The sequence below is a fragment of the Bartonella jaculi genome (assembly GCF_039543045.1).
Classification (GTDB): domain Bacteria; phylum Pseudomonadota; class Alphaproteobacteria; order Rhizobiales; family Rhizobiaceae; genus Bartonella; species Bartonella jaculi.
Genome location: NZ_BAABIZ010000010.1, coordinates 1 through 53,934, shown reverse-complemented (window position 1 = coordinate 53,934; position 53,934 = coordinate 1). Strand labels below are relative to the sequence as shown.

Annotated in this window: 40 protein-coding genes, 2 tRNA genes and 3 pseudogenes; 25 read left to right on the top strand and 20 right to left on the bottom strand. The window is 38.2% G+C overall.

Annotated features, from left to right (window positions below):
* Positions 1 to 584: 584 nt before the first annotated feature.
* The 3 genes from ABD915_RS05490 to ABD915_RS05480 form a co-directional block, all read right to left on the bottom strand.
* Positions 585 to 1,412 (bottom strand): hypothetical protein, encoded by an 828-nt coding sequence (locus tag ABD915_RS05490; RefSeq protein ID WP_345116278.1) that lies wholly within the window; start codon positions 1,410 to 1,412, stop codon positions 585 to 587.
* A gap of 639 nt (positions 1,413 to 2,051) precedes the next feature.
* Entirely contained in the window at positions 2,052 to 3,140 is a 1,089-nt protein-coding gene (locus ABD915_RS05485; protein ID WP_345116276.1) for a TIGR04086 family membrane protein, read from the bottom strand.
* 1,094 nt (positions 3,141 to 4,234) lie between these two features.
* Complete coding sequence (locus tag ABD915_RS05480; protein ID WP_345116273.1) at positions 4,235 to 4,366, bottom strand: phage tail assembly protein; 132 nt, start codon at positions 4,364 to 4,366, stop codon at positions 4,235 to 4,237.
* Positions 4,367 to 5,235: 869 nt separating this feature from the next.
* Between ABD915_RS05480 and ABD915_RS05475 the strand changes: the two genes are divergently transcribed.
* Positions 5,236 to 6,432 (top strand): multidrug effflux MFS transporter, encoded by a 1,197-nt coding sequence (locus tag ABD915_RS05475; RefSeq protein WP_345116270.1) that lies wholly within the window; start codon positions 5,236 to 5,238, stop codon positions 6,430 to 6,432.
* A 583-nt stretch (positions 6,433 to 7,015) separates the two neighbouring features.
* Positions 7,016 to 9,196: pseudogene (locus tag ABD915_RS05470) on the top strand (isocitrate/isopropylmalate family dehydrogenase).
* A gap of 202 nt (positions 9,197 to 9,398) precedes the next feature.
* Here the strand turns inward: ABD915_RS05470 and ABD915_RS10280 are convergent.
* Positions 9,399 to 9,825: pseudogene (locus ABD915_RS10280) on the bottom strand (type ISP restriction/modification enzyme); the annotation flags it as partial.
* A gap of 414 nt (positions 9,826 to 10,239) precedes the next feature.
* Positions 10,240 to 11,475, bottom strand: a complete 1,236-nt coding sequence (locus ABD915_RS05455) for an MFS transporter (protein ID WP_345116266.1) — start codon at positions 11,473 to 11,475, stop codon at positions 10,240 to 10,242.
* Positions 11,476 to 12,583: 1,108 nt separating this feature from the next.
* Here ABD915_RS05455 and ABD915_RS05450 point away from each other — a divergent pair.
* Positions 12,584 to 13,528, top strand: a complete 945-nt coding sequence (locus ABD915_RS05450) for an N-acetylmuramoyl-L-alanine amidase (RefSeq protein WP_345116264.1) — start codon at positions 12,584 to 12,586, stop codon at positions 13,526 to 13,528.
* A 929-nt stretch (positions 13,529 to 14,457) separates the two neighbouring features.
* Here the strand turns inward: ABD915_RS05450 and ABD915_RS05445 are convergent.
* Positions 14,458 to 15,678 carry a porin gene (locus ABD915_RS05445; protein ID WP_345116262.1) on the bottom strand — a complete coding sequence of 407 codons (1,221 nt, stop codon included), beginning with the start codon at positions 15,676 to 15,678 and terminating at the stop codon, positions 14,458 to 14,460.
* Positions 15,679 to 15,985: 307 nt separating this feature from the next.
* Between ABD915_RS05445 and ABD915_RS05440 the strand changes: the two genes are divergently transcribed.
* A tRNA-Ser gene (locus ABD915_RS05440) sits at positions 15,986 to 16,076 on the top strand.
* 1,289 nt (positions 16,077 to 17,365) lie between these two features.
* Here ABD915_RS05440 and ABD915_RS05435 read toward each other — a convergent pair.
* The 8 genes from ABD915_RS05435 to rpmH form a co-directional block, all read right to left on the bottom strand.
* Positions 17,366 to 17,450 (bottom strand) — tRNA-Leu (locus ABD915_RS05435).
* A 112-nt stretch (positions 17,451 to 17,562) separates the two neighbouring features.
* Entirely contained in the window at positions 17,563 to 18,183 is a 621-nt protein-coding gene (locus tag ABD915_RS05430) for a 2,3-bisphosphoglycerate-dependent phosphoglycerate mutase (protein ID WP_345116260.1), read from the bottom strand.
* 28 nt (positions 18,184 to 18,211) lie between these two features.
* Positions 18,212 to 19,024: a 4-hydroxy-tetrahydrodipicolinate reductase gene (gene dapB / locus ABD915_RS05425; protein WP_345116257.1), complete on the bottom strand. Its 813-nt coding sequence runs from the start codon at positions 19,022 to 19,024 to the stop codon at positions 18,212 to 18,214.
* Positions 19,025 to 19,342: 318 nt separating this feature from the next.
* Positions 19,343 to 20,035, bottom strand: coding sequence for a glutathione S-transferase family protein (locus tag ABD915_RS05420; RefSeq protein WP_345116254.1), 693 nt, complete (start codon positions 20,033 to 20,035; stop codon positions 19,343 to 19,345).
* Between the two features lie 139 nt (positions 20,036 to 20,174).
* Positions 20,175 to 20,822 carry a ribosome biogenesis GTP-binding protein YihA/YsxC gene (gene yihA, locus ABD915_RS05415; RefSeq protein ID WP_345116251.1) on the bottom strand — a complete coding sequence of 216 codons (648 nt, stop codon included), beginning with the start codon at positions 20,820 to 20,822 and terminating at the stop codon, positions 20,175 to 20,177.
* Complete coding sequence (gene yidC / locus ABD915_RS05410) at positions 20,819 to 22,672, bottom strand: membrane protein insertase YidC (RefSeq protein WP_345116248.1); 1,854 nt, start codon at positions 22,670 to 22,672, stop codon at positions 20,819 to 20,821. The genes yihA and yidC overlap by 4 nt, the downstream gene beginning before the upstream one ends.
* Positions 22,662 to 23,048, bottom strand: coding sequence for a ribonuclease P protein component (rnpA, locus tag ABD915_RS05405; protein ID WP_345116245.1), 387 nt, complete (start codon positions 23,046 to 23,048; stop codon positions 22,662 to 22,664). Before rnpA ends, yidC begins: the two co-directional genes overlap by 11 nt.
* Positions 23,049 to 23,165: 117 nt before the next feature.
* Positions 23,166 to 23,300: a 50S ribosomal protein L34 gene (gene rpmH / locus ABD915_RS05400; protein WP_005864709.1), complete on the bottom strand. Its 135-nt coding sequence runs from the start codon at positions 23,298 to 23,300 to the stop codon at positions 23,166 to 23,168.
* A 617-nt stretch (positions 23,301 to 23,917) separates the two neighbouring features.
* On the opposite strand from rpmH, the gene ABD915_RS05395 reads away from it, so the two are divergent.
* From ABD915_RS05395 to ABD915_RS05375, 5 genes are all read left to right on the top strand, one after another.
* A complete protein-coding gene (locus tag ABD915_RS05395) occupies positions 23,918 to 25,003 on the top strand; it encodes an Mrp/NBP35 family ATP-binding protein (RefSeq protein WP_345116242.1) in 1,086 nt (361 codons plus the stop codon).
* A 1,221-nt stretch (positions 25,004 to 26,224) separates the two neighbouring features.
* The gene (rsmI, locus tag ABD915_RS05390) at positions 26,225 to 27,112 is read left to right on the top strand and encodes a 16S rRNA (cytidine(1402)-2'-O)-methyltransferase (protein WP_345116240.1); all 888 of its coding nucleotides are present in this window, start codon (positions 26,225 to 26,227) and stop codon (positions 27,110 to 27,112) included.
* Between the two features lie 24 nt (positions 27,113 to 27,136).
* Entirely contained in the window at positions 27,137 to 27,505 is a 369-nt protein-coding gene (locus tag ABD915_RS05385) for a YraN family protein (RefSeq protein ID WP_345116237.1), read from the top strand.
* A 105-nt stretch (positions 27,506 to 27,610) separates the two neighbouring features.
* Positions 27,611 to 27,856: a hypothetical protein gene (locus ABD915_RS05380; RefSeq protein ID WP_345116235.1), complete on the top strand. Its 246-nt coding sequence runs from the start codon at positions 27,611 to 27,613 to the stop codon at positions 27,854 to 27,856.
* A 55-nt stretch (positions 27,857 to 27,911) separates the two neighbouring features.
* Complete coding sequence (locus tag ABD915_RS05375; protein WP_345116232.1) at positions 27,912 to 28,703, top strand: pyrroline-5-carboxylate reductase; 792 nt, start codon at positions 27,912 to 27,914, stop codon at positions 28,701 to 28,703.
* Between the two features lie 927 nt (positions 28,704 to 29,630).
* Here ABD915_RS05375 and ABD915_RS05370 read toward each other — a convergent pair.
* The 4 genes from ABD915_RS05370 to ABD915_RS05355 are packed head-to-tail and all read right to left on the bottom strand — an operon-like array spanning position 29,631 to position 33,173.
* Positions 29,631 to 31,292, bottom strand: coding sequence for an electron transfer flavoprotein-ubiquinone oxidoreductase (locus ABD915_RS05370; protein WP_345116229.1), 1,662 nt, complete (start codon positions 31,290 to 31,292; stop codon positions 29,631 to 29,633).
* A gap of 3 nt (positions 31,293 to 31,295) precedes the next feature.
* Positions 31,296 to 31,451, bottom strand: a complete 156-nt coding sequence (locus tag ABD915_RS05365; RefSeq protein ID WP_345116226.1) for a hypothetical protein — start codon at positions 31,449 to 31,451, stop codon at positions 31,296 to 31,298.
* Positions 31,452 to 31,454: 3 nt separating this feature from the next.
* Positions 31,455 to 32,375: an electron transfer flavoprotein subunit alpha/FixB family protein gene (locus ABD915_RS05360; RefSeq protein ID WP_345116223.1), complete on the bottom strand. Its 921-nt coding sequence runs from the start codon at positions 32,373 to 32,375 to the stop codon at positions 31,455 to 31,457.
* A gap of 51 nt (positions 32,376 to 32,426) precedes the next feature.
* Entirely contained in the window at positions 32,427 to 33,173 is a 747-nt protein-coding gene (locus ABD915_RS05355; protein WP_345116220.1) for an electron transfer flavoprotein subunit beta/FixA family protein, read from the bottom strand.
* 583 nt (positions 33,174 to 33,756) lie between these two features.
* On the opposite strand from ABD915_RS05355, the gene ABD915_RS05350 reads away from it, so the two are divergent.
* The 3 genes from ABD915_RS05350 (at position 33,757) to ABD915_RS05340 (ending at position 36,482) form a co-directional block, all read left to right on the top strand.
* Positions 33,757 to 34,581, top strand: a complete 825-nt coding sequence (locus ABD915_RS05350) for a hypothetical protein (RefSeq protein WP_345116217.1) — start codon at positions 33,757 to 33,759, stop codon at positions 34,579 to 34,581.
* 168 nt (positions 34,582 to 34,749) lie between these two features.
* Positions 34,750 to 35,670: a sulfite exporter TauE/SafE family protein gene (locus ABD915_RS05345; RefSeq protein ID WP_345116215.1), complete on the top strand. Its 921-nt coding sequence runs from the start codon at positions 34,750 to 34,752 to the stop codon at positions 35,668 to 35,670.
* Positions 35,671 to 35,672: 2 nt separating this feature from the next.
* Positions 35,673 to 36,482, top strand: coding sequence for a TIGR02186 family protein (locus ABD915_RS05340; RefSeq protein WP_345116212.1), 810 nt, complete (start codon positions 35,673 to 35,675; stop codon positions 36,480 to 36,482).
* Positions 36,483 to 36,504: 22 nt separating this feature from the next.
* Here the strand turns inward: ABD915_RS05340 and ABD915_RS05335 are convergent, their stop codons facing one another.
* A complete protein-coding gene (locus tag ABD915_RS05335) occupies positions 36,505 to 36,786 on the bottom strand; it encodes a DUF6460 domain-containing protein (protein ID WP_345116210.1) in 282 nt (93 codons plus the stop codon).
* Positions 36,787 to 37,280: 494 nt separating this feature from the next.
* Between ABD915_RS05335 and ABD915_RS10275 the strand changes: the two are divergent.
* From ABD915_RS10275 to ABD915_RS05270, 13 genes and pseudogenes are all read left to right on the top strand, one after another.
* Positions 37,281 to 37,824: pseudogene (locus ABD915_RS10275) on the top strand (exodeoxyribonuclease VII large subunit); the annotation flags it as partial.
* A 146-nt stretch (positions 37,825 to 37,970) separates the two neighbouring features.
* The gene (locus ABD915_RS05325) at positions 37,971 to 39,602 is read left to right on the top strand and encodes an ABC transporter substrate-binding protein (RefSeq protein ID WP_345116204.1); all 1,632 of its coding nucleotides are present in this window, start codon (positions 37,971 to 37,973) and stop codon (positions 39,600 to 39,602) included.
* Between the two features lie 914 nt (positions 39,603 to 40,516).
* Positions 40,517 to 42,148, top strand: coding sequence for an ABC transporter substrate-binding protein (locus ABD915_RS05320; protein ID WP_345116201.1), 1,632 nt, complete (start codon positions 40,517 to 40,519; stop codon positions 42,146 to 42,148).
* Between the two features lie 228 nt (positions 42,149 to 42,376).
* Positions 42,377 to 43,807 carry an exodeoxyribonuclease VII large subunit gene (xseA, locus tag ABD915_RS05315; RefSeq protein ID WP_345116198.1) on the top strand — a complete coding sequence of 477 codons (1,431 nt, stop codon included), beginning with the start codon at positions 42,377 to 42,379 and terminating at the stop codon, positions 43,805 to 43,807.
* Positions 43,785 to 44,411 carry a DNA-3-methyladenine glycosylase I gene (locus tag ABD915_RS05310; protein ID WP_345116196.1) on the top strand — a complete coding sequence of 209 codons (627 nt, stop codon included), beginning with the start codon at positions 43,785 to 43,787 and terminating at the stop codon, positions 44,409 to 44,411. The genes xseA and ABD915_RS05310 overlap by 23 nt, the downstream gene beginning before the upstream one ends.
* 41 nt (positions 44,412 to 44,452) lie before the next feature.
* Complete coding sequence (locus tag ABD915_RS05305) at positions 44,453 to 44,584, top strand: hypothetical protein (protein ID WP_345116193.1); 132 nt, start codon at positions 44,453 to 44,455, stop codon at positions 44,582 to 44,584.
* Positions 44,585 to 45,213: 629 nt separating this feature from the next.
* Positions 45,214 to 45,480 (top strand): hypothetical protein, encoded by a 267-nt coding sequence (locus tag ABD915_RS05300; RefSeq protein WP_345116190.1) that lies wholly within the window; start codon positions 45,214 to 45,216, stop codon positions 45,478 to 45,480.
* Between the two features lie 421 nt (positions 45,481 to 45,901).
* The gene (locus ABD915_RS05295) at positions 45,902 to 47,527 is read left to right on the top strand and encodes an ABC transporter substrate-binding protein (protein ID WP_345116188.1); all 1,626 of its coding nucleotides are present in this window, start codon (positions 45,902 to 45,904) and stop codon (positions 47,525 to 47,527) included.
* A 380-nt stretch (positions 47,528 to 47,907) separates the two neighbouring features.
* Positions 47,908 to 49,548, top strand: coding sequence for an ABC transporter substrate-binding protein (locus ABD915_RS05290; protein ID WP_345116185.1), 1,641 nt, complete (start codon positions 47,908 to 47,910; stop codon positions 49,546 to 49,548).
* Between the two features lie 90 nt (positions 49,549 to 49,638).
* Entirely contained in the window at positions 49,639 to 50,712 is a 1,074-nt protein-coding gene (locus ABD915_RS05285) for an ABC transporter permease (RefSeq protein ID WP_345116181.1), read from the top strand.
* 2 nt (positions 50,713 to 50,714) lie between these two features.
* On the top strand, positions 50,715 to 51,644 hold the full coding sequence (locus ABD915_RS05280) for an ABC transporter permease (protein WP_345116178.1): 930 nt from the start codon (positions 50,715 to 50,717) through the stop codon (positions 51,642 to 51,644).
* Positions 51,637 to 52,497, top strand: coding sequence for an ABC transporter ATP-binding protein (locus ABD915_RS05275; protein ID WP_345116175.1), 861 nt, complete (start codon positions 51,637 to 51,639; stop codon positions 52,495 to 52,497). The genes ABD915_RS05280 and ABD915_RS05275 overlap by 8 nt, the downstream gene beginning before the upstream one ends.
* 11 nt (positions 52,498 to 52,508) lie before the next feature.
* On the top strand, positions 52,509 to 53,291 hold the full coding sequence (locus tag ABD915_RS05270; protein ID WP_345116172.1) for an ABC transporter ATP-binding protein: 783 nt from the start codon (positions 52,509 to 52,511) through the stop codon (positions 53,289 to 53,291).
* Positions 53,292 to 53,484: 193 nt separating this feature from the next.
* Here ABD915_RS05270 and ABD915_RS05265 read toward each other — a convergent pair whose 3' ends face one another.
* Positions 53,485 to 53,697, bottom strand: coding sequence for a hypothetical protein (locus tag ABD915_RS05265; protein WP_345116169.1), 213 nt, complete (start codon positions 53,695 to 53,697; stop codon positions 53,485 to 53,487).
* Between the last annotated feature and the right edge of the window lie 237 nt (positions 53,698 to 53,934).

The window sequence follows — 53,934 nt, the reverse complement described above, 5'->3', positions numbered from 1 at the left end:
GGATGATCGCTAAGAAGAGGTGAAAATAAGAATGCTCAAGAAAGTGGAGGAGAATGAATGAGAGTCCAAATAAAACAAAGGATAATATGTGAGGCGTTTTGGAATTTTCTTTACATGCCCATTTTGAGACAGACATGCGGATGCTTTCTCTTGTAAAACAGATAGAAGCCTGCTTGCTTATCCAAAACCTCGTGCTTGTCCAAAGAGGTCCCTCTCGGTTGTCAAAACCTCTTTTCTCTACAGAGAACTCTTCCTCTAGAAAACGCATTTTAAAAAATTTGTCTGCACCATAAATCTTGAAAAAAATGTTAGAAAAAAAACATCGTGATAGGAGGCAACTGCAAGAATGTTTTTAATCCATTCTTCTATTCCCTGTAATTTCAGACTGTTTTTCTCTGAAGGCAAAGCTATCGTAAATTCTTTAAAGTGGCGGTGCTTTTATAGCAGAAAGCCATACTGCTCAATTCTTCAAAAACAATACTTCTTCACTCAAACTTCCCTCTACATCACTTTTATAGGCGTTGTGGATTTCTGGATATTGGAGATTTATAGAAGTTGCTTTTATATGAGCAGTTCTTTTGTTTCTAGTAAGGGAACCCATTGCAGAGTTGCAGGTGGGCACAGAGTGATTTCATTTTCAATTTCAGAAATCTCAATAAGGGGGGGCGACCGACGCATAAACGTGAACTTGTATCGCAAATTAATTGAGAAACCAGCATATGGCGTTTTAAGGTACCATTTGCGATGGTGGAGTTTAGTGCGGAGTGTTGAAAAGCATTATCAGGGTTTAAATTTGCTCTTCCTGATGCGCGGATATCATGTCGCGTTCGATCATCGAGATGGAGTAAATGCGCGACATAATTTCTATGGTGTTGTGCATCGTGTGCTGTTTCCCAAAAAGCGATATTGAGATTTACAGCAACCTTTTCTCTCGTTTCGGCAACATGGAAAGCGTTATGGGGAAAGTAGGCAACACGGTCTGTACGGTTTTGCAGCGCAATTGCTGTTGATTTATGCTCCTCGTATTCAGGATATTTTAGCTCTTTGTCTTTTGGTGTGTTGGGAAGGTCTGTTCGTGTGTTGGGCCATGCAAACATTGTTTTACCAACCTGTAGAGTAAAACCAAAATTATGAGCGTGATCTACATGAACTCCAACATGAGTAGAAGAATATCGGCCAATGAAGCAGTCAATATCCACGCGTCCACCAGGTCTAAAACCTAAACAATGTGCTAATTGATCTGCAAATTGTTTTGCCGCATCCCACAGAACATGGGTTGCAGCGTATAACCCATAATACATGACCGCCCATTCTTGCCCTTTGGCATATTGGTCAACGCGGGCAGTATAGCCTTCTATAGTCCTATCCGTATCTAAAACAAGAAAATTTGGAAGAGGATGTGGACTCCGCACTCCATTAACCACTGTACTACTTCGGATTTAGGATTAAGAGCTAAGAGTTTGTGTGGATTTTTTGCGTATTGTTTTAGAGTATCTAAAATATCCTTTTCATGGAAAGGGATGTTTGAAAGTGATAGCTTAGCTGCTTGCTTAGTCCATACTTGTTGAGAAAAGTCTTCAGAAAACAATTTAAATAATATTGGTTAAATATGCTTAATTTTTTAGCTGAATGTGTTGGGTATATGTGCAGATTCGTATCAAGTATACGTTATTGAATTTCTTGCAAATTATCGATATCAAGATCGTTATTACAAACTTAGATAGTTTCGGCGCTAAGCGTATTTAGAAACGGTTAACATTGGTGCAATTTTGTTAGCAGCTAATTCAGTAATGTTTTCTCCTTCATTAAGTGAAATATTCATATATTTCCCCCTTATAGTTGATAAAAAAACAATGATAACCAAAATAAAAAGATTAGCAATTTTTTCATCTTAGCATGGATTTTATTTTTGTCAAAAGCAACATTAATAGCAAAGAGCATTTTAAATAAGAAGGTTGAGCTTTAAAGTGATCAAGAAGAATTTACAAAAAAAGCTGTACACTCTGTACAGCTTTTTGTTGTTGGTTTTATATTTTCTGAGCTACAAGTTTTTAAAACTTGAAAGAGTCTTTACGGCTTCTGTAACCATAGTAACCACAAACACTGGAAACAATGGCACCAAGCAGGCCTCCCAAAAATCCCCACCATCCAATGCTGGATGCTGTTTTAACAGCTTTATCCGTAATGTGACGGGCATCTTTTGTTGTCATGTCTAGCTTTTTAGACAGTGTTTCAGCTTGTTGCTCAAGGGCTTTAATTGCCTGAGCAGTTTTTTCTTCTGCTGTCTGATAAACTTGGATCGCATGGTTCGCTGTTGTTTGTGCATCAGTGCGTGTCATGCCATTGTTCATAAGGTTGTTTATGATGTCGCTGCGATCAAACTGTGCAGTAATGGCTTGCACACGATCGGATAGATGATCACTCAGATTTTTCAGATAGGTGCGATAGTGAGAAGGATCATTTTTAAAAGCCGTTATTGTCGAACTGATCTCTTTAAGAGCCTCCTGGTAAGATTGCTTCAAGCGGTCGATATTGAGAGCAGGAATCTCGCTTTTATTGAAAAGAGCATGCAATTCGTTGCCTAGTTTGTCAAAATCAACCTTATTACCGCTTTTTTCTTGCAAAAAGTTTTCAAAGCTTTCACTGTTTAATTTTGAGAGAAGGGGAATGACATTTTCTTCTAGTTTGGACATGGTTTGTTGTGTGGTAGAACCGTTGTTTAAAACAGCCTTAGCCCCTATATGCGCTGCGCTTGAAATCATCAAGATGGTTTGAAGCGTTATCATGAGTGTTAACAGAGCCCAAGTGAGAAAGCCATGAAGTGCTCCTGAGGATTCTGCAAAACGGCCAGCAACAAAGCTTCCTAATGCAAGGCTGATCAGCGTAATGATAAGAGAGCCAATGCCAAAGGAGAGGAAAGAGCCTTCAAAAGGGGTTGAAGAGGTGAAATTCATTTGGCTTAAGCCTAAAGCCGCAACCAAAAAAGAGAGGCAGATTGATGTGGCGAGTGCCGTTACCAATCCGGCAAAGATTGCGGACCATGAAATGGGTGTGTAAAAGAGTGGATACTGTTCTTCTAGTGAGGTTTCTCCTAGAAAATGTGTATCGAATGATGTTTCTCCTGGAATACGGGTTTCCATGTGTTTATCTCCTTGAATAATGCTGGAGATAAAATGCATCTTTAGCAATTATGTTCCAAAAGTGAATGGATATGCGCTAAAAAGGACAGAAAACATCGAAAACAAGATGCTGGTCATTCTTTACAAAATCTTCTCACATGATTCCAATTTAGAGCTGAGATACCAGTTCATCGAGAATTTTAGTTTATGGAGAGACAAACGGTTTATGGGGAAGAAAGGAATGGATATCTTTGCTCCTTCTGTACTGCAATGTCTAAAAGATTGAATGCTGTTGTGAAGTTTCATCTTGCCCTCTCGCTTAGTAAGCTCTCTTAATGTCTCTCTTTCAAGTAATATCCCTGCTACTGCTTGAGAGAAATTTTATAAACACTTCATAATTGATTATGTTTGAAGGTAACTGGAGTGGTTATTTCATTTTTTGTAAACATAGCACGTCTGCTAAAATTTTAGATTTTCTATACTGCACTTATAATTAAAAGGAATGCTTCGATTAATCAAAATAAACATCAACAGTATTCAATTCAAAAAGCGATGAGAGATAAAAAAAGAAGGAAGAAACATCAGTATTCTCAGCGTTTTTCCTTCTTCTACTGCTCTGTGTCAAAACAATGCTAGAAAAACTTTCTAAGTTCTTTGAATAAAAATTCCCAAAACCAGAGAGGAAAGTTCAAAAGTTTTGAGACAATGTCCAAAAGTTTTAAAGCTATCTCTGAAGGTTGTTTTCTGGTTTTGTATGCAGGTTTTTTATGCGATGAAAGAGCACGTTGATTTGAGAGATAAATTTGGTTTGATAGACTATCTTGTACTAAGAAACTGCATTTTGTAAAGGTTACTTGTGCGTTTTTTAGATTTACTGTCGGTAAAAATACATTCATCCATTATGCTTTTTATGGGTGCATTTACTTTGTTTATAAAATTTTTGAGATGTTCAGAAAATTGAGTTTCTAAGGATAGGATTTTGGGGGATAGGATTTTTATGCTTGCGTTCATTTTTTCTAGCATTCTATCCAGCTTTTTTTAATACTTCTTTTATTAAAGGTCCATAAATATCTTTAATGTTTAGAAAATCACGAATATCAAGTTTCCTGATGGTATTAGTGGCTCCCCCCTGAAAGACATGCGATCATTTCGATTGATTGCTCAACACCTTCTTTTCTCTGTATTGCTTTTAAGTCTTTAAATTTCGGGCGGCGTAAGGTAATTTCGGTGTATGTTTTTCCTTCCATTTAAATAGGTACAAGTAATTGGTAGGTGGATAGTTCTGTTATATTCATTAATAGCTCCTTTTCTTCGCTTTCTAAATGAGATGCAGAATGATTCATCAAATTTTCATTATATCATATTTGTCAATAGCTTAGGCAATGAAATTTGTGATGGTTATGGAGAATGAGTATCTAACAAAATGGGTAAGATGGATTTAGATTTTAGGAGGATGCAGGAGCACAATTTACTTTATGATATAGTTGAAATGGGTTAGAATTCTTTGCGCAGTTATTTATTTTGATAAAGACTTCTCCATGAGCTTATTATTATATGCTGTATTGTTACAATCATATTTGCGTAGATGGCTTTTAGGAGGGGGAGTTCGTAGCTGCTTTTTTCTTTGAGTCTGTAAATCAATTCTGATAAAAGATGTCGTCGAGAGAGTGACGTTATTTTCATAAGAAGAGGTATTGTTGCGGAGCGTCTTTGTTTATAATATCAATGAAAAAAGCCTGAAAAATGTAAGGCAACATGAATACAATCAAAAGCGCTATTTTCGGATTGATCAATATAACTTTGAAGGGGAGTTTTGATCTTTTAGATTCTTTATTGCGTAGAGTTTTAAAATTGCGATTTGCGATGCTTTAAAGTTAATTCATAGAGTGAAGCAGTAAGTGCTTATTTACGTGTTGAGTGTGTGTGCAGATCATACATTATGGCATTTTATGCATCAACAAGATGAATTTGCTCAAATAAAGTAAAAGCATCAAAGTTTTTTATTATATTCCCTGTGTATAACTTTAAAATAGATTTATATTTATAAATATAAATTATTATTTTGCTATACAAATAAAAATAAATATTTTTTAATTTAAGAAATGTGTCTTTCCTGATGAAACATAAATATACATTACCATTTATTATACTTATCGTATGTTTATCAACAGGAGGATTAATTTCTACCGATATTTTTCTTCCTGCCCTTGAAGATATGCGTCAGTATTACCAAGTTACGGAATCCAAGATCCAGAGTGCGGTGGCGATTTTTCTCTTTGCTCTGGCTATCGGGCAGCTCGTCTATGGACCACTTAGTGATAATTTCGGGCGTAAAAAAACACTTTTGTTTGGTCTGTTTTTGTGGCTCTTTACCACACTTGGTGTAATTTACACGGCTAATATCCAAACTTTTCTTGCGTTACGCTTTTTTCAAGGTCTTGGAGCTTGTGCCGGTATTGTTTTAAGCCGTGCTATTATCAATGATTTATTTGATAAAAAAGCAGCAGGAAAGCTTTACTTGGTTGTTTTTCCCTTTATTGGGATGTCACCAGCACTTGCGCCGTTAGTTGGAGGGCTATTGGTACAGGTTTTCCATTGGCATGCGACTTTTATCTTTTTAGGTCTTTTTATACTCTTGACCATTTTGTTGTGTTGTTTTGTGCTTACGGAAACCCTGCCGCCTCAAAAACGACAGCGTTTTTCTCTTAAGGGATTTCTTAAGGGGAGTTTGGGTGTCATCAAAAACAAACAATTTATCTTTTACGCGCTTATTCCGTGTTTTTCTTACGCGACTTATTTTGCTTATATTGTAGAATCTCCTTTTTTGCTCACAACTTTGGGGTTGTCGCCTGTCTATATTGGTTATAGCTACATCGGTGTTTCACTCCCCTATATTATAGGAAATCTCGTGGCGCGGTGGTTTTTTAAACGAGAGTCGATGGAAAGAACTGTATGGCGGGGATATATTATTTTTGTTATCGGGGGGATATTATTTGCTCTGCAAATGTATGTAAGCCCATGGCCACTTGTGACGAGTTTTGTGGCTATTGCTGTTCTTACTTTTGGTAATGGTTTTTTATTACCATTAGGAACGGCGTTGGCTATTTCATCACATCCACAAGCTGCTGGGGCTGCATCTGGTATGATGGGAGCTTTACAATTAGGAAGTGCTGCGCTGAGTGCTGCGGTTATTGGAAGGATATCTGGGCATAATCCACGCGTTATGGCTACTTTATTGGCTGCGTGCTGTCTGATAGGGTTTATAATCTATATTCGAAAAGCGTATTATTTTATGACCTCGGAAATGAGCTAAATAGCAGCGGTCATGCTCAATAATAAAATCAAAGGGTTAAACGATAAAAAGAGGGGCTTAAATATTTTATACTATTTTGTGTGATGGGGGTGGGATATTTTTTCTACCAAACTCTATAACTAGATGACTTAAAATTTGTTTTTTTATTCGGGGTAAATATATGGTCCGCTATCGTAAAGACTTTATTGAAGTCATTTGTCTGGAAGAAATAGGTTCTCGTTTGGTATCGTGTTCGTTGTTACGCAAGCCTTTTTTGATGCTAAGCTCGTTGTAGGTGTATCAGGTTGTTCATGCACATCTTTACCCATTAGAGATGTATGAGAAGAAAAGAATATGGCAATTGAATATATGCAAGGGAGGCTTTTTTCCCTATTGGAAATGAATGTGGGGAGAGGGATTATCAAGTACATTAGAAATTTTTTAGCTTTGGTGGGGAAAAGTCATAACTTGCAACCGTAGATAATCAAACGAGAAGTCATTTTATAAATCATGAATATAAGATCATCTCTAGTGCTGGTATGCGTTTGTGGGAGGATAATCCTGTTATGATGAATGCAATTCTTGCTGAATGGATGAGTGGATTATGAAAAAGAAAATTCTTGTATTACCTGGTGATGGCGTGGGTCCAGAGGTTTGTGATGCTGCGCTGATGGTTTTAGAGCAATTCCAATTGCCGATTGAATTAACTTATGGCGATATTGGTTGGGAATGTTGGAAACAGGAAGGAGATCCTGTTCCTCAAGCGACTTGGCAAAAAATCACTGAGAGTGACGCCATTTTACTTGGTGCTGTGACCAGTAAAGGAAAAGAAGCTGCTTTAAAAGAGCTTGCACCGCATTTAAAAGAGAAAAAACTTGCCTATGTGTCGCCGGTACTTCAACTTCGCCAAAAGTTAGGTCTGTTTGCGAATATATGCCCTATCAGATACATCTTGGGTCCCAGAAAGCCTTTTCATTTTTGTGTTATCAGAGAAAATAGCGAGGGGCTCTACGCAGGGCTGGATTTTCGCGGTATATCTTCTGAGAAAGCGGCATGGTTAAAACATCCCAATTTAGAAAAGTATGGTCTTTAGGAGGCAGCGTGGACAGTCCGTTTGCAGACACGCTTTGGTTTAGAGCGGCTATTTGAATATGCTTTTTCTTATGCACGGGAACATGGTTTGAGGCGGGTTACTTTTGCCGATAAGCCAAATGTTATGCGGGAGAGTGGTCAATTTGCTCAGGAAATTTTTGAGAAAGTTGCGCAAAATTATCCAGAAATCGAAGCAGACATTCACAATGTTGATGCGGTTGCTTTGTGGATTGCAACGAAGCCAGAGCAATTTGGTGTAATTGTTGCTGAAAACATGTTTGGCGATATTCTCTCTAACTTTGCCGCTGGAGTGATGGGAGGATTGGGACTTGCACCTAGTGCTCATGTGGGAAGCAAGATTGCTTATTTCGAGCCTGTTCATGGCAGTGCACCACGCATTGCTGGACAGAATAAAGCAAATCCTTCTGCCATGCTTTATACCACTGCTTTACTTTTAGACCATTTAGGTTTTAAAGATGCAGCACAACAATTGTCTGAGAGTGTTGATCAGGTTATTCGTGCTGGAAAAACGATCACCTATGATTTAGGGGGGGGGGAAGCCTCTACACGTCAAATGGCTGAAGCTGTTCTCAATTCTCTTGTGAATCCTGTCTCTGTTTGTCGTGCCGCAATTATTACGATTGGTGATGAACTCCTTTCAGGACAATATTTGAATACGAATTTGCAGGATTTGAGTCAAAGCTTGAACAAGAGAAATATTCAAGTCACACGTCATTTTGTTTGCGCCGATCAATTACAGCAAATATGTGAGACGGTGATTGCTTGTCTTGGGCAAGAAGATCTTATCATTATCAGTGGAGGATTAGGACCAACATCGGATGACAAAACACGTGATGCAATTGCCAAAGCTGTGCAGCAGCCTTTGGTTCATCATGAAGCTGTTTGGCAAACGATAAAAGGTCAATTGCAGCGATTAGGTATCGCTCCAGATAGCAGTAATGCGCGTCAAGCCTTATTTCCTGAAACAGCAAAAGTGCTTGATAATCCCACAGGTACAGCACCTGGTTTTTATCTCTCTTGTTGTGAAAGTTCCCTTGTTGTTTTGCCTGGTCCCCCTACGCAAGCACTTGCGCTTTTAGAAGATTATTTAGAACATGGTGAGAAGAAGTATTCTCCTGTATCGCGCGCTCAATACGCGTGGACTTTGATTGGAATTGATGAAAGTAGCATTGCGCATTGGGTGGATAATCATCTCGCCGATGAACCATTCGAACGGCATTTTTTATGGAAAAGTCCTTATGTTCTTGTGCAACTGGTTGGTCAGTCGCCAGCGCCATTGGCACAGCATTTAATCGAACAATTTGAAAATCATTTTCACCCCTACTTGGTTGGAGCAGAAATTACCACGGCTGGTGAACAGTTGGCAATGCACGCAGAAGTTCATTGGTCTGCCAATGATCCACAGCTTTTAAAATATTTTCAACCAATAGAAAAAGCTACAAAAGATATTCCACTGCTTGAGGTTGAGGTTAGCTTATCACCTTCTGTCGAGACATTAGAAAATCAGGAAGAAAGTCTTGGACATGCTACCATGACTATACGGATGAAAGGCTATGGTGATGATCATATTTCTTTTCCCTATACGCGCCCCCTTTTAGGCGTGGTCTTACGGGAATATGCGGCTTGGTCTGTTTTAAAAAGATATTTAAAAACGGAAAGTGACATTCAATAATATCTTATGAGATTTATGCAAAAATACGCAAAAAATTTTTCTCTGGATCATCTTTCTCTTTTAAAATTTTAAAGACGTGAAAAAAGAAAAATAATATTCCCATCGCTTGATTTTGAGAGGGGAATCTATGGGATGTGTTGATTCAAAGAGATATCTCATCTTGGTCCCAAAGCCTATCCTTTAGTCGTGTCCCTGAATGACAAACTCCATCATTGAAGATACGGTTACAATAAAGCCATTGTCGTGTAAAAGGATGATACGAACTTTGCGTGAGGCATGCCTCTTCAAATTCAAAAACCTTTCCTCTTATTGGTTCTTGCTTAACATTATAACTCCAACTTATCTTTTTTTACGTCTGAATTGACAAAATTATCTACCGCACTTGCAGGTGTTTTTCGATCAGCATGTGGATAGGTATCGTTAAAACGTTTTACTTCGCTATTATAAAAAGCAATCATATTATGCATATTTTTTGCGAAAATCTTACGGCTAGAATTATATGCCTAGGCATCAAGATTGGTTACGGATACCACAGGAGAATGTTTCAAAGAGATTTTATCATGACCTTTCTTGTCACATAAGGCTAAAAATGCTTTAAAACTGTTATAACGTTGCCCAAGCTCCGCCCCCCAATGTTGCACGATAGCCTTTTGCATTAAGACGTTTCATAAGAGGTATTTCTACCCCTTTCTTTATAGCTTTTTACCCACACATTAGCTCCGCTTGTGATGTGCAAGGGGATGGTTTTGATTGATTCATCATAAAATAAGCAGATTTGAAATGAGAGAATTACACGATATTTGGGAGTCTCATTTAAGTTGCAAAACGAAAATTTATCTTTATAAATCAATACGTTGCTTTATGTTGGCAAAGGTTCCCATTACTTCGTTACTTTTGGAGACAAAGCAACTGTTGTAACTGGCAAATTAACACCACTCTACGTAAAATCATTAAAAAACAGTTAGGAATATAAGTATTTTTGTTCCAAATATAGTTAACTAACCGTCTTAGAAAAAAGAAACGGCATGTAGATATCAAATATATCAATGATCGTCATCTACTGTCGTGTTAAGGGATATGATATCTTTATTTTTCTTAATTTTTATAACTCCAATCATTCCAGTGGAAATAATTAATGCAGACATCGCTAAAAAAGAGCTCATTAATCCCACGAGTGCAAAAAGTCCAGCAATAAAGCCAGACATTGCTTCAGCAGAGTTCGCTAAAGTTGAAAAGGTTCCAAAACTCTTACCAATATCTTCACGACGAGAATATAATTGAATAGCTGAGACTAAACTAATATCCACAAATGCACCAATAAATCCTAAAACAAATGCTAACACGAGAAGGAGTTTTAAATAAAGCTCTGCAGCTAAGGGCATAACAAACAGAATACCCCCATAGAGAAGCCAAAAGACCATGAGCTTCAACGAGGTAATATGGCATATCATTTTACTATAAAACAAACCACCGACAATAGTTCCAACAGCAATGAGAGAAAAAACATAACTCACAAGGCTTTCCTCTCCCCCTATCGAGAGAACAAAAGCTGGAATTAAAAATCTTAAAATTGCCCCCGTAAAGAGAATAGCAGACGCCGAGCCAACGAGCGTAATAAATAAATGCTTATTTTCTGTAGAAAGAGATTTAAGATAGGAAGCTGTTTCTCGATAAATTTGGATAAAATTGAATGACTTATTCTCACTGGAATTGAAATTCACGAGATTAAATAACAAGAGAATAGAGATGAAATAGGTAAAAAAATCAAAAATGAGGACTGCCGATTTATTTGCGAACAAAAGCAAGAGCGAACAAACCAAAGGGCCAATGACGGATGCCGTTTCGTCTATAATCTGTGCAAGGCTATTTGCCTTTGTCAGTTCATTGATTGAAAATATTCTGGGAATAGCAGCTTGAAAACTTGGCTGAAAAAGACTTCGTCCTACCGTTGTACATATTGCTGCCAAAACAAGCACAAGAATATGTGCGCTCCCTGTTATGTAAGTGATAAAAACAAATAATGAGGCGAATAATCTCACCAATTCACTTAAGATCATATTTTTCTTCAAAGAGAAATGATCAGCTAACCAACCTCCGATAGGACCAAAAAAGAGAAAAGGGATAAAGCGAAAAAAATACACAAGCCCTGTAAAAAAGAAGTTCTCTGTTAATTCTAAGACAAGTAAAACAAAAACAACTTCATAAGCATAATCACCAACTTTAGAAATAAACAGAGAGAAAAAAAGAGATAATGGACTCTTTTTTAAAAATAAATTCATATCAAGTATCCGATATTCAACTTTTCTACATTTAAAGTTACACAACCTTTAATAAAATTGCTGATATAAACTTTAAAGCAAGCCTATATTTTACTAAATCGCTTAATAAGTTAATAGAAAAAGTTTAAAGAAATACTCATCATGATATAACGCAAGATCCATTAGGTACCGTTACCTTTACGTTTATAAAGCTACAAGTCAACCGTTATTATATTTATCAGTTTCCAATATTGCGCACCCCTTGTATTAAGACGATTGATGAGGGGCGTATTTAGTTTTTTCGCAAACGATTTTATCCATACGTCGATCCCTCTTTTGACCTCTGGTTAAACAGTTTTTGCTTATTGAATGTAAGGGATTGAGATAGCAGATCTTACTGTATTTAGGATCCATATTTGATGTGCCAATAGTGAATGATCTTTATAAATTAATCCATTGATTGAAAGATACAGAGGGGGGTGAAAAAGTTAAGGGAAATAGAATTCTTTATTGGAAAACAAGAAAGAATCTCCATCGCTTTTGTTATGCCCAAGAAAGAGCTCTTAAATTCCATAGAAAAATATGCCTAGGAAAGATTAATTGTACATGCGATTAATCAACTTTTTGTCAAGAAATTGCCATAAAGTTTTTTAAGGGTCATTTTATGGATAGGCTAAGGAGTTCGTGATGCAATTGGATGCGCTTGGCCATTCGTAATGGAGACTTCAAATTGTAACTATACGTTATTTCAGATTGATAACACAAAGAGCTTTGTTATGTGCATGGTGTATATAAATATTCAATGCGTGATTTTGTGAGGATTTTGTTTCTTACACTAATGGTTTTCTGGACATTATATTGAGAAAGCAAATGGTTAAAAAAGATTGATAATATTTCTGTAATCGTTTTATTGATTATATTGGATAGATTTTGAGATTTTCTTTATTTTTGCTAATAGTTTCTTTTTATAAATATTTTCTTTTTTTTATAAATACTAATAAATTATTATATAGATAGTAATATATATTACAAATAACTATTCTCAAATGGTGCTAAGGCTCGTTTTGAATACGATCTGTTGTAATGCGTGATGGTACAAGTGAATTAGACAAAAAGAAAGGATTTTTCTATGTATCATATTGATTATAATAGCTATCGTTCTGTCAAAAGCTTTAATCGGCGCGTTCGTTTTCTTGTAATGCATTATACCTCTATTGACTTTAAAAGTTCGATCGAAGCTCTTACTGGGCTTAAGGTCAGCGCTCACTATCTTGTACCTGATCCTTCAGAAAAAACGTATATTGAAGCGGGGTTTAATGATATGCGTATTTTTAATCTCGTTGATGAAAACGAACGTGCATGGCATGCTGGTATTAGTTCATGGGCTGGGCGTAATAATCTGAATGATACATCGATTGGAATTGAAATAGTAAATTTAGCAACCGGACATACAGATTGTTTTGAAGAAACGTATATTGACGCCGGATTTAAGGATATGCGTGGTTTTAATCCGATGGATAAAGATGAGCGTGCACAACATGTTGGTGCTCGCTTACTGTCTGAGGATCGTGATTTGAATAACAAAGCTGTTGAGCTTGGGACTGTTGATTTAGCTCCCTGTGATAATGAGGAGTTTACATTCCCTCCCTATAATCCGATACAGATTGATGCGGTTAAACAGCTTGCGTTGAATATTCTCCAACGTTATCCAGATATTATGCCAACCGATGTCGTTGGACACAGTGATATTGCCATTGGGCGAAAAAGTGATCCAGGGGCAGCTTTCCCATGGAAAGAACTTTATGAAGCCGGTATCGGGGCATGGTATGATGATGAATTGAAAGAGCACTACCAGAAGCAGTTTTGTAAGAGTTTGCCAGACAAAGCAGATATTTTAGCTAAATTAAAACAATATGGATACGATACCTTGGCTGCATGTACGAAATGTGGATACAAGAATTTAATCCGAGCATTTCAGCTTCATTTTCGTCAAGAAAATTATGATGGAATTCTCGATGTTGAAACAGCAGCGATTATCTATGCATTGGTAGATAAGTATTTTCCATCGCGTTAATTTAATACGTCTTTTCGATATGTGTCATTACCACAGTATATATTTTCTTTTGTTCACAGTGTTTTGTCTTTCTCTGAAGATTGGTTTTTGTGTGAAAGAAAGAAACTTACTCGTGGTGTGAAAGCAGGATTGCATGCGAAGGAATTAATGGGAACAGGTGAAAAAGCAGCGGAGCTTGTAGAAGCGTGGACTTTAAGATCCTGTTTCTCTATCGTGTCGTCGCACATCTTGTTTGAAAGATACGTAAAGCTAAGGCGTTGTGTACACTAGAAGAGGATATTTTGCCCAAGAGTGCGTGAAGAAGAAGAGACGCATGAGAGGTAATTTATCTCCAAAATATTCGATGTAAAAAGCACAATTATTCGTTTTACACTTATGTTTTGCAAGCAAAATTCCACAATTATTGAAAGAAGAGAATCGGTAAAACATACGCATTTTGAAAAAATATAGAGGTACAATGCTGTTATAATTTTTAAAATATGTATTGCTGTTGTTGAGGAAATGTTTTTGATATATTCAAAAACCAATTAAATCTACAAAGAATTCCGTTTATTCATTTTAGGTAGTATCACTTTCATTGAAAGCATTTCTACAATTTATTGGCTGTCAATTTGAAGATGTATCAGGCTTTTTTGATTGCTTTCAAGAATTTATGCACAATTTTAATAACAGATACCCTTGATGATCGAAATTTGCATTATTTAATTTAAACCGTGTGAATAAAGCTTGTAAGGCGTTCCTATGAGCACTCATCTTATTTTAAGTTTCTTGAAATATTTTTGTAAAATAAGCAGTTTTTTATCAGAGATGGTGAAAAATAAATATCAAGAGATATTGTTATGATGATTATAGAGGGCTTCAAAAAACCAAAAACTGGCAACATGTGTTGCCAGTTTTTAAGAGTATATTCACAGTGTAATCCAAGAGGATTAGAATGAGCGTTGGAAGCGGATCATACCTTGAAAAGCACTTTTTCCATGTAGAGCATGCGTATGCGCGGTATCATTGTCTACACCTTTTAAAGTGCGATCATCGTTCCAAGAAACATAAGTCAATTCAGGTGTAATCACGAAGCCTGGAACCAGCGTGTATGCAATATTCACAGAAGTTGCAAAGGTTTTTACAGCGCTGTAAGAAATTTGAGCGTTAAAATCTGCTTTTGGAGTGAGTTTGTAAGTTGCACCAGCCCAAGCAGCCCATTTTCCTCCCCAGTTTGCATAGATCGTTGTGTTCCGTCGTGATAGAACATTGTCTTCATCTTTTGTGTAGTAATCAATACTGTTTTTATAGCCAGCCATTACCCAAAGGTTTAAACGATCGTTGACATTGAAATCTACACGTACCTTACCAGCCCATTTTTTATAATAAGCATCGTAAGCTGCAACTGTTGAAAAACCACCCCATTTTTGCATAAATTTCATACCGAAAACTATATTGGGGGTGTATTTTTTTATTCCTTTACTTGGAAGACTATCACTAGGGACGACAGCAATTTTATCATCTTTATCAATGTAGTAGTATGTGCCAACTTCTTCAGAAGAAGGATCGATGAAAGTAGCATCAGCATTGCCTACTTCCGCTCCGATAATGGCAGAAAAGCCACTGTCGCCACTAAAGGTGTAAGAAATAAAATTAGTGCGTGTAACACCTGCTGGTGCTATGCTGTCATCATTGAGAACGTTGCCATAGCCACCTGTCCAGCTATTGAAAATTGTATCATCAAGACCTACACGAAAACCACCAAGTTCAATGTAAGCGGCTGCGAGTGTTGCACCAGCGGTGTCTTTACCACCGCTCCAATTCGAGTAGATACGCGCATAGGAACGAAGTGTTCCCAATTCTGTTTCAGAAGCAGCTTGAAAAACAAGGGTTAACCGTGATGATGCACCATAGGTTTTTCTTTTGTTAGCAAATTCGGCATTGGTCGTTGCATCAACGTTATCACCACCTATAAAGTCAGCACGAACACTTCCAGACAAACGCATGCATGTTTCTGTTCCAGGGATATAGAAATATCCTTTACCATACGCATCACAAACGCGAACATATTCTACAGGCTCTGGTTCTGCAATAACTGTTGAAGCTGCTTGCGCGCTAGAAATTGCTGCAAAAGCTGCTGTAGAGCTTAAAAAGAGGGACTTTATATTCATAGTGGATCTCCAATGAAAGGTAGTTAATCTCGTTACGGAATATTATTTTTAACTAATTTAGAGTTAAAATAAAAATATAAGGTAATTATGCTTCTAGCTATAATGATCTTTTTTAGATATACAAATATGAAATTGCCTTTTTGAAGGGTGTTCATGTGCTATTCAAGGCGATGTTGTAAAAAAGTCACGATTTTCTATTCGTTAACTTTTGTCTGATGGAATAATAAATAAAAGAAAAATTTATATATTTTTGAAAAAAAGCGAAAATGTCTTGAACTTTCTGTTGAGACCGTTTATGCACCCTCTTGGAGAGGTGGCCGAGTGGTCGAAGGCGCTCCCCTGCTAAGGGAGTAGGGCTCAAAAGGCTCTCGAGAGTTCGAATCTCTTCCTCTCCGCCATATATCAATGAAATCAATAAGCTAGTTTGTAAATTTTGAGTCCTTTGATTCTCTTAATTTATTTTTTACCTATTCCGAATCTTTTTGTAGCTTTATTATCACTTCGAGAACGGACTCTCTTAAAATCTGTATTTTTGCTATAGAGCGATGCTGTACTGTCTTTAGTTCACTCAAAAAGCGCTTTTATTTGTAAAATCGTCGTTCCTGCATTGCTGCATGCATTATTGTTACTACTGATTTTAAATTTCCACCGCATGACACACTCCAGAAAACAGGGGACTAAAATCTTTCTTTGGTGTGTTTATTTCTGCTTTCCTCGCAAATGAACGTTTCGTTTCTAATAGGATCAATTTTAAAGGATTTCTGCTCGTTCGAGAAAAATTGGAAGAAAAATATCCCTTTGAAATTGGTCCTTTTCTGTTTTTTAATGAATGATATTCTCTGTTACGTTTTTCCAGATAATCCGAACAGTGTTGCTACAACGCAAGTCTGTATAGCAAAAACATCAATCCAAACGCGTTCATAAATTCTAAGATTCTACTCTTTATAATGTTTCTCTATATTTTTGCTGTTCAAAGAGGGAAGATATATTTTTTTGAGAGGTACCCTTTTTATGTCATCAGGCTGAATTGGATCTTCAATCGATTGTCCCTTGAAGAAAATCTGTGCATGCCTTCAGAAAGTTCTTAGCCATTGCAGGGCGTTTCTTTGCGTCGTTTAAGCTATGATATATTTTTTGATTTTTGGCTATGGTGTATATAAAGTCTGTTTCTTTTATTAGAATTTTCGTTTTTTGACTTTTGTATAATTGGGGGAGGCTCTATCCTTTCTGGAAGAGCTCTGCCAACGAATTTTCAATAAGTTTGTTTGGTTTTTAGATTTAGGATATGTATCTTTATAATTTAGAAAGCACGATTTTTTTGTCGTCAAAGAACTTTTTCGTTTCATAAGTTTTGCGTTTTTTATACTTAGATCTACGATTCATACGCACATACCATATAACTTTATCCCACTGCGTGATTTGACAAGATGAGGTGCTGGGTTGAGTATGGCTTAATCTATTAATGTGGATTTTAATATTCTGATTGAATTTTTTATAACGAAAAAGCACTCATGTGCTGATAGTGGATTAATAGATATCGCTGAAAAATTCCTCTAAAAGAAATTGTGATTCATAATACATTGTGGGGGCACGTTCGAAAATCCTATTCTCTTACTTTTATCTACGCATCCCGAACCGTAAAAAATATATGGAAAAACAAAATCTTAATAGATATAAAAAAAGAACATGGTGCCCAAAAGAGGACTCGAACCTCCACGCCTTGCGGCACAGGTACCTGAAACCTGCGCGTCTACCAATTCCGCCATCTGGGCTTAAAATTCATCTAAGCTTGTGAGGAAATTCTGTCAATAAAATTATAGAATTTATTCTTAAGCTGAAAGCTATTGGATTAAACTCTGTATATCCACTACAATTTTAGAAATTTCAAGGGGTGATGATTGTCTTTGAAGAAATTGTTGAGTCGGAATTGAATGTGTAAACAATAGGAATGCCAGTTGCTAATTCTTGAGATTTAATTTCTTCACTGTTTAGACCTTCAAGTGCCATAATAAGTGCACGAAGAGAATTACCATGTGCTGCAAGTAAAACAGTTTCAGAGCGTAAAACATGCGGTTGGATATGGTAAAGATAGTAAGGCAAAACGCGAGCAACAGTATCGCGTAAGCTTTCTCCATTAGGGGGTGCAATAGTATAGGAACGGCGCCATATTTGCACTTGTTCTTCTCCCCATTGTTTGCGTACTTCATCTTTATTCAGACCGGCGAGATCACCATAATTGCGTTCATTTAATGCTGGATTTTTTATTAATTGCAAATCTGATTGTCCCATCTGCTCTAAAATATGCTGTGCCGTTTTTTGCGCGCGCTGTAAAGCAGACGTATAAGCGATATCAAATTTCAAACCTGCTGCTTTGAGTTTCTTTCCTGCTGCTATTGCTTCTGCATGACCTTTTTCTGATAAATCGGGATCTTTCCAACCAGTGAAAAGATTTTTGATATTCCATTCACTTTGTCCATGGCGGATGAGTACAAGTGTGCGTCCCATTGTGAATTTCCTACTTTACATTGACTCTTTAGAATTCATCGTCTAATCCCAAAACGTCAAGCATGGAATAAAGACCATGTTTGTGGTTCTTTGCCCACAAAGCTGCTCTTAATGCACCATTAGCAAAAATAGAGCGTTCTTGTGCTATGTGTGAAAGAACAATTCGCTCACTTGAACCGGCAAAAGTAACACTGTGGTCACCGACAACCGTTCCACCTCGTGAACAGGCAAAGCCTATCGTACCTTTCGCACGCTCTCCTGTGTGGCCATTGCGTCCACTGACACTCACATTTTTAAGCATAACATTGCGACCTTCGGCTGCTGCATTCCCAAGAAGAAGAGCTGTTCCAGAAGGGGCATCAACTTTGCTAGAATGATGCATCTCGTAAATCTCAATATCAAACTCATCCGCGTTTAATGCTTTAGCTGCTTTCTTTACGAAGCTGGCCAAAAGATTGACTCCGAGACTCATGTTTCCGGATTTGACAATAGTTGTATATTGCGCAAAATCTGCAATTTGTGCTTCCTCTGTTTTGCTAAACCCTGTTGTTCCGATAATATGAACTAGGCTTTTTTTGGCGGCATAGTTGGCGTAGAGTATACTGGCTTGTGGCTGTGAAAAATCTAAAATGCCTTCTGTATTAGAAAAGGCATTCTCGGGATCATCTGTGATACGAATATTGAGAAAGTCTGAACCAATCAATGTACTGGCATCTTTATCTACAAAAGGTGATCCTTTTCGTACAAGTACTGAACAAAGCTCTATGTCTTTTCTACGCTGGATAGCTGTAATGAGTTCACGTCCCATTCTCCCATTAGCACCAACAACTGTAAGGCGCATATTTATCTCCTTATGATACTTTATTCTTTGAAGTATAGGTAAATTCTCTTCTTTTTTCTAATGGTTCTTTCTCTTTAAGAGAAAAATTTACCTCTTTAAGCTATGTGAACAAATTACTGCTTTATATAAGCTCGTGATGAGAGATACCTTCATTATCGTTATAGAGTAAATAATGTCAATGTAATGCAATATGTTTTTTAACATATACTGAGGAGGATGAAAAATTACGCATGATGTATACAAATGCATCAGCTTTCATTGGTGAAGAGGCATATTATCCGTTTAAATATTGTTTCACTTATTATCAATAACAGGTAATTAGAAGTCAAGATCTGCATAATGAGGACTCGCAACAATGCCGCGGATGCGATCTGCTAAAAGAGGGCGAAAAGAAGGCCGCGATTTAATCCGCATATACCAATCTTTGGCTGCTGGGGATTGCTCCCAGTCAATTTCCCCTAGAAAATCAAGTACAGAAATAGTAGCTGCGGCTGCCAAATCCGCATAGGATAATTCTGAGCCGACTAACCAGTCGCGAGATGCGCAAAGCCAATTGAGATAGTTCATATGCGGTAAAATATTAGCGCGCGCATTGCGTAAAATTTGTGAATCAGGAGCTCCTCCGCCAATGGTTAGTGGCATTTCACGTTTATAGATTCTTTCTCGTACAATATGGCGTGTAGCTTCATTTTCAAATTTATTTAAAAACCAGTCGTTGAGACGACGTACCTCGGCCCGATCTAAAGGATTTTCCGGAAAGAGCTTATTCTCTTGTCGCAAACTCCCGTGTGTTTCATCTAAATATTCGTAAATAACAAGAGCGCCTGATAAGGGAGTTTCGTGTTCAGCAAGAAGAACGGGAACATGACCAGCAGGATTAAGTGCGAGAAATTCGTGTCTTCTTGCCCACTCATGTTCTACAATGAGTTGAGTACTTATATTATATTCTGCAAGAATAAGACGTATGAAGCGGGATGCAGAAGAAAGGGGGGAGTGGAAAAGTGTTAGCATAATTTACACTGTTATATAGAGTTGGTAAGAATTCTTTCAAGTAACAGGAATTTTTATAAAGATGCTTTATGGGAAGCACAAGATTATTAGCAGAAGCTCACAATTATGTTTAATGAATTATTAATAACAAGAATGTGTTCTATACTGTGATTGCTTGCAAAATGGCGGTACGCATTTCTTCTAAACCTAACGCTTTTTCTGAAGATGTCACAAGAAGTTCAGGATAAGCTGCTGGATGTTTGAGAAGCTTTGTTTTTGTAGTTATTATTAATTTTGCAAGTTCAGGCGATTTGATTTTATCACTCTTTGTCAAAACAATCTGATAAGAGACGGCTGCTTTATCAAGGAGATCCAACACATCAGTATCATTCTTTTTGATTCCGTGACGTGCATCAATCAAGACATAAACACGTTTCAGTGTTGTGCGACCCCGTAAATAGCTAAAAACGAGACGTGTCCACGCATCAACCAAATTTTTAGGGGCTTCAGCAAAACCGTAACCTGGCATATCTACAAGTGCTATAGGAGGAAGATCTCCCAGTTGTCCGCTGTAACCATCAGGTACAAAGTAATTAAGTTCCTGAGTACGTCCTGGTGTATTTGAGGTGCGCGCCAAGCTTTTTTGTTGGACGAGTGCGTTTATTAGGGAAGATTTCCCAACATTGGAACGTCCTGCAAATGCAATCTCCGGCGGTCCTTCGGGTGGAAGAAAGCGTATTGCAGGCACACCGCGAATAAAAATCCAATTACGAGAAAAAATTCCAGAAAGGGAAGAACATTTTGTCATTCATGCGCTTCTTTGTTGGCATGTGCTTCTTTTTTGGGTGATTTTCGCCACATAGCTTTAAGATTATCGAAAAGCTCAATTTTAACTCCTTGACGTTTCATCATGATACCCTGCTGAATCATTGATAATATATTGTTCCATGCCCAATAGATGACAAGACCAACTGGGAAAGAAGCCAGCATAAAGGTAAAGATGACCGGCATCCATGTGAAAATCATAGCTTGTGTTTGGTCTTGGGGAGCTGGGTTCATACGCATTTGTAAAAACATCGTTATCCCCATGATCAAAGGCCATGCACCAAGCATAAGAAATGCTGGGACTGTGTAAGGCAAAAGGCCAAACAGGTTAAAAAGAGAAGTCGGATCGGGCGCTGCTAAGTCTTGAATCCAGCCAAAGAAAGGGGCATGCCGCATTTCGATGGTGATATATAGAACTTTATAAAGAGCAAAGAATATTGGAAATTGCACCAACATTGGCCAGCAGCCTGCAAGAGGATTAATTTTTTGGGTTTTATACAGTTCTATTATTGCTTGTTGTTGCTTGGTTCGGTCATCTGGATATTTTTCTTTGATTTCTAGGAGCATTGGTTGCATGAGCTTCATGCGCGCCATAGATTTGTAGGACTTATTTGCTAGCGGGAAGAGAAGCGTTTTCAAAAGCACTGTGACAAGAAGAATGGCGATGCCAAAGTTTCCCGTTTGTTTGTAAAGGATATCAATAAGGGAAAACATTGGTTTGGTGATAAAATCAAACCAACCCCAATCGATTAAAAGAGCAAATTTCTTGATTTTCAGGTCATTTTGATAGTGATTAATGATTTCAACTTGTTTTGCACCAGCAAAAAGACGATTTGTAATGGTTTTCGTTTCATTGGGGGCAATAGTTAAAAGCGATCCTAGCAAATCAGATTGATAATGGGTATTCAAACGATCAAAATAAATAAAGCGGCTTGTATATTCTTTATCTTGTGGGGGAATAACCGCTACAGCCCAATATTTATCAGTAATACCAATCCAGCCTCCTGTGACTTTGGAGAAAGTCATACTTTTCTGGCCATTATCAGGATTCGGATTAAGTTCTGCTAAGCTTTTGTATTTTTCAGTTTTGAGTGTATCATCTGCAATAGCTATCATGCCTTCATGAAGCAAATAGGTTGCATTTGTATGTTCTGGTGGGGCTGCACGTGCAACGCGTGCATAGGATGAGAGATATATTGGTTTATCCCCTTCATTGCTGATAGAATCCTCAATGGTAAACATGTAGTGGTCATCAACAGAAAGGGTACGGCGGAAGATTTGTCCCTGTCCGTTATTATAAATCAAAGTAACGGGTGTTGAAGGAGTCAGTGTCCTATTGCTTCCCTCTATTTGCCATTGTGTATTGGATTGTGGCAAAGCGTTCGCTGGCAAAGATGAACTGGTAAAACCAAATTCGGCAAGGTAGGTTGTTTTGAAGCCTTGGGGGTTCAGCAAAGCGATTTCCGGTGATGTCTTATCTACCGTTAGACGATATTTTTTAAGCAGAAGATCATCAAATTGGGCACCAGTAAGATTAATAGAGCCTTCAAGTTCACTGGTTTTTATTGCGATACGGTCTGTTTTGGCTAATTCAATATTCCGAATCTCAGGAGTCAACGGGTGATCGATTGTAGGGGCGGATCCGTGCGTTGATGCAAGGTCAGAGAAATTTGTATTGGTAGTGGAATCGGAGTGTTGTTTTGACAATTGCTGTGTGATTATTTGTTTTTGTTGTATCTCTGCGTGTTTGGGAGCAACATAAAGAAATTGCCATGCAATAAGCACTGCAAAAGACAATCCAATGGCTATGAAGAAATTGCGGTTATATTCCATTCGTACTACCTTGTTGCCGTTGTTGTTTTGTTTTTGATCTTATTCGCCGACTTAATTCACTGATCAAAGATTTAAAAGGTGCGTGTAGCGCATCAGGATGCGCTATAATGACATAGTCTGTTCCTGCCTCCATGTCTTCTGCTAAACCAACTCTCACTGCTTCACGCAGGCGCCTTTTGATACGATTGCGTTTGACAGCATTGCCGTTTTTACGTGTGACAGTGAAGCCTACACGTGGAACAAGGGAAGATTTTTCTGCTGTTTGTTCACGGGACTTAACTTCGAGTAAAAATAAGGGACCACGTCGTTTCTCTCCTGTGCGTACAGCCAAAAAATCCGCTCTCTTGCGAATGCGGCAGGGATGTTTTTTCTTCATAAGAGCGCTTCGCAATTTTACTAAATGCCTGCAGAAGCAGGCATTGGAGGTTCATAACGGAAGTTCCACAACAAAGAAGTGACGCATCATATTCAACAGTTGTGAAAAATTAAATGGTTAAGCAGATAATCGCTTACGTCCACGTGCCCGCCTTGCGGCAATGACTTTACGGCCACCAGCTGTTGCCATACGTGCACGAAAGCCATGGCGGCGTTTGCGAACAAGTTTAGAGGGTTGATAAGTACGTTTCATTTATTTAAATACCGCGGCGTGCGGCCCTTCTTAGCTCTATGAGCAGTTATTATGCTAGATGAACAATTTTATCCTATCATACGACTGCTCATCCATAAGGAAAAACATAAAAAAAGTCAATCTTAGATTATTTTTCTCTCTCTTGAAAAAATAGAAAAAGCTCTATGATGGATATTCATTTTGTACGTGATACCTTTAAAATATAAAAAAATGATTATTGGTTGCAACATTCACTTTATCGTTATTTCTCCTATGGCAAAAATGCATGAGCAAGGCCTTAAGGTGCTAAAGAAAGCAAAGTGATTTGTGATTGTATATTTATAAAAAGCGTTATTTTTATAACAATATAAGAAGTTTTCTCAATTTTGTTTCTTAAAGGAACTTGTAAGAAATTTGTATAGAGTGATTGTAGAACAAGATATGTTTGGACGGATTTCGTTATAGAATGTACGCTTGAGTTTTTTATTTGAGATGAGTTTAGTGTTTTGAAAAGATGAGATATAAGATATTTTACAATTTATTGTTCTCATAAAGCGGGGAATTTTTAGGTGATTACCTTTCTGGGGTTTTCGTCTTTATTTCCGTGTTCTTTGGGATCAGTATAGAGAGGAAAGAGCGTGAATCTTATCACAAGCGAAGCTATCCGCAACGCATTACGTAAAGTTAAAGGACCGAATTTTGAAAGCGACATTGTATCGTTGGGTCTTGTTTCAGAAATATTGGTTGCTGATGGTAAGGTTTTCTTTTCCATTACAGTTCCTGATGGACGTGTGCAAGAATGGGAATTATTGCGCTGTGTTGCTGAAGAAGTGGTGTCGGCTATGGAAGGGGTTGAATCTGTTGTTGTCACACTTACGGCAGAAAGAAAAATGAGGATGTCTTCTCAGGTGCATAGAGATGCACTGCTAAAACGTAGAGCAGATCTGTTGCCTGTAAAAATGCCGATAGAAGGTGTGCGGCATGTGATTGCGGTTGCTTCTGGAAAAGGAGGCGTTGGCAAATCTACAATGGCAATCAATATTGCTTTAGCTTTACAAAATTCTGGTTTCAAAACAGGGGTTATGGATGCAGATATCTATGGTCCATCTTTGCCACGATTGACAGGACTTGTTAATCAAAAAATACAACTCATTGGTGGGAAAAAACTTCAACCGCTTGAAAAATTCGGTCTTAAATTGATGTCGATGGGATTTTTGGTGGAAGAAGAAAAGCCGGTGGTCTGGCGTGGTCCTATGGTCATGGCAGCTGTGACGCAATTGCTAAGAGATGTTTTATGGGGACCTCTTGATATTTTGGTGGTTGATATGCCACCGGGAACAGGGGATGCACAATTGACACTTGCTCAACAAGTACAGTTAACGGGTGCGCTGATCGTTTCTACTCCGCAAGATCTTGCGCTCGTTGATGCGCGTAAAGCGATAGAAATGTTTATGAAAGTTAATGTTCCCATTCTAGGACTCATTGAGAATATGAGTTATTTTATTGCTCCTGATACGGGAAAACGCTACGATATTTTTGGCCATGGTGGCGCGCGTGCAGAAGCGGAACGTCGAGGGGTTCCTTTCTTAGCAGAAGTGCCGCTGGATGCAGCTTTACGGTCTTCTTCAGATGAAGGAGTGCCTATCTTTGTTGCTAAGTCTAGTGAAGAGCATACCAAGCTTTATTGCACGATTGTTGATCAAGTAAAAAACAAATTTTTTTAGATTTTTGTTTTTTAGTAGGGTTTACTAAAAGACAATAATTTAAAATATTAAAGAGCTATTTCATTAGTGATCCCAGTATGTGTCTCATTGTTGAATGAAATGTTTCAAAAGGTCAACAAATGAGAAATTGGTCATGCAAGATGCAAGTGGGTGTTTCAACAAGGAATGCTCTCCAAAGCGTGTCGTAACAAGCCGGCACCATCATTATATTTGCCAGCCCCCAATGTTGTGACAGATCTTGCATTAAGACGGTTCATAAGAGCCATTTTTAGCCCTTTCTTACACAAATTTTATCCACACATTCATCCCGCTTTTGATGTGCAAGGGAGTGATTTTGATTGATGCAACATAAACAGATTTGAAATGAGAGAATCTTACAGTATTCGGGTTTCTCATTCAATATGAATAACGTTAGATTATCATTATAAATCAATGTCTTATCGTAGAAGGTAAAGCTGTAAGGTGGAGAAGAGCTATTGGCATTTACGCGCCAAAGAAAATTGTAAAGCAAATGAAAACAATTTAGGCAAAATTGTATAAACCGTGAAAGGTTGTCCAAAAAGGTGGTCTAAAAACAGCTCATTAAAGAAAAAGCCATATATTTATATGTTTATGAAATAAAATGGCGCTTTATTTAAGCACGAAAGAAGCATTTTTCGATATGAAATTGCTGTAGATCGATCATATTACCGCAAAGGTTGGAGGAAATAGTGTAAAATGAGATCTTTAAATACTGAGGTTTTATGCTGCTTCAAAAACAATACAGTCAGTTCTTTTTGTTGCCAAAAGGAGCGATTTATGTTTGCTTGGGGTGGTGTTTTTACTTCCGCTGGAGGGGGAAGTTTAAAAAATGTTGGTTATAAGGGAAATCTGAAAAATTGAGCCTTTAAAAGGGGGAATATAAGATAGAGAAATGGGGGAAATTGTTGCTTCTGTTTTTGGAGCTGCTAGAGCATTGGTCCTTTGGAAATTTGTTCTGTGAGAAGCGATAGTGCTGATCAAACAGGTTATTAATGCTAAAAAAGGCACTGGATGTTCGGTTATCTTATTATGGTGCGATCTATGTTCAAGTTGGCAATTTTTTAGCAATGGCAATTTTTTGGCAATGGTAAAGATTTTTAGCGATGGCAAAGAAAATTTTATAGATATCACTTATGAACACGGGTAAAGCTTCTTGGGAAGAGTTTATGGAAAGAGAGTACTTGAATATGAAAGAAGGGCATGCGTGAAAAAGCATATTTTATAGGTGCTCATGCTTATTCTGCGCCTCTCATAGAACCAGCGCTTTATCTTGTGGCAACGCCTATTGGCAATCTTGCCGATATTACTCTTCGTGCTTTGCAAGTGCTGGCAGGCGTTGATATTTTAGCGTGTGAGGACACTCGGGTAACGCGTGTCCTGCTAAAACGTTACGGTATTCAGAAAAAAGCTTTTCTTTATCATGAACATAATGCGCAAAAGGCAGGGCCGAGGTTATTAGCGGCTTTGGCGGAAAATAAAACTGTGGCACTTGTCTCAGATGCTGGGACACCGCTTATTTCTGATCCCGGCTTTCGGCTAGTGGAAGAGGCACGTAAAGCTGGTCACAAAATTGTTCCCATTCCTGGTGCATCAGCTCTTTTGGCGGCTCTTATAACGACAGGTCTGCCCACCGATAGCTTTTTCTTTGCGGGTTTTTTGAGTGCGCGAAAAGTACAACGCCAAAAGCGATTAGAGCAATTAAAAACTATTCCCGCAACTTTGATTTTTTATGAATCACCGCATCGTCTTGTTGAGACTTTGCAGGATATGGTTGCTCTTTTTTCAGCGGATCGGCCCGCTGCAATCTGTCGGGAATTAACAAAAAAATTTGAAACGGTGGATGTGTCCAACTTAGGAAATTTATTTGAAAATTATAGCAAGCAAACGCATATTCGGGGGGAAATTGTTGTGCTTGTTGGAGAAGCACCTGCCTCTTTGGAGGTGATGAGTGATCAAGAGATTGATGAAATGTTATTAGAATTGGCGCATACACATTCTGCCGCTCAAACAGCTGCTTTGGCTGCAAAAAAGACCGGCTTAAAAAAGCAGGAGCTTTTTCGGCGGTTGAATTTTTTGAAAGATGCGTGAAACTTTAAAGGGGGGCGTAAGCTTATGCAAAAAAAGCGCAGGCAAAAGTCTTTCTATCGCGGTGTGCGTGCAGAAAAATGGGCAGCTTGGTGGTTGCGTCTCAAAGGGTTTCACATTGCGGAAATTCGTTTTAAAACAAAATGTGGTGAAATTGATTTAATTGCACGGCGTGGAAATCTTGTTTTAATGGTTGAGGTGAAAGCACGTTCAACCTTGGTTGAAGCAATGACAGCGGTTTCTCAGGTGAGTGAGAGACGCATTGAGGCAGCAGCCGATATTTGGTTGGCACGGCAAAAAGATCGTTCTCTTTTATGTGTGCGCTTTGATTTGATTGCAATTTTGCCGTGGCGTTTACCGCACCATATTCCAGCATTTTTTACGTCTGATAAGTAAAGAGCTCTAGAGCATTTTAACCGTGATAGATAAAAAACATTTTGTTTTTATATGTACATGGGGTAAAAAAGTGCGTAACAGTTTGAGCGCTATGAGGAGCGAAAGATGGACGATTATGAAAAGTTTGCAACCGGATTGTTGATTGTGTTTGGGGCGCTGATTATTGGTGGTTTAATGGCCATGCATATTGTGCTCATGAATAAAACAGGTTTTTTATGTGCGTTAGCAGCAGCTATTGTTGGTTGGTTTTCTGCTTTTGCGGTTCTCTTTGATAAGCCCAAAATCTATTTGGGATTGATTATTCTTGCTATGCTCTGTGTTGCTTCCTCAATTAGTGTTTATGTGAGTTAAAATGCTTGAAGTGCTGGTTGAGCTTTCTTTAAAATTATGAGAGCTAGGAGTAGAAATGAAAATTGGCTTTTTGGGAACGGGTAAAATCAGTGCTTCAATGATCGATGGTTTAATGACAAGCGCTTTTGACGTTCCTTCCATTATCATCTCACCACGCAATGCACAAAGTGCACAGCGTCTTTCACAAAAGTATGATAAGGTTCTCATTGCTGAGAATAATCAAGTGTTGTTGGACATGAGTGATTGTGTTTTTCTTTGCTTGCCCAACCAAATTGCTGAAGAAGTTTTGCGTTCTCTTCGTTTTCGTCCAGAACAGCTTGTTATTTCTGTGCTTGCTATGGCAAAAGTAGTACAGGTTGAAGAGTGGATTAATCATAAGGTTTATCGTGCTGTTCCGCTTCCTTTTGTGGCAGAATGTAAAAATTTGACGCCAATTTATCCTGATCATCCATTTTTACGCAGGCTATTTGATGCGCTGGGCGGTACATTGGTGCTGGATGCGGAAGATCAGTTTAACCTTTTCATGACTGCTGGTTCACTCATGGGAGTTTATTTTAATTTTATAGAAACAACGCATCAATGGTTTGTAACAAAAGGCTTAAAAAAAGAGCAGGCAGCAAATTTTCTCGCCATGATGTTTGGAAATCTTACGGACGAAATGCGCAAAATTACAGCTGCTGATAGTTCTACATCTCTTGATTTTGCATTGCTTGAGAAAGAGTTTTCAACAAAGGGGGGAACAAATGAGCTTTTGTCAAACTGTTTTTCTCGCCAAGGAGGAAGAAGAGCTTTAACAACCGCTCTTGAAACCACTTTGCAAAAAATGAATACCTCATTTACAAATTAAAACGCTTGATCAATATTTTCTTTTCTCATCCAAATGAGAGGGGTATTCATGCATTCATTTGTATCCGCATGAACACAGATCAACAAAATTGTTTGTTATGCATATGCAATAGCGCGCAGATTGATATCCGAGATAATTGCTATAATATGTTGATTTTTAGTATAAATTAGCATTACGTATATTGAAATGAGCCTCTTGTAATCTTTCATATTCATATCCTTTCGTTCTGAATCAAGAAAAACTCTTTCAATGTAGGTTCATAAAGAAACTGGCATGTGTATCGAAAAGCAGTTTTAGAATGGTGTAAATACGTTTCTTTATCAACTGGTTTCATGCAATAGCAAGTACAACATTTTGATGTAGCAAATAGAATGGTGGTGCCTGCTTGTACTTTTATAAAAGCTTGTGGTGCTCAATAGATCTTGCGTTATTGTTCATGGAGGGAGGTTGGAAATGGGCGTTGGGAGCAACGAGAGACGTCTTTCTAAAGTAAATTTATGAATGAGTAGCGTAATAGTCTACTGTGCTTCGTAAGGAAAGAACGAGAAAAAAGCAGAAGCATGAAGTGCTGCGCAATCACCATTCTTTAAAAGATATTGCTGTGGATGTTTTGGGAAGTTGTAAAATCAACTTAAAAAGAGATGGTGAAGATGGGCAATGATTTCTATCTTTACAAGTAGAATGGTCAAAATATTTTAGCCATTGTTTTGTCATTGATAGATAGTTTTTAATAACAGTATGTTATTTTTTCTGATAAAAAAAGTGATGGGTAATGAGAGTATTTTATTGTGGAATGTGGTTGGAATAGATTTCACTTTGTAAAAGGACTTATACCTTGAAGATATCGGATGGATTCTGAGTTTTGCAAGGAAGCATTCTTATTGATTAGGTTTTTACGGATTCCCCTTTTAGTGGAATGAACAATAGTTACATATTTGGATAAAGGGGCCCCTCATTGCCTTGCGGACAGGTCCAATTGATATTCTGGTTAGGATCTTTGATATCGCAGGTTTTACAATGTATGCAGTTTGAAGCGTTGATAACATAAATTTCCTGATTATTATGGTCTCGCCATTCATAGACAGCGGCAGGGCAGTAGCGTGCGGAAGGTCCTCCATAAATTGCATATTCGGAGTCTTTTTGTTTTTCTAATGAGGCTATTTTTAAATGGCAGGGTTGATTTTCTTCGTGGTGCGTATTGGAAAGTGCAACACTGGAAAGACGATCAAAGGTTACAATCCCATCTGGTTTTGGATAAGCAATGGGTTGAAACTTTTCTGCTGGTTCAAGACATGCATAATCTGCTTTTCCATGGGAGAGTGTTCTAAATAAGGAAAATCCGAACAGCTGTTGCCACCACATATCAAAGCCGGCAAGCTTGATCCCATATTTTGTGCCTAATTTTGTCCAGAGTGGTTTGGCATTGCGTGCTTTATAAAGATCTTTGCCAATGGGGCCTTTTCGCCAATGTTCTTCGATTTCTTTGACTTCATCATGAGCGCGACCTTGTGCAAGAGCTGTAGCAATTTTCTCGGCTGCCAATATTCCGGATAAAATGGCGTTGTGTGATCCCTTGATACGAGGAACATTGACAAAACCGGCAGAACAGCCAATAAGCGCTCCACCGGGAAAGGTAAGTTTTGGTACAGATTGCCAGCCACCTTCACTGATCACGCGTGCTCCATAGGAAAGGCGTTTTGCACCTTTGAAGATTTCATAGAGTTTAGGATGGGTTTTAAAACGTTGAAATTCTTCAAAGGGAGAAAGATAAGGATTTTTATAATCTAAGTGCAAAACAAAACCGACAGAAATTAAATTGTTTTCTTGATGATAAAGAAAACCTCCACCGCCGGTATTGTTGTCTAAGGGCCAACCGGTGAAATGTTGAACTAAACCAAGCTTATGTTTTGAGGGCTCAACTTTCCAGAGCTCTTTGAGACCGAGACCAAACTTTTGTGGTTCACGATTTTTGCTAAGTTCGAATTTCTGTATCAGTTGTTTTGCAATGGAACCACGTGCTCCTTCCGCAATGAGAGTATATTTTGCCAGTAATGCCATACCGGGCATAAAATTCTCTCCAGGGGTTCCATCTTTGTTAAGCCCCATATCACCCGTAAGAACACCAATGATAGCTCCGTTATCGCTTTGGATGGTATCCGATATGGCAAATCCAGGATAGATTTCAACACCGAGTGCTTCGGCTTTTTTGCTCAGCCAGCGACAGACATCGCCAAGCGAAACGATGTAGCAACCGTCATTTGATAAGATTTTGGGGCGAAGAATATTGGGAAATAGTATAGCGTGCTTCGGTGTTAGTGAAAAAAATTGGTCACTGCTAACAGGTGTTTTAAAGGGATGATCGTGTTCATTCCTCCATTCTGGTAAGAGTGTATCAATGCCGATAGGATCAATAACTGCACCAGACAGAATGTGAGCACCGACTTCGCTCCCTTTTTCAACGACTATGACAGAGAGCTCAGGGTTAATCTGTTTAAGGCGAATTGCAGCGGAAAGCCCTGCAGGTCCTGCTCCGACAATCACTATGTCAAATTCCATACTTTCACGTTGGTGATGCAGAGGTGCATTCATGGCTTATAAGGCTTTCTCCAACTTTAGAATAATTTGGTGAAGATCATCCACAAGGGGATAATCAGCGATTTTCATGGCGAAAGGTTTTGCAAGTTTCGCTCTGACAATCACTCTGTCAAATTCTATACTTTCGCGTTGGTGATGCAGAGGTGCATTCATGGCTTATAAAGCTTTCTCCAACTCTGGAATAATTTGGTGAAGGTCGCCTACAAGAGCGTAATCAGCAATTTGCATGATAGGTGCTTCTTCATCTTTATTAATAGCAACAATAACTTGTGCATCCATTATACCGGCTAAATGCTGGATTGCACCGGAAATGCCGACAGCAATATAGAGCTCAGGGGCCACAACTTTGCCTGTTTGTCCAATTTGCCAATCATTGGGAGCATAACCTGCATCAACGGCTGCACGGCTGGCACCCAAAGCAGCTTCTAGCTTATTTGCAAGAGGGAGAAGAAGTGCCATAAACTTCTCTTGTGAACCAAGACCGCGTCCGCCTGATACAATAACACGGGCTGAGGTAAGTTCAGGGCGATTGCTTTTGTTGGTTTCTGCTTTTACGAAAGAAGAAAGGTTTGGATTAGGGGCTGGTGTTATTGTTTTAATGGGAGCAGCATCATTTTTTTGTGGGGTTGGTGTGAAAGAGGCAGTTCGAACTGTTATAACCTTTTGACGATCATTGGTGCGTACAGTTTCAATGGCATTTCCTGCATAAATTGTTCGTTTGAAAGTATCAGGTGCAATCACGGCGATAATGTCTGAAATTTGCATAAGATCAAGAAGAGCAGCTATGCGCGGCATCACATTTTTTCCGGTGCTGGTAGAGGCAGCCATGAGCACATCATAATCATGCGCATATTTTATGATTGTATCGGCTACAGGTTCGGCCAAATGATGTGCTAAATAATCAGCTTCAGCGATAAGAACTTGCCGTACACTCGTGAGTTTAGCAGTGTTTTCAGCGATCTCTTGAACATTTTTTCCACAAACTAAAATATCAATATCGCTACTTATTGCGCGAGCAGCGGTGAGTGCTTTTGCGGTTTCTTCTGTATTCTGTTCGGCTAATAAAAGAATTGCCATAAGTTTTTGCCCTTTTATGCATTATTGTTTTTGATCACTTAGTTATCGAATTTAAATGCGATTGGTTTGTTTTAGCGCATTGACAAGCTCTGCCACATTAGCCACCTTGATACCGGATTTACGCGGTTTTGGCTCTTCAACACTAAGAACTGTTAAGCGCGCTTGCGTCTCTACACCAAGCTCAGAAAGCGCCTTTTGTTCAATAGGTTTCTTTCTTGCTTTCATAATATTGGGCAAAGAAGTATAACGCGGTTCGTTTAACCGTAGATCAGCAGTCATAACTATGGGAAGAGGGAGGCAAATGGTTTGGGTACCATCATCTACTTCGCGGATGACAGTTACATGCCCGTTTTCTATGTTTAGGCTTGAAGCAAAAGTTGCTTGTCCCCAACCAAGAAGAGCTGCTAGCATTTGTCCAGTTTGATTGCTATCATCATCAATGGCTTGTTTTCCCAAAAAGACCATATCTGGTTTTTCTTCATGCACAATAGCCTTGAGAACCTTAGCAATTGCTAAAGGCTCAAGTGTTTCCTGTGTTGTGACAAGGAGTGCGCGGTCGGCACCCATTGCTAGTCCAGTTCGCAAAGTTTCTTGCGCTGCTTCTGGTCCAATTGAAACAAGAACGATTTCAGAAACTTTCCCAGATTCTTTCTGGCGGATTGCTTCTTCTACGGCAATTTCGTCAAAAGGGTTCATGGACATTTTTACATGGGATAGATCAACACCTGTGTTATCGGGTTTGACGCGTATCTTAATGTTATAATCAACAACACGTTTGACAGCGACAATTATCTTCATGATGATCCTCTTTGTTTGTATGATCACAAGTTTATAGTAATAACCATAAGAAACCAAATCCTTTAGAATTGAATCTCATGTATCATTGGTTTTCCTATTATATCAGTTTTCTTATGGGGGCTTATACTTTTTATCATCGTTACGCATCTCTATTTTTCCTTTTTTTATGCTTTAATAATTGCCATCTTCGCTTGAATAAAAAGTAAAAAACAAAAAACATTTATTTCAAAAGAATGTGTTCAGCATAGTTTTTGAAACAGTTATACGAAAAAAACTTGAAATAAGAGGGATGCAGAATGATAAATGATCTACCAATAGCAAAATGAGGATCTCATTTTTTTGTTCCGCATACTCAGTTTATAACGTGTATAATCGGGTATTAAATGCAATGGCAAAAGAGTGAAAAAGGAAAAAATGGGAGAATGATTTTTCAACGTTTGAAAGCAGTAAAATAAAACATTATTCTTTCAAATGTTTTTGGCAAATATTTTGGGAAGTTCTTAAACCTCTATTTACTAAAATAGAGCACACTTTTGACTTATTTGTGCGATTCTTTGCAGAAAAGAAATGAGGGGTAGTGTTTGTGAACATGAAGAGTCATACTACTAAGCAGGTTAGAGATGATAAACCTTCTTTTTTTGTTGTTGAGCAAAAGGAGGAGGTAAATGCGCCTTCTGAAGTAACGATGTCCGATATTGCTAAAAAATTACGCTCTGTTTACACACAAATGCAGATGAAGCATTCACCTCGTTATTTGACACCACACAGTCCTGTGGAAGAGAATTTTAAATCTTACTTGGATGACATTAGTCGGGCCATTTTGGCTGAGCATTATATACGCCGCCAAAAAGAAAAGAAGCTTTTTGAGTGTTTAGAGCAGATTAAAACGCTTGTTCAGAGTTTGCAGAGCGAAAAGAAAAATCCAGAAGCAGCAGTAACACGGCGTATGTCTCGTTCAAAATCATTTGATTCTGTTGTGCAACACCTTGCTCATATGGTATGTGAGGAAAATCAAGAACGCTCGTTGCTCCAAGAAGAAGCAAAATTTTCAGGACAAAAAAGTGTAACTCCCATCCAAACAAATGTTGAAAACGCATTGCAACAAAGGGATAAAAGCTCTTTGTTAAGTGATGCCATGAAGTCTTCTTCAAAAGAGGTTGAGGAGCTTGTGGAGCGTTCTGCAATCGAAGAAAAACCCTCTGATGTTCAAGAATCTCGTCATTGCATTGAGAATAATCATCCCCCTTCCTTAAAGGCGGAATCTCACTTAAAGGCTGAGAATCAGGGAATTTCCTTTTTTTTACGGTATCCTGTTAAAAAATTTCTTCTTTGTTTTTTAATTATTGCATTTATATCAGTGATAACGTTATGTTTTTATGATGTTTTAAGAGGGGTTCGTTTTTTTTAATTTCATGATGTTAGGTTTGTGACGCATTTGTAATTTTGCAAAGACATATATGGCATCTCAAGTTGTCCTTTTAGACAGACAATAAAGATTATTGAAAAAGGGGAGCATTTAAAGAGGGGCTCTCGGATTATCTAAAAAAAACCTTAAATTATCTTGAAGGTTCTGTAAGTGAGTATTTATTTACCAATTGCTGAAATGTCGCTCAACATGCTGATCTTGATTGGTATGGGGGTGGCTGGTGGTTTTTTTTCAGGTCTTTTTGGGATTGGCGGTGGTTTTCTCATCACGCCTTTATTGATTTTCTATAATATTCCTCCTGCTATTGCTGTTGGAACAGGAGCTAACCAGATGATTGCATCATCTGTAACGGGGGCGATTGCACATTTTAGAAGACGTACTCTTGATATCAAACTTGGTATTCTTTTGGCAATTGGGGGAGGAATTGGCTCTTTAATCGGGATTCAGATTTTTTCTGTTCTGAAAAAATTGGGCCAATTAGATCTCATGATTTCGCTTCTTTATGTGATTCTTCTCGGCAGTATAGGAAGTTTAATGATTATTGAAAGTTGGTGCGATATGATGCGCCAGCGCAAAGCACAAAAAGTCAATGTTCGTCTTGCTGGTCGACATAATTGGATTCATCGATTGCCGTTAAAAATGCGTTTTCGGACATCAATGATATATGTCAGCATCATTCCAGTTTTAGCGATTGGTCTGATTGTTGGATTGTTATCTTCTATTATGGGAATTGGTGGAGGTTTCTTTATGATACCAGCACTGATTTATCTTCTGCGCGTTCCAACCAGTGTGGTGATTGGAACCTCACTTTTTCAGATTACATTTGTATCCTCTTTTACTACAGTTTTGCAAAGTGTGAGTAATCAATCAGTTGATATTGTTTTGGCTTTTTTGCTGATGCTTGGAGGAAGTATTGGTGCACAATATGGGACACGGGCTGGCCGAAAATTAAAGGCTGAACAATTGCGTATGGCGCTTGCATTTTTGGTGTTGATTGTATGTATGCGTCTTGCTTTCCAATTATTTGTACGCCCTGATAATCTTTTCTCTCTGGATAATCTTATGAGATAAAAATGGGTAGATTATTTTCTTTATGCATCATTGCAGGCTGCTTTTGTGTAGTTTCTTTTCCCACGTGGGCATATGTTGGAGCGAAAGCTGCATTCATTGATCAAGTTGATCACGAAACTATCCAAATTATCGTAACAACGAATAGGATTACGGTTGATGCACATTTTGATGGCCGCGATCTTTATATTGCTGGTGTTTTGGAAAATATCGATCCATTATATTCTCGACAAAACCGCTATGATATTGTTGTTAGCTTAGAGGGACAAGCTCGGCCGATGGTTATGCGGGAAAAAAAACGTAATGCTGGAGTTTGGATTAACGCAGATTCCCTGATTTTTAAAAATGTTCCTCTCTTTTATTCTATGGTCACAACGCGTGAGATTGATGAGATTACCAGCGTTGAAGATTATAAACGCTTGAGTCTAGGATTATCTTATTTATTGTTGCAGACGGATGAACAAGATCAGGAAAAAATACAAACTTTCCGTGATGAACTTATAAAATTGCAAAAAGCCAAAGGCCTTTATAATGAAGAAGTGGGCGGTGTTCGTTTTGGTTCTGGTGCACTTTTTACAGCACATTTTCGTTTGCCGGCAAACACTCCTGTTGGGCATTATCAGGTCCGTGCTTATCTTTTTCGCGACGGACAGTTTATTGATAGTGCGACAACGACTCTTGAAATTGTTAAAGCACATATTGCTTATACTATTTTCCGTGCAGCACATAAGCATAGTTTCTTATATGGTATTGTTGCGGTGATTATGGCTGTTAGTACAGGCTTTTTATGTCGTTTGATTTTTCGAAAAGACTAGCGGAAGGGAAACACTAAGGCATTTATTTTTTGCGGAAAATGCGTAGAAAAAGAAAAATAGGTACAACAATAATAGCCCCCATCATGGTCATATGGAAGAAGTTTGCAAGAGTTATAAATCCTGTTTCCCATAGAGGTTTAAAAAATTCCGTTATTGTTCGTATAAGACTTCGAGGCGTCCATCCAAGAAAATTCATCACGATGCCAACAAGAAGTGAAAAGATGAGCAATTTTAGAGTAACGCATCTTGATGTATCTCCGAGAAATGCATAAAAAGAATGAGATAACTGTTTTTTTCTTTTCATTTTTTTACACTTTCGAATATATTGCGCTCCCTTTGCATAATGCGTTGCATTCCTTTTGCATAATACAATGGTGATTTTATCATAGGTACGAAAAAATAGTTTTTTTGTTATTTTTTCTTACTTTTTTTTCGAGTTTACCACCTTGTAATACTGGCGTAACCTCTGTACTTGTTTCTGAAACACGCTCGTGCTCTGTTGGCATTTTTCGAGATATCTTCATAGTATTCCTTTCATTAACTTGGTGGATATTCTTTAGTTTCTAGGAATTCTCGGTAGAATATTGATAATGTTTCAACGTTTTGTATGATGGTGAGGATTTTTCAGTACGTTGAAAATTCTACAATAGATTAAATATTTATAATATACTAATATATTGTGTATAGAATGTAATTTCAAGATATGCTTTTTTAGAGAGATACTATTCATTCTAATAAAAATATGTTTTAAATGTTAAGATTGGGTATTTCATTCTATGTGAATTGAAAAAATAGTAAATTTGTCTGTTGAAAAAAACAGGCTCACTAAATGGGGAAAAGTTTAGTATTTTTGAAATAGCGGGGGACTTTAGAATGTGTTGTTGAAGAAAAGTTTGATTGTATGCAAGCGTGTGGGGAAATATCAGGTTATTATGGTGCTCATGCTTTGGATCACGCCACCTTTGTCTTAAAAGATAATAAGGTGCGGTTGGAAGTTGTTATTGGGCGTAGAGTTATGGAAAAGCCAAATTTTTTCCTGAAGACAAGGGGAGAGATGGTCTCTGTTGGCAAGTTGATAACTTACTGGCGGCATCAAAAATATCAAATTGTCATTGAAATGCTTGAGCCAACGGGGGCTTTGATGAGACTTCTAGAAAATCATAAGAAAAAGTTTAAAGAAAGGCTGTTTGATGCGGCAAAGAAGAAACCTTTGCCTTCTATGCCCTGAATTATAGGTGTTGTGATATCACCAATAGGCGTGGCCATTCATGATATCATTCATTGTATATTAGATCATTTTCTGTTACATATTTGGGTTTTGCCTGTATGTGTTCAGGGGGAAAACGAGCGGTTGAAAAATAGCTACTGCTCTTGAAATTTTGGGTATTTTGCTTCTGGGGAGGTATGGTTTCTAAGGCTGAGCTTATTATTTTTGCATGTTATTGTTGCATGGGGAATTTATACAATAAACTTTAAAAGGAAAAGTCTATGAACTTGAACAGAAAATTATTGAAAAGGAGCAGCTCTTTTGTTTCTGCTGTTATTGCGTTGGGGATGCTTGTGCAACAAGTTTCAGCAAAAACACCTGCTGATACTCTCGTGATGGCTTTGAATCTTGATTCAATCGAGACTTTTGATCCTGCACAAATTAATGAACGTTATGGAAATGAAATTATTGCCAATATTTGTGATAATTTAGTCGATTCCGCTACAGACGATTCAGCTAAAATAGTTCCTTCTTTGGCAAAGAGTTGGGATGTTTCAAATGATGGTCAAGGTACGGTGATTACTTTTCATTTGCGCGATGGTTTGAAGTTTAATGATGGTCGGCCTGCTAGCGCTCATGATTTTGTTTGGGGTATGAGGCGGGTTGTTAAATTGAAGTTGTCTGCGGCGGCAACATTTAACGAATATGGAATTACAGAACAAAATGTTGATTCTACTCTTCAAGCACCGGATGAGAAGACGGTGGTAATGAAATTTGACAAGCCTTATCCGGCAGAGATCATTCTTGGCCATATTGTTACTCTTCGCGTTGCTGCTTTGCTTGATCGTGAGACAATTATGAAACACGAAAAAGATGGTGATATGGGAAATCGCTATTTGGCTAGTCATGCTGCTTGTGTTGGTCCTTATCAATTAAGTAGCTGGCGTTCTGGAGAAGCGATTTTGTTGCGTGCAAGTTCCAATTACTGGGGAGAGGCACCTAAGTTAAAGCAGATTTTAATTCGTCATATTGCAGAGCCTGGAACACAGCGTTTATTGTTGGAAAAGCACGATATTGATGTTGCACGTAATTTGATGCCAGAGGATATAGCAGATCTCCAAGCAACAACAGATATTAAGATTGAGAAAAGATTGACGCCATCCGTAATAATGTGGGGATTTAACACAACAAATCCTATTTTTGCTAATGAAAAAGTGCGTTTGGCAATGCGCTATCTTATTGATTATGAAGGTCTTGGGAAGACCCTTCTCAAAGATGTTGGTGTTCCACGTGCAAGCTTTATTCCCATTGGTAATCTTGGTGCTTTGGATGAAAAAGAAGGACAGCCCTTTAAACTTGATCTTCAAAAAGCCAAACAGCTTTTGACGGAAGCAGGTTATCCAGATGGTTTTGAGGCCAATATTTTTGCAGGGAAATCTCCTTATCCTTTTGCTTTGCCCATTGCTCAGTCACTCCAAGACAATGCAAAAAAAATAGGCGTGCGCTTTAAAATTGAAAATTTTGTAGGTACGCAGTTGTTTTCAAAACTTTATGCACGTAGCTTTGATACGATTTTTATGGGATGGAATAATGATTCTGCAGATCCTTATACAATGGCTTCACGCCTTATTTACAACCCGGATAATCGGTTCGAGGCGAAAAATACAGGCTATGTTAGTTGGTGCCATGGCTATTTTGATGAAGATATGAATAAAAAGGTTAGAGATGCGCTGTTTCAAAAAGATCCACAGAAACGCGCGCAAATGTATGCTGATTTGCAACGTGAATTTATGCAAAAAGGGCCTTATGCTTTTATCTATCAGACATATGTTTCTGTCGCTATGACACCTGAGGTTAAAAAATGGGTTTGGAATAGTGCACCACGTATTTTTTATAGTGCAATTGAAAAATAAGTGGATTTCAATGTTATAAAATACAACAAAAGTAGGAAAAAATATCTTCGACGTTTTGCATATGGTTTAAAAACTGTGCAAATACGTCGAAGGTCATCGGTAACGAACCGAAGTGTTGTGTATAGAATGTAATTTCAAGATATTCTTTTTTTAAGAGAGACTATTCATTCTAATAAAAATATGTTTCAAATGTTAGGATTGAATATCTCAATCTTTGGAAAAAATAATAATTTGTTGATTGGAAAAACAAACGCAACAACAAAACTGGCACATTAAGTGGAGAAAAATTTAGTGTTTTTGAAAAAGTGGGGGCTTTAAAGTGCGTTATCTAAGATAAAGTTTGGTGATGTGCGGGGGCATGGGGAAATCGTTCAGTTACCGCGATTCATACTTTGGATCATGCCATCTTTGCCTTAAAAGATAATAAGGTGCGGTTGGATGCTGTTATTTGGTGCGGGATTGTAGAAAAGCTTAAATCTCCTCCTGAAAAAGGAGGGAAGTTATCGCTATAGGAAAATTTATAATTTAATTTGGTACCCTCAAAATATCAAATTGTTTTGAGGCTCTTGAATCAACTGGGGGGACGCTTTTATGACTCTTCTAGAAAATCGCAAGGAAAAGTCCTGTTTGATGAAGCAAAGAAGAAACCTTTGCCTTCTACGCCTTCAATTATAGGCGTTGTGAGATTATCAATAGGCACTGTCATTCTTCATATCTTCATCGTATACCGGATTGCTTTCCGTTACATATTTGGATTTAGCCTATCCGTGTCAGGGGGATGAGTGGCCGCTGTTTCTATTGAAGGTTTTGATATTTTATCTTTAGGAGGTGTGTTTTCTAAATCTGATCTGCTTATTTTTGTGCATTATTGTTGCATGGGGAATTTATACAATAACCTTTAAAAGGAAAAATCTATGAACTTGAACAGAAAATTATTGAAAGGGAGCAGCTCTTTTGTTTCTGCTGTCATTGCGTTGGGAATGTTTGTGCAACAAGTTTCAGCAAAAACACCTGCTGATACTCTTGTGATGGCTTGGAATCTTGATCCAATAAGTACATTTGATCCTGCACAACTCAATGACCGTTATGGAATTGAAGTGGTTAATAATATTTGTGATAATTTGGTCGATTCTGCTACAGATGATGCTACTAAAATGGTTCCCACTTTGGCAAAAAGTTGGGATGTTTTAAGCGATGACCAAAGTACGGTGATTACTTTTCATTTGCGCGATGGTTTGAAGTTTTATGATGGTCGGCCTGCTAGTGCTCATGATCTTGTTTGGGGCATGAGGCGGGTTGTTAAATTGAAGTTGTCCAATGCAGCAACATTTAATGAATATGGTATAACAGAACAAAATGTTGATGATGCTTTTCAAGCACCGGATGAAAAGACGGTGGTAATGAAATTTGATAAGCCTTACCCAGCAGAGCTTATTCTTAGCAATATTTCTACTAATCGTACTGCTGCTTTGCTTGATCGTGAAACACTTATGAAACACGAACAAGATGGTGATATGGGAAACCGCTATTTGGCCAGTCATTCTGCTTGTGTTGGTCCTTATCAGTTAAGTAGCTGGCGTCCTGGAGAAGCGATTTTGTTGCGTGCAAGTTCCAATTATTGGGGAGAGGCACCTAAATTGAAGCAGATCTTAATTCGCCATGTTGCAGAGTCTGGAACACAACGTTTATTGTTGGAAAAACATGATGTTGATGTTGCACGTAATTTGACGCCTGAGGATATAGTAGATCTCCAAGCAACAACAGATATTAAGATTGAAAAAGTGTTGGCGCCCTCCATGATTATATGGGGGTTCAATGCGACAAATCCTATTTTTGCTAATGAAAAAGTGCGTTTGGCAATGCGCTATCTTATTGATTATGAAGGTCTTGGAAAAACTCTCCTTAAAGATGTTGGTATTCCACGTGCAAGCTTTATTCCGCTTGGAAATCTTGGTGCTTTGGATGAAAAAGAAGGACAGCCCTTTAAACTTGATCTTCAAAAAGCCAAACAGCTTTTAACGGAAGCAGGTTATCCAGATGGTTTTGAGGCCAATATTTTTGCAGGGAAATCTCCTTATCCTTTTGCTTTGCCCATTGCTCAGTCACTCCAAGATAATGCAAAAAAGATAGGCGTGCACTTTAAAATTGAAAATTTTGTAGGTACGCAGTTGTTTTCAAAATTTTATGCGCGTGGTTTTGATACAATTTTTTTCGGATGGAATAATGGTTCTGCTGATCCTCATACAATGGCTGCACGCCTTATTTTCAACCCTGATAATCGGTTTGAGGCGAAAAATACAGGCTATGCTAGTTGGTGCCATGGCTATTTTGATGAAAATATGAATCAAAAGGTTAGAGATGCGTTGTTTCAAAAAGATCCACAGAAACGCGCGCAGATGTATGCTGATTTGCAACGTGAAGTTATGCAAAAAGGCCCTTATGCTTTTATCTATCAGACATATGTTTCTGTCGCTATGACACCTGATGTCAAAAAATGGGTTTGGAATAGTGCACCACATATTTTTTATAGTGCAATTGAAAAATAAGCGTGTCTTAAATGTTGTAAAATATAACAAAAGTAGGAAAAATATCTTCGGCGTTTTGTATATAGTTTAAGAACTTTGCAAGACGTCGAAGGTCATCGGTAACGGATCGATATGTTGTGTATAGAATGTAATTTTAGGACATTCTCTTTAGAGAGACATTTTATTTTCATTAAAGATGTTTTTGTATGGATATTAAGATTCAATATTGCAACTTCTGTGAATTAAAAAATGGTAAATTTTTTTGGTGAAAAAACAGCTGCAACGAATATAGCAGAATTCAGCGTTTCTGAAATAGCAGGAGCTTTAAAACGCGTTGTTGAAGAAAAATTTGGTTATGTGCGGGTGCGTGGAGAAATATCGGGATACCGAGGTGCACATGCTTCAGGTCACGCCTACTTTGCTTTAAAAGATGATAAGGCACGGTTGGAAGCTGTTATTTGGCGCGGGTGCATGGAAAAGCTCAAATTTCCTCCTGAAGAGGGGTTAGAAGTAATCGCTGTCGGCAAGCTTACGACTTATCCTGGGTCGTCAAAATATCAAATTGTCATTGAAGCTCTCGAACCAACAGGTGTTGGCGCTTTGATGACACTTCTAGAAAATCGCAAAAAGAAGCTTGCGGATGAAGGTTTATTCGATGAAGCACAGAAGAAACCTTTGCCTTATATGCCCAAGATTATAGGCGTTATAACATCGCCAACAGGTGCTGTCATTCGCGATATCATTCACCGTATATCAGATCGTTTTCCGTTGCATATTTTGGTTTGGCCTGTACGCGTTCAGGGCGAAACAAGCGGGCGGGAAGTGGCTGCTGCTGTTGAAGGTTTTAATGCGTTGCCTTTAGGAGGAGTTGTTCCTAAACCTGATCTTATTATTGTTGCACGGGGAGGGGGAAGTTTAGAAGATTTGTGGGGATTTAATGACGAAGCCGTTGTTCGTGCTGTTTATGAATCTTCTCTTCCTGTTATTTCTGCTGTTGGGCATGAAACGGATTGGACCTTGATTGATTATGTCGCCGATTGGCGCGCTCCAACTCCCACAGCAGCAGCAGAACGCGCTGTTCCTGTTAAACTTGATCTCGAGGTGCAAGTGGCATCGCTTGGTGCACGTTTGCGCACGGGGCTCGCGCGTTATTTTGATTTTCATCGACAAAAATTGCGTGCTACTCTACGCGTTCTTCCGACTGCTGATCAACTTTTTGCTTTACCTCGGCGAAGTTTTGATGAAATTTCAAGTCGTTTGCAGCGTGCTCTTTTTGTAAGCTATGATAAAAAACGTTTTTCTTTTCATGCCCTTGGTGTGCGTTTTTCATTGCGTTTGCTTAATATTGAAAAAGCACAACACAACACAAGGGAATATATAGCGCGTCTTCAGCGTGCTTTTATGCGCAATGTGGAAAAAAAACGTGCTCAGATAGAGGTAGCATCTAGGCTTTTAAGGAGTACTTCGTATCAGAATATTTTGGAGCGTGGTTTTGTTTTGGCTCTGGGGCAAGAAAATAAGCCCATTAAACGATTGGTACAGTTTCCTGAAACGGGGCAGATAAATTTACGCTTCTTTGATGGTGAAATTCGTGTTTCAACGCATGACCATGTTCTCAATCAATCTTCAAAATCTAAACGGATAAAATCGAAGCAAGATGATCAAGGAACGCTCTTTTGATACGGTAAATTTAGCGCTCGATGAGGGGCTTCTTATGGGAGCGGATGGAAAAATTCGTTGTTCATGGGCGGGAACTGATCCGCTTTATTGTGCTTATCATGATAATGAATGGGGAAAACCTATTTTTGATGATTACCGTTTATTTGAAAAAATTTGTCTTGAAGGTTTTCAAGCAGGACTTTCTTGGATCACAATTTTAAAAAAAATCGCTCATTTTCGCCACGCTTTTGATCATTTCGATTTCGAAAAGATTGCAAGTTATGATGAAGAAAAGATCAAAATATTGATGCTAGATAAAAGTATTGTTCGCCATCAAGGAAAAATTCGGTCAGTCGTTAACAATGCATTCAAAGCGCGCGAAATAATTACAGAATGGGGATGTTTGTCTGACTATTTTTGGTCTTTTCAGCCACCACAATCAGAGCGTTATGAAAAAATAGATTTTCACATATTGCAGAACAATTCTGTCACACCGGCTTCTCTGCGTCTTGCTGCAGATTTAAAAAAACGCGGTTGGACATTTGTTGGTCCTACAATTTGCTATTCTTTTATGCAAGCCACGGGAATAGTGAATGATCATCTTGAAGGGTGTTTTTGTCGATAAATTTACAAAAAGTCTCTTTATATAAGGGGTGGAAGGGATTTGTGAATAGAATACAAAATAGTCTTTTAACAGTAAACTGCTGGTTATCATTTGGTGATCGCTTTCGGGTGTGGAGGGATTGGGGCATAGAACTGGTTTTAACAGCTACAGCAATGTCATTTCAGAAAAGTTGAAGAAAAAGCCGTTGGCAATTTTTCAGGAATAGTTTTTAAAACCTTTTATTTCTGAAGTTGTCATGGATGCAATTTATAATATTGGTTTAAGTAATGTTTGTCTGTTGTATTGATAAAAATTCATAATAAGGAAAACAACGGACGTTTTATTCATGTCTTGATGAAGGCGGGATTGTTTTCAGGTTTATCCGTGTAGAGCTATAATGCATTGTTCTATTTTTGAAATTTAATACGGATATATTTATCAAACTTTTTTCTGAATATAGAGTCAGTGGCATATTTATTTTGTATCTTGTTAGCAAATGTTTGTGCATACAATACAGAACAAAATGGTGCTATGAAAAATTGATGTAAATCACTCAGGCTGCTTGTATTACGCTTTATTATCTGATAGTTTTCTTCTTTGGGAAGCGATTTTGCTGTGTGAGCTCCGGTTATTGGGGAAGATGTTTAAGCTCAGACAGGTTTATGTCCACTCCATTGCTTAGTTGAATCCCTAGAATTTGCCGTTGGAAAAATAATTGGTACGGTGTATGGTTTGGTGTCTCCTTTTGCTGGAGAGAAGCAATGGTAAACATCGAAATTGGAAAGGGTTGATAGCAGTTATGTCTTTTCGGGGGGGAGCGAGTATGAGGGGTTTTGTTTTTACGCATGAAACAGCGCTTTTTGTTATGTACTTGCTCATTGGCTATGATGTCCTTCACAAGATGAAGTTTAGAGGAGTTGGTATTTCTCGTTGTAGCTTTATCTTTGCTGACTTATTTTCTATCGTGCATAAAAAAGAAAGATTTCCTTTTATGCTTGGCTTCCAAAAGCTTAAAGAGCTTTTTACAGGGATAAATTGCAGCAAGGGGGCTTTCTTGTGTTTTTCTGCTTGTTTGATACGGTCTTTATAGTGCGGTAAAGATTGAGTGTACATCTTGAAACTGATTGCCTGAGGGGAATGATTATTTTTTTAAATTTGCACATCATTATTTTTTGATACAGTTAAAGGGAAGAGAATGGTTAATCTATGAATTCTGTGCGATGGCTTTCTATATGACTTACAACTTGAGAGTGCTTTAAGGATGAGATACAGCTTATTTGAGAGGGTAAAAAGATATTGGAATGCGGATGTGATGCTGGCTGCGTGAAGGCATTTTATATGTTTTTATGGATTCATTGCAACTTAAGCCAATGAATTTAAGAGTGAGTGGAATTTAAGAGTGAGTAGTTCTGTATAGGTGGTCAAAACTTATTTATTCAGTCTTTGTTGTTATAAGTTTATCGTATCATTTCAAAATAATTCATCGATATAATACTTAAAAGGAAAAATTTATGAACTTAAATAAAAAGATATTGAAAAGCGGCAGCTCTTTTGTTTCTGCTGTTATTGCATTGGGGATGTTTGTGCAACAAGTTTCAGCAAAAACACCTGCTGATACACTCGTGATGGCTTGGAATATTGATGGAATTAATACGTTTGATCCTGCGCAAATCAATGATGTGTATGCAAATGAAATTGTTGTCAATGTTTGTGATAATTTGGTGAGTGCGGCTGAAGATGATCCAGCCAAAATGGTTCCTTCTTTGGCAACGCATTGGGATGTTTCAGATGATGGCCAAGGTACGGTGATTACTTTTCATTTGCGCGATGGTTTGAAGTTTAATGATGGTCGACCTGCTAGTGCTCATGATGTTGTTTGGGGTATGAAGCGGATTGTTAAACTAAAGATGGCCACGGCGGCGGCGTTTAATGAATATGGGATTACAGAACAAAATATTGACTCTGCTCTTCAAGCGCCGGATGAAAAAACGGTGGTGATGAAATTTGATAAGCCTTATCCAGCAGGACTTATTCTTAACAATATTGTTGCTAGTCGTGCTACCGCTTTGCTTGATCGTGAAACAATTATGAAGCACGAAAAAGATGGTGATATGGGAAACCGGTATTTGGCCAGTCATGCTGCTTGTGTTGGCCCTTATCAGTTAAGTAGCTGGCGTCCTGGAGAAGCGATTTTGTTGCGTGCAAGTTCTCACTATTGGGGAGAAGCGCCTAAATTAAAAAAGATTTTAATTCGCCATGTTGCAGAGCCTGGAACGCAACGTTTATTGTTGCAAAAACATGATGTTGATGTTGCACGTGATTTGATGCCGGAGGATCTAACAGATCTTCAAGCAACAACAGATATTAAGGTTGAGAAAGTGTTAGAACCATCCATGATGTTTTGGGGGTTCAACACGACAAATCCACTTTTTGCTAATGAAAAAGTGCGTTTAGCAATGCGCTATCTTATTGATTATGACGGACTTGGAAAGAGTGTTCTCAAAGGTGTTGGTATCCCACGTGCAAGCTTTATTCCGCTTGGGAATTTTGGAGCCTTGGATGAAAAAGAAGGACAACCCTTTAAACTTGATCTTCAAAAAGCGAAACAGCTTTTAACGGAAGCAGGCTATCCGGAAGGTTTTGAGGCAAATTTTTTAGTGGGGACATCTCCTTATGCTTTGCCAATTGCTCAGTCACTGCAAGATAATGCAGCAAAGGTGGGAGTGCATCTTAAAATTGAACGTTTGGCAGGTGCACAGTTGTTTTCAAAACTTTCCGCACGTGCTTTTGATACGATTTTTGTTGGATGGAATAATGACTCTGCCGATCCTCATTCAATGGCTTCGCGCCTTATTTACAACCCTGATAATCGGTTTGAGGCTAAAAATACAGCCTATGGTAGTTGGCAGCATGGGTATTTGGATACAGAGATGAATCAACAGGTTGAAGAGGCGTTGTTTCAAAAAGATCCACAGAAACGGGCACAAATGTATGCTGATTTGCAGCGTGAACTTATGCAAAAAGGACCTTATGCTTTCATTTTTCAGAAATATAGTGTTGTAGCTATGACACCAGATATCAAAAAATGGGTTTGGAATAGTTCACCACGCATTTTTTATAGTGCAATTGAAAAATAAACGCATTAAGTGAGATATTAATTAATGAATGTGTTCATGACGCAAATGATGAAAATCCCCCCTGAAATAAAAAGGGGGGCTAAGTCATTTAGGGTATGAAATTGCTGGGGGTGTTTTCTATAAAGTCTGGTTAAGGTTCAGTTTATAGGTGTGAGGTGATCAATATTGATCAGCATGGCGAGAATGTTTCTGAAGACATCTGTTTGCTAGAGTGCAGGTAGTATCCGTCTCAATTATAGGTTGGCGTTTGAGTGTCTGGCTTGATGGAAGTTCGAGAGAGTGGATTGTGTTTTGTGCTATACTTCTGAGAGATGAAAGAGATACAGCAGAAGTATTTTGAGTTTGGATAAACAAAATAAAATGCAAAAGGAAGAAATCAAATGAGCAAAAAAGGGGTATTGAAGAACTTTTGTATTCTATTAGGGGCAATTGGGGGGGTGAATGTCTCCATACCACTAGCATTGAGTGCATCATCATCTAAAGATACATTGGTGATGGCGTGGAATATTGATTCAATTAGCAGTTTTGATCCAGCACAATCGGTTGAGGTTGTAACGAGTGAATTATTGACGAATATTTGCAGTGCGTTGGTGCAGTATGATCGCAATGATCCTACGAAAGTTCGCCCTGCTATGGCTCAGTCTTGGGATGTTTTAGATGGTGGAAAAAGAATAGTTTTTCATCTTCGTGATGATTTAAAGTTTAATGATGGAAGAAAGGCAACAGCGCAAGATCTTGCATGGTCAATGCAACGGATTATTAAATTAGGCTTGAGCTATGCCCAATCTTTGATGAACTATGGGTTTACTAAAGACAACGTTGAAACTGATATTCAGGCCCTTGACGATAAAACTTTACAACTGAAATTGGATAAACCTTATCCTATCCAACTTGTTTTGACTGTAATTGGACAGTCTTATGCTTCTGCTTTGCTTGATCGGCAAACACTTGAAGCGAAGAGTGTTGATGGTGATATGGGCAATAAATATTTAGCCACGCATTCTGCTTGTGTTGGTCCTTATAAATTGGTGCGTTGGACTCCTGGGGAGAAAGTTATATTACAGGCTACACAACATTATTGGGGAGATGATGTGCCAAAAATTAAGCAGATTGTTGTGCAGCATGTTGCTGAATCAGCAAGCCAAAGACTGCTTTTGGAAAAAGGTGATGTCGATATAGCGCGTGATCTCTCTTCAGAGGATATCTTGGATATTGAAAAACAAGGGGGAGCCGTTAAAATTAGCCGTGTTTTGCGACCGCAGTCTATTTATTTATCGTTGAACAACAAAAACGCAATTTTTGCTAACGAGAAAGTAAGATTGGCACTTCGTTATTTGATTGATTACGAGGGGCTTGGAAAAACTATTTTAAAGGGTATTGCAATTCCACGTGCAAGTTATATGCCATTAGGTATTCCAGGGGCTTTGGATGAAAAAGAAGGATTGCCCTTTAAACTTGATCTTCAAAAAGCAAAGCAATTAATAAGTGAAGCGGGTTATCCTAATGGTTTTAAGGCCAATCTTTTAGTTGGTAGCCTTAACTATATGTCATCTGTGGCGCAGTCTATCCAAGAGAATGCACGCAAAATTGGCATTGAGCTTACAATTGAAAAGATGGCACAAGCTCAATTATTGAGCCGTGTTCGTGGTGGAAACTATGATACTGCTATTATGGGGTGGGGGAGTGCTGATCCTGATGGACATCCGGCTTCATTAAATCACGTTTTTAATCCTGATCCAACATTTACAAAAAAGCACAATATGTATTTGGCTTGGCGTGCTGGTTATTATGATGAAAATGTCAATAAAATGATAATGGATACCTTGTTTGAGCAAGATCAAAATAAGCGTATTACGCAGTATCGCGCTTTACAGCATTATGTGCTCGAGCATGGTCCTATGGTTTATTTATTTCAGACCTATTATACCGTTGGCATGGGACCAGCAGTAAAAAATTGGGTTTGGAATAGTTTTAGACTTTATTACAATGATGCAGAAAAATATGCGCAGTTACATGAATAAAAATGTAGGGCGCGTGATTATAATTTTTTGATTGTGTGGGAAGGAAGAATGCCACATTCATATTTTATAGGTGTGTAGGATCGTATCAAGATGACTTTATCATTTCCAAAAGCCAATATCGCAGAAACGCAAAAGCAGAAAAATTTTTATATATGGGATTTCTTTGTCAAGATATTTAAACTGTTGATTTCAGTATTTATTACTTTGCTTGGTTTGGTGACTATCACTTTTTTTATTAGTCATCTTCTTCCTTTAGATCCTGTTCTTGCTATGCTTGGCGATAATATCAGTCAGGAAGCTTATGATGCAATGTTTTATAAGTTGGGTCTTGATAAGCCATTGATTGTTCAATATTGGAATTATCTCCACAATGTATTTTTGTTTGATTTTGGGGATGCTTTAACCTCAGGGCGTCCTGTCTTAACAGATATTATGCGTGTATTTCCTGCAACGTTAGAGCTTGCAACAGTTGCTATTATTATTGGCACAAGTTTTGGTATTCCTTTTGGTATTTTTGCAGCGATGTATCGCGATTCACCTATCGATTATTTTGTCCGTGTTTTTACACTGCTAAGTTATTCAACACCCACTTTCTGGCTTGGATTGATGGCGTTGTTGGTATTTTACGCTAAACTTGGCTGGATTGGTGGTCCAGGGCGTCTTGATTTTATTTACGAATACTCTTTTGAACCTAGAACAGGATTTTTTCTCTGGGATACTCTTCGGCAAGGGCAATGGGAAGCATTTGGCAATGTTTTTAGCCATATTATTATGCCTGCTTTAATCTTAGCTTTTGGTGCCATGGCTTATATTAGTCGTATGACTCGTGGGTTTATGATTGAACAGCTTAATCAAGAATATATTATTACTGCACGTGTGAAGGGATTATCGTGGGCGCGAACGGTTTGGGGGCATGCCTTTCGTAATGCGGCTGTTCAGATTATTACCGTTGTCGCGCTTTCTTATGCTTTTTTATTAGAAGGTGCTGTCTTGACAGAGACGGTTTTTGCTTGGCCTGGCTTCGGGCGTTATTTGACCAATGCACTTTTGGCAGGAGATATGAATGCGGTTGTAGGATGTACTTTCCTTGTAGGATTTCTTTTTGTTGTTATTAATTTATTCTCTGATTTACTTTATCGCATCTTTGATCCAAGGACACGTTGAATATGACAATCATTAATCATCATAAATCGCAATCGTCATTTTCTTTGAAACATTGGTTAAATGAATCTGTTCCAAGGTCAATACTTCAAACAAATGTACAAAAAATTTATCATTCATCGATCAGATTTTCTCATAATTTTTCAGCTGTATTTGGTCTGATTATTATTTTTGTTATTGTTTTATGTGCAATTTTTGCTCCTTGGATTGCTACCCATGACTTTATGAGCAATGACCTTGTTCATCGATTGCAGTCGCCGTCTGTGCAGCATTATTTAGGGACAGATGAGTTGGGGCGTGATATTTTTAGTCGTCTCGTTTTTGGTGCACGTATCACTCTCTATATTGTTTTTCTCACAACAATTATTGTGGGACCAGTAGGGCTGGTTGTTGGAACTGTATCTGGCTATATGGGGGGATGGGTTGATACTGTTCTTATGCGTGTTGTTGATGTTTTTCTTGCTTTTCCAAGTTTGGTCTTAGCTCTTGCTTTTTCAGCAGCTTTAGGACCAGGGATTGAAAATGCAGCAATTGCGATTTCAATCGCAGCATGGCCACCGATAGCGCGTTTGGCACGTGCTGAAACTTTGACTATACGGTCATCTGATTATGTCTCAGCAGTTCGCTTGCAAGGTGCTTCTACTTGGCGAATTATTCTGTTTCATATTGCACCGATGTGCATTCCTTCAGTGGTTGTGCGGTTAACGTTAGATATGTCTGGAATTATTTTGACGGCTGCTGGTCTTGGTTTTTTGGGGTTGGGGGCTCAACTTCCAAATCCTGAATGGGGAGCTATGCTTTCGACAGGTCGTGAATTTATGATGACAAGTTGGTGGTTGGCGGCGATGCCAGGTTGTGCAATATTACTTACAAGTCTTGCCTTCAACCTTTTAGGTGATGGGCTTCGTGATATATTGGATCCACGTAATGGGTAAAAAATTATTAGAGATAGAAGATTTACGTATTTCTTTTCCTACAATGCGCGGCAGGCTAGAAGTTGTGCGTGGCGTTAGCTTTTCTGTAGGAAAGGAAAAAATTGGAATTGTTGGGGAATCAGGGTCCGGAAAATCAATGACTGGACGTGCCCTGTTAAAGCTGAGTCCAAAGTCTGCAACCGTTAAAGCCAAAAAAATGTGTTTTGATGATATCGATCTTTTGGCTGCAAGTGAACCTCAGATGCGTACAATTAGGGGAAAACGTATTTCAATGATTTTGCAAGATCCTAAATATTCGCTTAATCCATTAGTGCGAATTGGGGATCAAATCATGGAAGCTTACCGTATCCACTATCGTGTTTCAAAAATGGATGCGTGGGAAAAAACAATTTCTATGTTAGAATCTGTTCATATTCGTAATCCTGAGCATGTTATGCGTCTCTTTCCTCATGAAATATCAGGTGGTATGGGACAGCGGGTGATGATTGCTATGATGCTTATTCCTAAGCCTGATTTGATTATTGCGGATGAGCCAACTTCTGCACTTGATGTCACTGTGAGAAGTCAAGTTTTGTCAGTGTTAGATGAGCTTGTAACAAAATCTGGAACGGGACTTATTTTTATTAGTCATGATTTAAATATGATTGCTGATTTTTGTGATCGTGTTTTGGTGATGTATGCTGGTCGCGTATTAGAAGAATTGCCTGCGTGTGATTTATCGCGTGCGCGTCATCCATATACTAAGGCTTTATTAGATAGTTTACCACGGCTTGATAAACCAGTTGATGTTTTGGCTGTTCCTGAGCGAGATCCTGATTGGCTGTCAAGTCCAACGATTGTTAATGGTGTTTGAGGGAGCTGTCCATGGCCAATTGTGAAAATATTGTTGATGTTTCTAATTTATCTGTAACCTTTGGGCATGGGCACAAAGCAGTGACAGTTGTTAAAAATGTCAATTTCCATATTAAACGTGGAGAAGCTTACGGTTTAATTGGTGAATCAGGATGTGGAAAATCAACGATTTTGAATACATTGGTAGGGCTTATACCCCGTTATAGTGGGAAATTCCTCTTTAATGGAGAAGAAGTGCTGCAGAAAAGAAGCAAAGCTTTTTTGCGACGTATTCAAATCGTTTTTCAAGATCCTTATGCTTCGCTTCATCCGCGAAAAATGGTGCATACTGTTCTTTCAGAATCGCTTGCAATTCATGGTATGGATAACCGAAAAGAACGGGTACACGATGTTTTGAATTCTGTTGGTTTAAATTCTTCATTTCTCTACCGTTATCCACATGAGTTATCTGGTGGGCAGCGTCAGCGTATTGCTCTTGCAAGGGCTTTGATTATTGAGCCAGAAGTTTTGTTGCTCGATGAGCCAACATCTGCATTAGACGTATCAGTGCAGGCTGAGATTTTGAATTTGTTGAAATCGTTGCGGGAAGAAAAACAATTAACTTATTTAATGGTCTCTCATGATCTTCCTGTTATTGCGCATATATGTGAACGTGTTGGCATTATGCATCATGGTGTTATTCTTGAAGAGCTTAGCAATAGTGATCTCCGCAATTTGCATGCACAAAACGACTATACCAAAATGTTTTTTGAAGCGAGTATTGAACCTATTGCTCACAGAGAAGAGAGAGTATGAGAGACTTTACAGAAAAGAAAGCAGAAACTTTTCTGTTTGAAGTTTCTTTTGCTGTACTATAGAGGTTTTCATTTTTTATTGTTATCTTAGAAAATTATTTAAGTATAATATTTTTTATCATATTATGTATTTTTCCCTATGATATATAAATATAACTCATAAGGTGAGCTATTTTTCTATTATTAGAATTTATTTAATTATATTTTTGAAAATATTTTCTATAAAATTTTCTGATTTTTCTATGGAATAGGCCTAATTTTACTGTCTTTGGATTTTTGATTCTTTCTGTCTTTATTTTTCTATTTTTCTCAAAATGCGGAGCTCTGTTTTTTGAAAAAGGGTGGGAATAAGGCTTTTCACAATTGTAAATAACAATTACTGAAACCTTTTGATTATTTTCTGCCATAAAAAAGAGCTTTTTAAAAAAAGAAATTCGTATTTATAAATAGAAAAGGCAGCACAGTATGCTGCCTTTTTGTTCATGTGTAGAGAATAAATAGGCTTGCTTTTATAGCTTTGTTTTAAAACTGATAGCGTATGCCACCTGAAAAACTGGCGCCGGAGATACCGGTTTTTTGCAGCTTTTGTTGATAGCTCACATCACCATGAAGCGAGAGATTGTGAGACAGTTGCGCATTGATGC

Bases quoted from the DNA above. Each gene is read 5' to 3' on its own strand.
- ABD915_RS05485 (WP_345116276.1), bottom strand. From the start codon at position 3,140: ATGGAAACCCGTATTCCAGGAGAAACATCATTCGATACACATTTTCTA.
- ABD915_RS05480 (WP_345116273.1), bottom strand. From the start codon at position 4,366: ATGGAAGGAAAAACATACACCGAAATTACCTTACGCCGCCCGAAATTT.
- ABD915_RS05475 (WP_345116270.1), top strand. From the start codon at position 5,236: ATGAAACATAAATATACATTACCATTTATTATACTTATCGTATGTTTA.
- ABD915_RS05455 (WP_345116266.1), bottom strand. From the start codon at position 11,475: ATGAATTTATTTTTAAAAAAGAGTCCATTATCTCTTTTTTTCTCTCTG.
- ABD915_RS05450 (WP_345116264.1), top strand. From the start codon at position 12,584: ATGTATCATATTGATTATAATAGCTATCGTTCTGTCAAAAGCTTTAAT.
- ABD915_RS05445 (WP_345116262.1), bottom strand. From the start codon at position 15,678: ATGAATATAAAGTCCCTCTTTTTAAGCTCTACAGCAGCTTTTGCAGCA.
- ABD915_RS05430 (WP_345116260.1), bottom strand. From the start codon at position 18,183: ATGGGACGCACACTTGTACTCATCCGCCATGGACAAAGTGAATGGAAT.
- dapB (WP_345116257.1), bottom strand. From the start codon at position 19,024: ATGCGCCTTACAGTTGTTGGTGCTAATGGGAGAATGGGACGTGAACTC.
- ABD915_RS05420 (WP_345116254.1), bottom strand. From the start codon at position 20,035: ATGCTAACACTTTTCCACTCCCCCCTTTCTTCTGCATCCCGCTTCATA.
- yihA (WP_345116251.1), bottom strand. From the start codon at position 20,822: ATGACAAAATGTTCTTCCCTTTCTGGAATTTTTTCTCGTAATTGGATT.
- yidC (WP_345116248.1), bottom strand. From the start codon at position 22,672: ATGGAATATAACCGCAATTTCTTCATAGCCATTGGATTGTCTTTTGCA.
- rnpA (WP_345116245.1), bottom strand. From the start codon at position 23,048: ATGAAGAAAAAACATCCCTGCCGCATTCGCAAGAGAGCGGATTTTTTG.
- rpmH (WP_005864709.1), bottom strand. From the start codon at position 23,300: ATGAAACGTACTTATCAACCCTCTAAACTTGTTCGCAAACGCCGCCAT.
- rsmI (WP_345116240.1), top strand. From the start codon at position 26,225: ATGCGTGAAAAAGCATATTTTATAGGTGCTCATGCTTATTCTGCGCCT.
- ABD915_RS05385 (WP_345116237.1), top strand. From the start codon at position 27,137: ATGCAAAAAAAGCGCAGGCAAAAGTCTTTCTATCGCGGTGTGCGTGCA.
- ABD915_RS05380 (WP_345116235.1), top strand. From the start codon at position 27,611: ATGGACGATTATGAAAAGTTTGCAACCGGATTGTTGATTGTGTTTGGG.
- ABD915_RS05375 (WP_345116232.1), top strand. From the start codon at position 27,912: ATGAAAATTGGCTTTTTGGGAACGGGTAAAATCAGTGCTTCAATGATC.
- ABD915_RS05370 (WP_345116229.1), bottom strand. From the start codon at position 31,292: ATGAATGCACCTCTGCATCACCAACGTGAAAGTATGGAATTTGACATA.
- ABD915_RS05365 (WP_345116226.1), bottom strand. From the start codon at position 31,451: ATGAATGCACCTCTGCATCACCAACGCGAAAGTATAGAATTTGACAGA.
- ABD915_RS05360 (WP_345116223.1), bottom strand. From the start codon at position 32,375: ATGGCAATTCTTTTATTAGCCGAACAGAATACAGAAGAAACCGCAAAA.
- ABD915_RS05355 (WP_345116220.1), bottom strand. From the start codon at position 33,173: ATGAAGATAATTGTCGCTGTCAAACGTGTTGTTGATTATAACATTAAG.
- ABD915_RS05340 (WP_345116212.1), top strand. From the start codon at position 35,673: ATGGGTAGATTATTTTCTTTATGCATCATTGCAGGCTGCTTTTGTGTA.
- ABD915_RS05335 (WP_345116210.1), bottom strand. From the start codon at position 36,786: ATGAAAAGAAAAAAACAGTTATCTCATTCTTTTTATGCATTTCTCGGA.
- ABD915_RS05325 (WP_345116204.1), top strand. From the start codon at position 37,971: ATGAACTTGAACAGAAAATTATTGAAAAGGAGCAGCTCTTTTGTTTCT.
- ABD915_RS05320 (WP_345116201.1), top strand. From the start codon at position 40,517: ATGAACTTGAACAGAAAATTATTGAAAGGGAGCAGCTCTTTTGTTTCT.
- xseA (WP_345116198.1), top strand. From the start codon at position 42,377: ATGGTAAATTTTTTTGGTGAAAAAACAGCTGCAACGAATATAGCAGAA.
- ABD915_RS05310 (WP_345116196.1), top strand. From the start codon at position 43,785: ATGATCAAGGAACGCTCTTTTGATACGGTAAATTTAGCGCTCGATGAG.
- ABD915_RS05300 (WP_345116190.1), top strand. From the start codon at position 45,214: ATGAGGGGTTTTGTTTTTACGCATGAAACAGCGCTTTTTGTTATGTAC.
- ABD915_RS05295 (WP_345116188.1), top strand. From the start codon at position 45,902: ATGAACTTAAATAAAAAGATATTGAAAAGCGGCAGCTCTTTTGTTTCT.
- ABD915_RS05290 (WP_345116185.1), top strand. From the start codon at position 47,908: ATGAGCAAAAAAGGGGTATTGAAGAACTTTTGTATTCTATTAGGGGCA.
- ABD915_RS05285 (WP_345116181.1), top strand. From the start codon at position 49,639: ATGACTTTATCATTTCCAAAAGCCAATATCGCAGAAACGCAAAAGCAG.
- ABD915_RS05280 (WP_345116178.1), top strand. From the start codon at position 50,715: ATGACAATCATTAATCATCATAAATCGCAATCGTCATTTTCTTTGAAA.
- ABD915_RS05275 (WP_345116175.1), top strand. From the start codon at position 51,637: ATGGGTAAAAAATTATTAGAGATAGAAGATTTACGTATTTCTTTTCCT.
- ABD915_RS05270 (WP_345116172.1), top strand. From the start codon at position 52,509: ATGGCCAATTGTGAAAATATTGTTGATGTTTCTAATTTATCTGTAACC.
- ABD915_RS05265 (WP_345116169.1), bottom strand. From the start codon at position 53,697: ATGGCAGAAAATAATCAAAAGGTTTCAGTAATTGTTATTTACAATTGT.